Origin of the sequence: Clostridium sp. (assembly GCF_047777555.1) — a bacterium.
GTDB lineage: Bacteria > Bacillota > Clostridia > Clostridiales > Clostridiaceae > Clostridium_H.
In genome coordinates, this window is the sequence record NZ_JBKEEV010000001.1 from 288356 (window position 1) to 346026 (window position 57671).

Consider the following 57671-nt stretch of genomic DNA (forward strand, 5'->3'; position numbering starts at 1 on the left):
AAGTTAAGTAATGAAACTATTGAAAGGCTGAAAATAGAAAAAGCTGAAGATGTTTTAGTTATAAATACAGTTACATTAAGCTCTAAGCCTGAAAACATAACTATAAATCTACGCGCTCCAATCATTATAAATATAAAAGAAAAATTAGGGGAACAAATAATATTGAATAATGAGAAATACTTAATAAAACACCCATTATTCAAGGAGGAGCTCTAATGTTAGTTGTTAAAAGAAAAGAAGGAGAATCACTGCTTATAGGCGAGGATATAGAAATAAACATAGTCAGCATAGAAAATGGCTCTGTAAAAATAGGCATAAATGCACCTAAAAATGTAGCAATTTTAAGAAAAGAGCTATATAAAGAAATAGAAGAAGAGAATAAGAATGCAGTTAATATGGATACGTCTATGCTAAAATCACTAAAGAAAAGATAGGTTTCAGTGTACATTATGAAATTATAGGTTATTAAATTGTATTCTCAAAGGAGTGAGGGAAATGAGTGTTAATGTATTAAGTCAAGGAGGACAGATAAATACAAGCACAATATCCAGTAATGAAAATTTCATAAATAAGTCTGAAGTGATTAATCAACAAATAGATTTACCGATAACAGAAAACCAAAAATCCTCAAAGGATATGAATCATGGAAATGAAAAGAATATAAAAGAAGATCATATAAAAAGAGCTGTAGATAAATTAAATAAGTTTCTCCAAGGGGAAGAAACTCATATAGAATATGAAAGACATGATAAATTAAAGAATGAATTTATTATTAAAATAATAAACAATGACACTAAAGAAGTAATAAAAGAAATACCTCCGAAAAAGATTTTAGATATGGTAGCAGAAATGTACAAAATTGCTGGAATTATAGTGGATGAAAAAGCTTGATAAAAATAAGGTATTATGTTCTGTGGACTAGCTTTCTAGTATCTTAAAAAAGGTGGGGTGTTTCTATTGGAGTATAAATTAAACAAAATAGAACCTGAGACTTATAGGATAGTTAATGATGCTACAAGAGAGGGAAAGGTTCATGGAAGTAAAGACTCATCAAAGGTTAATAGGGACAAAAAAGAAAAACAGCAGCAAAACACCAAAAGTTTTAAAAAAGAATTAGCTAAGCAAACTAAAAAAAAGAAAATATCCGTAGATGCAGTTAAAATAAAAAAAATAGATATAGATGCATCAAAGGCAGAAACAAATTCAATTCAAGGAAGGTTTCTAGATACCAAACGATAACCGCATGCAGGTGAGTACTGCATGCTAAAGTTTTCCCAAAATATAACGATAAAAACTATGACTTAACAATATAACAACCTATGCAATGGGAGGTTTTTCAATGTACGCAAGTAATGCATATAATACGTATAAAAATAATAGTATAAACTATGCTTCAAAAGAGCAGCTATTATTAATGCTCGTAGATGGAGCTGTGAAGTTTGCTAAAATAGGTAGACAAGCAATAATTGATAAAGATATCCCTAAAGCACATGCAAACATAGTAAAGGCTCAAGATATATTTTATGAATTGATGGCAACCCTTGATGTTAAACAAGCTGGGAATTGGGGAAATCAGCTAATGAGCATATATGATTTTATAGTAAGAAGACTGACTGATGCTAATATAAAAAAGAGTGTTGAAATAATGAATGAAGTTATTCCTTTAATTGAGGACGTGAGGGATACTTGGAATGATGCGTATAAGGCTTCAAAAGGAATGAGATAAAAAGTAGTTAATAATGAAGAATAAGAACCATAAGTATAAGGTTTTCAATTCTCAATAAAAAAATATAAGTTTGGGGTGATTAAATGAGTAGTATAAGCAGTGTAAGTAGTACTAGCAGCAGTAATAGAATAACAGGTCTTGCTACTGGTATGGATACGGATTCTATGGTAAAGTCTATGCTATCTACTGAACAGTCAAAAATAGATAAGACATATAAAGAGAAGCAAAAATTAGAATGGCAGCAAGAAGCTTATGTAGATATAATAAAGGATTTAAAAGAGTTTCAAGACGACTACTTGAGTATATCTGCTTCTAATGATACTAATATGATGAAAAGTGCATCTTACTCTGGAACCAAAGCTACAAGTGGAGATGAGAATGTTCTTACAGCTACAACATATGCAGGAGCAATAACTGGAGTTTATAAAGTTAAAGTAGATCAAGTAGCAGAAGCTGCTAAAATGCAGAGTAATGCTTTTACCATAAAAGATCCAAATGGAAAAGATATTAATGCTACAACTGCTACAAAGCTTTCAGATTTAGGTATAGAAGCTTCAGAAATAACAATAGAAGTAAAAGGTAAAACTTTTAAAATTGATGTAAATAAAACTGAAGACGAAAATGGAGCTAAAACTGAAACATTAAGCGATTTAATAAATAATTTTAGGAATGCAAAAGCTGATGATAACAGTTCTGACGTATTAGGAAATTATATAACAGTAAATTATAGTGAACTTACAGGAAAGTTAACAATACAAACTCGTGATACGGGTGCAGATGCAAAATTAAGTATTACAGGTACAGCTGCTAACGAATTAGGTATTACAACAGGAGCAGTATATGGACAGAATGCTAAAGTTTATATAAAATCACCAGGAGAGAGTGACTTTACACTAGTAGAAAGGAGCTCTAATAGTTTTACAATTGACAATATTCAATATAATTTAATAGCCATATCAGAAGTCATCGACACTAACCCAATAAATCCTGAAGATGGATTAAAGGAAACTACTATAACAGTAAAAGCTGATGCTACTGAGACTGTGGAAAGATTTAAAAAGTTTGTTGAAAAGTATAATAAATTAGTAGATAAAATAAATGGAAAGTTGACAGAAAAGAAAAATTATAATTATGAACCTCTTACAAAAGCTCAGGAAGAAGAAATGGAAGATGATGATATAGAAAAGTGGAATGAAAAAGCTAAGCAAGGCATATTAAGAGGAGATTTGCAGTTAACAAGTATTTTGAATGGAATGAGAGAAATATTTTATTCCGCAGTAGAAGGAGCTGGAATTAGTATAACAGACATTGGTATATCAACATATCAAGCTACAGATGGAAAACTAAAGATAGATGAAGATAAATTAAAGACAGCTTTAGAAACAAGAGGAGACCAGGTACAAAAATTATTTACTCAAAGTTCTACTGATAAAAATAAAAAAGGAATACTTCAGAAGATAGATGATTTATTAGATACGTATGTAGGAAGTAGCGGTAGTTTAATCCAAAAGGCAGGTTATACAAATACTAGATGGGCAACAAGTAATACTTTATATAAAAATATACAAGCAAAGGAAGAAGCCATACAAGAGCTACAAAATAAGTATTATACAAAGCAGGAAAATTATTATAAAATGTTTGCTAGCCTAGAAACAGCTATGAATCAATTAAATTCTCAAGCAAATTGGCTATATAGCCAATTAGGAATGAGTTAAAATAATTGTAAATGAGTGGTAGTAATATGGAACTAAAGGATGGCTTAAAAGAGTATAAGAACATAACATTAGATATAATTAGCAGCGTAGAAAAAGAAAACTATGATGCATTAGAACAGTTAATGTCTAATAGGCAAAATATAATTAACACAATGGATAAACTAGACTATTCAAAAGAAGAGTTTATAGAAGTATGTAAAGAATTGGATATATTAATGATTGAGCAAAAATTACTAGAACTTATAAAAGAAAAAAGAGCTAGTTTGATAAATAATATGAATAAACTTGTTATTCGTAACAATGCCAATAAAAGCTATAATAAAATATATTCAATAGGTTCCGTTTTTTTTAATAAAAAAATTTAAAAATTTTAATAAAATATATAAAGTAATATAAAATTTAGACGATATAGTAAGTGTAAACAAAATAAAACGGGAAAGGATTCCCGTAAATAAAAATTCAAGGAGGAATTTTATTATGATTATCAACCACAATTTAAATGCTATGAATGCTCACAGAAACATGACATCAAACGTTAATTCAGCAGCAAAAGCAATGGAAAAATTAAGTTCAGGTTTAAGAATAAACAGAGCTGGAGATGACGCTGCAGGATTAGCTATTTCAGAAAAGATGAGAGGACAAATCAGAGGTCTTGACCAAGCTTCAAGAAACTCTCAAGATGGTATTTCCTTAATTCAAACAGCTGAAGGTGCTTTAAATGAAACTCACTCAATTCTTCAAAGAATGAGAGAGCTTGCAGTTCAAGGTGCAAATGACACAAATGTTGGAGAAGATAGAGATCAAATTGGTAAGGAAATTGCTCAGTTACAAGCTGAAATTGATAGAATAGCTGACCAAACTGAGTTCAACACTAAGAAATTATTAAACACTAATACTGAAGCTGCTACTATAGTATTCCAGGTTGGAGCTAATAAAGATCAAATTATACAACTAGATATTGGAAATATGACAGCAGCATCATTAGGTGTAGCAACAGGAAGTGTTATAATTGATAATACAACTAGTGCAACAGCTATATCAAAAGCAATAACTATTATTAATGCTGCAATTAATAAGGTATCTACAGAAAGAGCAAAATTAGGAGCATATCAAAACAGACTTGAACATACTATAAATAATTTAAATACATCATCAGAAAACCTACAAGCAGCAGAATCTAGAATAAGAGATGTTGATATGGCAAAAGAAATGATGAATTATTCTAAGAATAATATTCTTCAACAAGCTGCTCAAGCTATGCTTGCTCAAGCAAATCAACAACCACAAGGAGTTCTTCAGTTATTAAGATAATTAAAAAATTAAATTTTGTTAATAAAAATAGTCGGAGAAAATCTCTGACTATTTTTATTAGTTAAGTAAATAGATTAATAAAAAAGTATAAATGATAAGTATGTGTATAGTCATCTATTTAAGTTTCTATTAAAATTTACGATAATATAAATAATAATATAATTTTGTGAGGTATAGTTATGAAACTTAGTATATGTATGATGGTTAAGGATGAAGAAAAGAACATAAGAAGATGTCTTGAAAATTTAAAACCTATAATTAATACAGGATTAGCAGAACTCATTATAGTAGATACAGGATCACAAGACAATACAGTATTAATAGCTAAAGAGTATACGGATAAAGTTTATTTTCATAAGTGGAATAAAAATTTTTCAGAAATGAGAAATAAGTCAATTTCTTATGCTAAAGGGGAATGGATTTTTATTATAGATGCGGATGAAAGATTAGACGATATTGATAAAATGATAACTCTCCTAAATTCAAATGAGCTAAATAACTTTAATACAGTTTTAGTACAAGTAAAGAATTTATATGATTATAAAGATGAGGATAGATATAATTTAATACTTTCTCCAAGATTATTCAGAAATGACGGAGAATTTAGATATGAAGGAGCAGTTCATAATCAACCAATTTTTAAAGGCCCTAATTTGAGTGTGGATATTGCTTTGACGCATTTTGGATATATTAGTACTGATAAAGAATTGATGGAAAAAAAGTATAAAAGAACCGTTGAATTGCTTAAATATGAATTGAAAAAAGATCCAGAAAATCTATATTACTTATATCAATTGGGTGTAAGTTATGATATGCATGGAGACCATAATGAATCGTTAAAGGAATTTAGAAAAGCGTATAATATATTAAAAAATAAAAATTTAATTAAAGAAAATATATATACCTATATACTTGGCTCACATGCTAGAATAGCATATACAAATGGGGAGTTAAGTGAATCAATAAAAGTTGCTAAAGAAGTTATAAGTGTACAATCTGAATATGTAGATATGTATTATATTATTGCAGTATCAGAAAAGCAGTTAGGAAATAAAAAAGAATCCTTTAAATATTTTAATAAATATATTGATTTAGTTAAAAAATATGATAAGTTAGAAATAGCTAAAGATTTAACAATTATTATGTATCATATGGATAAAAATTCTATCTCAAATGGATATTTTGAAATATTTCAGCATTATCTAAATGAGGAAAAATATCTGGAGGCTTACAAAAATTATAAACATATTACACTTGTAAATCAAAAAATTTATTCAGGTATAAATATATTAATAAAGTTAAAGAAACATGATGAACTTTATGATTTATATATTTCTTTAACAAATAAAAAAGAAAAAGATACATTTTTAGTAACTTTAGAGAGCAAGTTAGATGAAGTAGAATATAATAATAGAGTTGAAATTTACAAACGGTTTAGTTCTGATACAGATATATATGGATTGTTAAATCAATTGAGATTAACCGATGATGTAAATATAAAATCAAACTTAATAAAATTAATATTGCAAAATTTAGACTTAGATAAAGAACCTCTGTTTTATGCAGAAGTACTTAATAATTTTAAAGAAGATATTCCATTTCTTATTAATATATTAACAAAAGTTGAAACATTAAATGTAAGAAAAATACTTCAATATTTAATTGAAAAAGATAAAAGATTTATAAATGCTTTTGAAGAATATGTTTCACAATTAGAGGAAGAAGTAGTATCAGCAGCAGATATAAATGTATTAAGAGTAAATATAGTATTAATGTCTGTTTTACTTTTAATAAATGCTAGAGATAATAGCACAATAAATGATAAATATAAAAATATTTTTGATAAATATATAAAATGTGGAATTAAGTTTATATCTGAACTATATAGAATAGAAAAAGCATCTTTAATTTATAAAAGCGTAAGCAATATGGAAGATAGATTCTTTTTGATTATGTATTTGGTTAATCAAGATTTATTAAATGATAATAAAAAAGCTATAGTAAATCACTTACTAGAAGCTTTAAATACTTATGAAGCAATGGCTAAATATATTGATATTTATAAAAATGATTTGTTATTTAGTGAAAAAGACATAATCGAAGAAAAACAAAAATCACAATTTGATGAATATAAAACTCAAGTTAAATCAAATATTAACACTTTAATAAGTAGTGGAAATTTAGAAGAAGCTAAAGAGTTAATTAAACAATACGAAGATATAGTTCATAATGATATAGAAATTTATTCAATAAAAGCTGTTATAGCTATTATGGAAGAAAAATATTCAGAAGCTGAAAATATATTAAAAAGTGGCTTAAAAAAAGAACCATTTAACCAAGACTTATTATACAACTTGAGTTATTTAATGGATATTACTAAAAAAAATAAAAAATCATTAGAGTGCTTTAGTACTGCAAAATTATTCAACCCAAATAGCAATGTAAAAGTTAATGATATTATATGCGATTTAAAGGCTATTGATAATAACAATTTAAAGGTTATTCATGGAACTATGGAGATCGCTAATCAGATGTGTACGCTAACATCAGGTTTAAAGAGAATAAGAATTGATGCTAAAACATTAAATTACTATCCTAATTATTTAGGATATAAATCTGATTATACTTTAGATATTAGTTCTTTTAATAATGTAAATGAAGCTAATATAGAGACTAAAAAATTAGCAGCTAAAGTAATTTCAGAAAATGATGTGTTTCATTTTCATTTTGGAACTAGCTTAACTTTAGATTATTCTGACTTATCTTTACTCAATGAGCTAGGTAAAAAAGTTTTAATGCATCATTGGGGATCGGATGTGAGAATGTATTCTAAAGCTATACAATTTAATCCATATGTAAAAGTTAAAAATATGGATGAAGATAGCATTAAAAGAAAATTAGAATTTATTTCAAAGCATATATCTCATTGCGTAGTAAGTGACTATGAGTTATACAATTATGTGAAAGATTTCTATTGTAATGTCCATTTGATAAGACAAGCCATAGACTTAGAAAAGTATAAAATTAAGAATTATAAAAATAACAAGTTATTTATTGTTCATGCTCCATCATCACCAGAAATTAAAGGAACAAAATATATTTTAAGTGCTATTGAAGAATTAAAACAAAAATATGATTTTGATTTCAAGCTTATTCAAGGTATGCCTCATGAAGAAGCAAAAAAGATTTATCAAAAAGCGGATATAATAATAGATCAAATATTATGTGGTTCACATGGTTTGTTTGCAATAGAATCCATGGCAATGGGAAAACCAGTAGTTTGTTTCATAAGTGATCATTTAAAGGACACATATCCTAAAGAATTACCAATAATATCAGCAAACCCAGATAACATTAAAGAAAAATTAGAATACGTTATTAATAATAGAGATATGTTAAGCGAAATTGGTAATAAAGGAAGAAAGTATGTAGAAAAATATCACGATATGAATGTAATATCTAAACAGCTGCTAGATTTATATAAATCTATTTAAGGCATAATTAAGGAGGAAAAAATGATTAAAAATAAAAAAGTACTTTTGACTGGTGGAGCAGGATTTATTGGTACAAGAATATGTAATTTATTGTATGAAAATAATGAAATTTTAATTTATGATAACTTAAACAGGAATTCTATTAAAAATACAAATTTATTAGACAAAACTAATGTTAAATTAGTTCAAGGTAATATATTAGATTTTAATTATCTGAAATCAGTCATAGATGGATTCAGGCCTAATATTGTAATTCACTTAGCGGCGGTAGCTGGAATAGATACAGTTATCAAAAATCCTGTGACTACCATGAAGGTGAACATGATTGGTACATACAATATATTAGAAGCGGTAAAGGATTTAAATTTAGATAGATTTATAGATTTTTCAACATCAGAAGTATTTGGATCTTATGCATATAAAGTAGATGAACAACACACTACAAATTTGGCTCCAGTAGGTGAAGCAAGATGGACTTATTCTGTAAGTAAATTAGCTGGAGAACATTTAACACATAGTTACCATAAAGAATATGGGATACCATCTGTTTCAATTAGACCTTTTAATATATATGGACCTGGTCAAGTAGGTGAGGGTGCTATACATCAATTTGTGCTTAGAGCTATAAAAAATGAACAAATGCAAGTACATGGAGATGGCGATCAAATACGTTCTTGGTGTTATATAGATGATTTTGTTGACGGAATAATGTTGTGTCTTACTAAAGAGGAAGCTATAGGAAATTCTTTTAATATAGGAAATCCAAGAGGCACTATTACTATTTCAATGCTTGCACATCTTATAAAAAGAATAGCAGACTCAAAGTCAGAAATTGTATATGTTCCTAAAAATTATATAGATGTAGAGCTTAGAATTCCAAGCATAGAAAAAGCTCAAAGATTGCTAGGTTATGAACCTAAATATGATTTAGCATTGGGATTAGAAAAAACTATTGAGTGGTACAGAAGAAAATCTTTTAATATATAACAAAATGTATATAGTGTTTATTGTGATGAACATAGAAAAAAGATATGAAGTATGGAAATTGGAATGAATGGAGAAAATTATTGAAAATCTTATTGCAAGTCAAGATTATGTACAGTGATGGAAGAAATTGAACCAATATAAATTAAATTTTACATACAGTTATATCAATTAAAAACATAAAATCATTTATTATGCATAATTTAGGAGAACCATTATTAGAATCAAGAATCTTATTCGAGATACAGAAAAAATGGTAATTTGGATAAAGTCATAGCTAATATTGTTAAAATAGCAACAGTAAAAATGTTTAATATTAAAAAACAAATGCTAAGGCAGTTTTATTTAAATATCTTGTACAAGAATTAAATTTAATTTGTAATATGTTAACACAATGTGGTGCCGATGAGTATATATTACAAACTGTAATATTTAGAGATGAAATAGATGAAGATCCACAAAATTGGATACCTGAACAACAAGAGTTAACAAGATATGATACTACAAAATTGCATAATGAGAATAAATTAATGTTTTATAAAGATAATGCTGAACAAGAAAAAATTTGTAGTGGCATATTGGGGAAACATTCCTTCAGTAATAGATTTTAAAGGTAATGTGTATACATGTTGTTATTGTTGTACTAATGAGGAATATACAATGGGAAATATTAATGATCAGTAGTCTTTTGAAGAAATATTGAGATCTAATAAGTATGTAGAGTTTAGAATGAAAGTACTAAAGGATAGATTTAAATATGAAATATGTAACAAGTGATATAGACCAAGTAACCAAATATAATTATGCTAATAAGTTTCTCTGTATTTTATAAAGTTAGATTAGATATGAAGGTTATAAAAAGATGTGCTATATTATAAATTGAAATATGATTTTATTAGAGAATTAGAAAAGCAATCAAATGGTAAAGGAAGGAAACTTTAAACATATGGAAAAAAGGCTTTTGATAACAGGAGGTACAGGCTTTATTGGAAGTAATCTAATTGAACTTTTGGGCAGTACCTATGAGTGCATTAATATAGGAAGAAACAAAAATGAAAAATGTGAAAATATAAAATGGAATTTAAAAGATCCGTTATATAATTTTAATATTCCACAAGTAGATGCAATAATTCATTGTGCATCTATAGTAGGAAATAAAAATATTCCAAAGTCTGAGTATATAGATGTTAACCTAAAATCTACACTGGAGCTTTTAGAGTTATCTGTTAAAAATAATATAAAAAGATTTATTTATATATCTAGTGGTGGAGTATATGGTTATAGTGAAAAAATATTAACTGAAGAAAATAACTGTTATCCTCAAGATATATATAGTATGAGCAAATATTTATCAGAAGAACTTTGTAGATTGTATGAAAACAAAATATCTATAGTAATATTAAGAATGTTTTTTCCATATGGCAATGGACAAAATGGAAGATTAATCAGCTCCTTGATAAATAATATTTTACAAGGTAATAAAATTATTCTAAATAAAAACGGCCTTCCTATAATTAATCCTATACACATAAATGATGTTGTAGAAATAATAAAAGGCATTATTGAGTCTAACTGTAGAGGGGTATTTAATGTATGCGGAAATGAATACTTTTCTGTAGAGGAACTTTGTAGAAAAATTGCTCTATCTATAGGTATAAATAATTTAAAATTAGTACATACAGAAAGCGAAGTAAAAAACCTTATGGGTAGCAATAAAAAAATCTGTGACCTGTTAAATTATAGCATGAAGATTAATATCGAAAAAGGTATTAAAATGTATTTAGATTCGATTTTAAATATGTTTTAAAGGAGTGCTTGAGGTGGGGTATAAGTTATGGAGAAGTGAAGGAAGTGGTATTCCTGATAAAAGTAAATTGAAGGCTTGTGGCGAGAATGTAGTCATTGAAGATGGAGTAAGAATATTTCATCCTGAAAATATAGAAATAGGGGATAATGTTTATATAGGACATGATACAATTTTGAAGGGATATTATAATTCAAAATTAACAATTGGTTCTAATACTTGGATAGGGCAACAATGTTTTATACATGGAGCAGGCGGAGTTACTATAGGTGAAAATGTTGGTATTGGTCCTTGTGTAAAAATACATGCATCAAGACACAAAGAGTTGGGAATAGATATGCCTATTTTATTTTCAGAATTAGAATTTTTACCGATAAAAATAGGTAATGATTGTAACATAGGAATAGGTGCAGTAATATTGCCTGGGGTATAAATTGGTAAAGGTTCTAAAATTGGAGCTAATGCAGTTGTTAATAGGAGTATTTCAGAATATTCAGTAGCAGTTGGCGTTCCTGCTAAAATAATTAAAAAAAGAAAATAAAGATTAAAAGATGTAAAAAGTTACAATAAGTCTTTTGTAAATTAATTTTTGTATGCAGTAAATAATCATAATGTAAAATATTTAAAATATTACTTGATAAGTTAAAGATTTAACACATCTATATTTATTAATTTAAGCTAGATAGAATGAATTAGGCAATATATAAAAGGTTGAATATCATATAAAAACTTATCTATATATATTATTGTTATGAGAATTATGCTGAAAAAGAACTACATGGTTAAAACATGTGGTTCTTTTTTATAAAATTTTCAAAAGAACAAAAGTTTTATTTCATGTAATATTAAAAATTTATCAATAAATTAATATAAAAACTCAATATTTTAATTGTATTTACAAAATCTGATAAAAATGAGAAAGAAAAATAATTACTAACCATAAATTATCTCCTATTAATTCGTATAATGGAAAAAATAATAACGTAAATACATAAAAATCTACGGAAAAGATTTTAACATGGCTATCTAAATATAAATGGAGATAATTCTGTAATGCTCATAATATCCGAAAAAACGAAGGCACAAATTAAAGGATTGCAGCAAGCTAAGATAAATGTTCAGGAGGGAGGTCCTTTTTAAAAACTGTATAAGGTGAATTAGGGAGATATAAAAACAAATTTACATGTAAATTTTAAAAAGTAAAGGAATTAAACTCTCAGTTGTAAGTGATATGTATGAAAAAAATACTCAGCTTAAAAGACCATCTAATATAATTGGTAGAAATTATTTGGATATAAACGGAGATTTTGGTACTCAATTAGATGCTTTTGCAGATAAGATAAATAGATGCTGGAGTGGAATATACTAACTGTTAATCTACAAGTTGGTACGAATTCTAAAGAAGTATTTAAAGTGAAGTTATATTTTTGGAGAAGAACTAAGTATAATTCTGATGTAAATGCATTAGAATGAGAAAGTTTCTGTTCAAAGATATAAATGATAATTTTGAAAACTTTTATCATTTGATCTTATTTGATAGCTCTACAATGGGTTTGGGATTAGATTCTAAGTTGAATTTAACTTCTTTTTTTTCTAAAATTGAATCGATATAAACATGGCAACGGCTGATATGACAGTCAGTTATGGATGGATATTGCATTAGTGAGACAGCAATCAATGTATGTTGGTATCAGCACGTCAAAATACTGATAATCTAAATATGATCTTTTATAGATCATAGCGTTACTATAGTTTGAATAATTGCATAATGATAAATCTGGTGCTAGAATTAGACAGGATTAAGTATAGGTAACAATTGTACGAATCAAAGGTTAAATATGCAGCAAGTATTGGCAGCTGATGAAACTTGCTATGAATAGATGAAGAGGCACTACTTATAAATGAAACGTTACAAATGTAGCTTTAGATTCAAATAGAGGACAACACCTAGATGTAAGACCATAAATAAAGTTTATAAGCAGAGCAAAAAATGTAGAACTTAGATTGTTCAAAAACCATATGTAAAATTTGCATGATGGTATTTATAGCCTAAATAATTTTATACAATATGACCATGGTACTATATTTTTCTTATTATTGATTGAAGTTGTAAGCATGCGCTTTTCGAAAACTTTTTTAATACTACGCATTCAGTAATATTAAGGTTTATTAGGTTCTTTTGGATTAGTAAAACTTCTCTCAATTTTTTCTTCTTTATTATGTGTTGTGGAAAAGTCTAGAAACTAGCCATAAATATGCTTACCTTAGTTTCTTTTATCAGCTTTTGATTTGATCTTATATCGAATAAGTAACCTAGTTGTGCAGAATTATTTTTTAAGTATAACAATAAAATTCACAGATAAAGTTCTTAATTATAGAGTTTTATTAAAGAAATAATTTAAAACTTTTTTGCCATTATATAATATTTGAATGCTTTGGTTTTAAAGAAGAAGCTTTAGACTACTATGAAATTATATCAGCAGTCGAAACTAGGATTGCTGAATTTTTTATAGCTTATTGGGGTTTAATTCTTTTCGCGAATTTACGATAAATATATGTAAAGAATATTTAATAGCCATATAAGATAAAGCCTATTATTGAAAACAAAGAGTAGCAAAATATAAGAATCGGAGGCAACAGTATGAAGAAAATAGTTTTAGCCGGTGGATGTTTTTGGGGGGTAGAAGCTTATTTTAATACAATAGAAGGAGTTGTGAACACTAAGGTTGGATATGCTAATGGAAATACTGAAAATCCTACCTATGAAGAGGTATGTAAAAACAAAACTGGCTTTGCAGAAGCGTGTTACATAGAATATGATGAGAATATAGTTACTTTAGAGAAAATACTTGATGCCTACTGGAAAGTAGTAGACCCAACAATAAAAGATAGACAAGGACATGATATTGGAACACAATACAGAACAGGAATATATTACTTAGATGAAGATGATCTGAAAATAATATTAAAATCAAAAGATATGGAACAAGAAAAGTATGATAGTCCTATTGTAACAGAAATAGAACATTTAAAAAACTTCTATGATGCTGAGGAATATCATCAAAAATATTTAGATAAAAATCCAAATGGTTATTGTCATATTCCAAGGGAATTGCTTAAAAGATAAATGAATTAAGTATTAAGCATAGGGGGAAGGTTCAGTGGCAGAAAAGAAAATTGAAGTATCTCTTAAAAACATGAACAACTTAATTAATGAATTAATTAAAATAAAGTTTTCTTGTTATGATGATAATATAAGAAGTAGTATTGAAAGCCTTATAGAGTTTATAAATGTAGATATTCTAAATAATAAGGATATAAAAGAAAGGCTATTGGATCAAATATATGATAAAATGGTTGAAATGAAAACAATAAACGAGGATTTAAATGCTAGCCTTTATATTTTATATCAAGAATTGAAAAATGATAGAATATCCATACAGGAAGCTGTAGACAGGTTTGAAGTAATCTTAAAAACTAATGAGTATATGTAAAGAAAAGCTAAAAACATTCGATAATAAACATTATATTATTATATTACGGAGTTGATAACATGAGATTAATGCATAATCTAAATTCTCTTAATATCTATAAGGAACAAATTAAAGTAATGTCGAGGCAAAGTGCAGCCTTAAGCAGAATATCCTCAGGTTATAAAATCAATAGTGCAAAGGAAAATCCTAATGCTATTGCAAGCAGCGAGAAAATGAGAATTCAAATAAGAGGGCTTCAAATGGCTCAAAGGAACGCTCAAGATGGAGTTAGTATGCTTCAGACTGCCGATGGAGCCTTAGATAATATTACTTCTATGCTCCAAAGAATAAGAGAGCTTACAGTTCAAGCAGGAAATGATTCAGCTACAATAGAAGATAAAAAAGTAATTCAAGAAGAAATAAATAATCTAAAACAAGGTATAGGGGATATTATAAAAAATACACAATTTAATGGTGTAGAACTTTTAAAAGGTAATAAAATACTAAAGATGCCAATAGGAGCAAATGTAGGTGAAAGTGTGGAAATTTCTATTTCTGATTTAAGTCCAGATAAGATTGGACTAGATATCATAGATGTAACTACAAATACTATTGATGACAATCTTGATAAAATAGATAAGATCCTGGATACAGTTATTTCTAAAAGAAGTAAATATGGTGCCCTATTAAATAGGTTTGAAAGTACATATGATAAAACAGGAGAAATTCATGATACCATAGTTGGAGCAGAAAGTCAGATAAGGGATGCTGATGTAGCAGAAGAAATTATGAACTTTTCAAGAGACAACATATTAATAGAAGCAGGAAATGCTATGATGGTTCAATCAAATAAGTTTCCACAAGAGATTTTAAGAATACTAGAAAATGTAAAAGCAAAGTAAAAATTCTTAAGCCTCACGTAGAGTATTTCTTTTACGTAAGGCTATTTTTGTTTTAAAACTTAAAATAGTATAAATGCAAAACTAAGAGTTAAAAGGGATACATACCTATAAAGTTTTTATCATGTAAAACGATAAAAATTTTATAGGTTAATTTTTTTATCTAATGATAAAAAATCTAAAGGAGGGATATTTAACAATTAAATTATAAGAAAGGTAGTGTGCAGAGATATTATGAAGAAACATAAGACTTTAGGATTTATAATTGCTCTACTGATGTGCTTCAACGTATTTACATTTATGAATGTAGAAGCGACAGAAGCGAATCATACCGTTGTAATGCTTAATTCTGTATATGAAGAGAGTAAGGGAAAATATGTTACTATTAACGTATATGTTAGTAACCCTTCTAATATGGCATCAGGAATTATGGAACTTGAATATGACCCTGCCTTTATCAAAGCAAAAGACGTGGGAAAAGGTGAATTATTAAGTTCTGCTAAACTCGTTGAAAATTTGAAAGATGCAAAAAACGGAAAGATAAAAATCGCTTGGGCAACTGAAGAAGGAATTTCAGAGAATGGTGTATTATTTACAATAAAATTTAGAACTCTTCAGGCTGTACAGGCAGCACCTATTAAAATTAGCTATCTAAGTATGTATGATGATAGTTATAATGAAATTTCTTCAAGAAAAGTTGACGGGAGAATTGGTGTATTTAAAGGAGGAACTAAAAATCCTGTAACTGTAAACAATGTTAAGAAAGATTTTAAAATTAATTTTAGTCTTCCTGTAGACAAAGATACTATAAACAATCAAAGTATTACAGTGATTGATAGTAAAGGTAAAGCTATTGCTGTAGACTTTTCTTTTGAAAATGGTAATAAGACTGTTGTGGTTTCACCTAAATTAGAATATATAAAAGGCAAATATACTCTGACTGTAACTGAGCAGATTTTATCACAAGGAGGAAAACAATTAAGGTTTCCTGCAAAGGTAGATTTTGAAATAAAATAGGATTATAAAAGGAAGGAGGTATTAAGAATAAATGAAATATAAAAAAATTATGACTTTTATGCTTTGTTCAGCTTTACTTTTCCTTGGAGGAAACAAGCTTGCTTATGCAGATGATACTGTTGAAAAGGATGAATTAGCTCCATTAAAAATAATGCGACATCTTAAAGGGGTAGATAAAATTACAAGATCTAGTGATATAGAAGATTTAGATATAGACCTAGATGGAGAACTTACAGACAATGATGTTGATTTATGGATGGAATATCTTACAGGAGCGAGAACAGATCTTTTAGCTATAGAAGATAAAGAACTGCCATCTGCAGCATTAAATTCACTTTATAGTGTTAAGCTAAAAGCAATAAGAGGAACAGAACCATATAAATGGACAAAAGTAAAAGGAAGTCTTCCTACTGGAATGAAATTAAACTCTAGTACAGGAGAAATTACTGGTACACCAACTAAAGAAGGTACTAGTACTTTTACAATAAAGGTTACAGATGGTGAGAAATATACCTATCAAAGAGAGTTTAAGATATCTGTAGTAGATACAGATATTAAGTCAGTAACAAAACCAAGTCCAGTTACTGTACAAAAAGGAAAAACTCCTGATTTACCATCTAAAGTTACAGTTATATATAAAGATAATTCAACTGGAAAAGAAAATGTAGATTGGGAAGATGTTGATACAAGTACATTAGGGAAAAAGGTTGTAAGTGGCAAAGTAGGAACTAGTGGTATATCAGTTACTATGGAAGTTATTGTTGTAGGACAGGGAACTAATGATGATAAACAAATTGATTCTATTGAAACTGTTAATCCAATAAAAGTGCTAATTAATGAAACACCAGAATTACCTTCTAGTATAGCGGTAACTTATAAAGATGGTTCTGTTAAAATGGAAGAAGTAATTTGGGATTCTGTAAATACAAAAACTTTAGGCACAAAGGATGTAAAAGGAACTTTAAAAAACCTTGACATATCTATAGAAACTCAAATTATTGTTGTGGAAGAATTGTCAGATACTGATGAGAATGTAGATCCAATACAGAAGATAGAGGTTAATTATGTAGGTATACTAGACTTACATTCCATTGTAGTTGAAGCTGATCCAGAAGTATATGCAGTTAATATAGAAGCTTCTGTTTATAATTCAAAAAACAAATTGGTAAAAACTACTATACCAATGCATTATGATCCACCTGTAAACTATGGAAGTGATGGGGAACCTACTTTCTCAACAGAAACTAGATTTACTTTAGCAACTCCAAGATTAATACCAGGCTCTGAGATTACTATTGTATCCTATGATAAATTTAATAATGAGATTGCAAGAAAAACTTACAAGCTAGATACTTCAAATGAATAAGGGAGGGACAAAGATTGAAAAATAAATATTCATTCATACCAAAAACTATTTTTTTCCTGGCATTTGCTTTGATTTTGTCAAGTACAGTTTTTATGAATAAAGCTTTTGCTGCAACAGACACTAGGGTTGATAAATTAAAGTATAAATTTACGAGTATAACATCTACATCATTTACTATGGATGTTACTGAAGATTCAGATACAGCTAATCAATTTAATGGAAATGTACATTATCTAGTATGGGATAATGGTAATGGGAAATATGGAACACTTGAAGATGTTGTTGCGAAGTTAGAAACGGATAGTAAAGATACTATAAAATATCCAGAATTGGCAGAATTAAATGGTAAATCACAAGATCAGTGTAGAAGAGGAAGTTATTTTAAATCCGCAAGAATATAACTGCTACTAAAAGTTATGTTTCTAAAGGTTCAAAAAAAATAACAGGAACTCTTGCTGCCAGTATATCAGCTTCAAATCTTAATATAAATCATCAATATTCAGTTTATATCGTATGGTGGAGATAGGTGGACAACTATTACGAGTTTGATAATTTAAATGGAATTAGGTTTAATACAGATCCATTTCCTAAAGTTACTGAATTCGAAATAGGAGATTCAGGAGAACATATAGATAAGAATGATCCTCTATCTGTTGTAAGAGGAGTTACATCAAATAGAGAAGGAGAGTTAAAATATTATGATTTTGATTCTGATGCAAAATTGGTTAATGAAGGGGAAGGCATACGTCTTTTAGAAATGTCAACAAGGGAAGATTTTATAGATGAATGCGAAATAGAAAATAAGACTTTAACCATTTATTATAGACCTTTAAGAGAAAATCAGCAGTATGTTCTTATAGTAGATGGAAATGAAATAATGAGAGATAATTCAGGTGTTCCAGGGATTTTTAATGTTACTTCGCAGCCAGGACTTTCTAGTGTAGCTTTTTATACTGAAAAAAGGCCTACAGTAGTAAATGCATTTTTTAATCCTGGTAATGATAATGTAAACTTTGAGAGCTCGCCTTTTTATATGGCAAACACAAATCCTATATATCAAATTCCGGATTTAATTGGAGTAAATAAAATCGGTGTTGGAGTAAACCAAGCTCTTGTACTATCTTTTGACGATAGGATAGAAGCGGCAGCTGACATATTAAGCAAAATAAGTATAGATAGAAGTCCATATCATTCAGATTTAAGATATAATGTTGAAGTAAGTGAAAATGGAATGGATTTACTAATTACTTTTGATACAGATCATCCTGATAGAATGTTAAACTTTAATACAAAATATACTGTAACTATAGGATCAGGAGCCATTAAGGATATATATGGAGGAGAACATTCTGAAAATGAAGAAATAAAAATAATATTTAAAACTGTAGATGGTTTTAACAATGCCTTTTTACAGTCTTCAGCTCAGGATTTAAACAACGGAATATTTAGGGACTACAGCACTCACAATATAGCAGTGAAGGTTCCTAAAGTTTATATAAAACAGCTTGAAACTATACATTATAGAAATGGTTTAGTACCAGACGAGCAGGTTGCTCCTAACTTAACAAATATAGATATTGAAGCTGATGAGGATGTATATTATATGAAGATTGTAACCAATAGAGGAATAAGGCCTAAGGTTTATAGAGGTGCTAATGATAAGTTCTCTGTGGCTTTTGCTGGATTAAATGCAGACATATCTACAATAGAGGTATATGCATATGATTCCTATGGTAAAATACTTGAAAGAAGATCTTTTAAGCTTCAAGGAGCACCTGGTGCTGAATTTAAGAGTGATTATGTTCCGGAAATATCACCTATATTTGGTACAACAATATCATTTTATGATTTGATGAAGGATCCTACTTCACTGCAGCAGATTATAGAACAAATACCATTAAGTGAGCTTGATAGAATAGGTGTATTTTACCCTTACTTCTCAACCATATAATCTTGTAAAATAACTAAAAGTAAAAGAAAGCTGGCTAGAAAATTCTCTAGCTAGTTTTCTTTTACTTTAAATTCTATCTTCATTCTTTGTTTTAAGAAAGTTTTATTCTTTTTAGATTGTAAATCATTATCTATATATAAATAGTAAGTTCTGCCTTTTACATATGTGCTCTTAGGAATTATTAGAACAGAGCTGGCAGTTATATCAGAATTTATACTAGAAATATTATTGGATTCATCTACAAAGTATAATTCTGTATCTATTTTGTTACCATATTCATCTTTAATATATATATTTTCTTTTGTTACAGTTTTATAATAAAGAGGAAGGCTGAAATTAATTTTCCAATTTTTATTTATATCCACTGGATATAACATTTTAATTGTTTTCCATTCTGACAGCCCCTCGTCTGTAACTGTTACATCTACTGTATCTTTATAATTACCATCTTTGGTTTTTGCAGTTATAACAGCTTTTCCAGGAGAAACAGCTCTTACTACTCCTTTTGAGTCCACACTAACTACATTAGGATTACTAGATGACCATATGATCTCCTTGTTATCTGCATTAGAAGGATATATGGTAGCATGTATAGTATCTGTATCAAAATTAGTTTTATTCAATATAAGAGTGATTGAACTTTTACTAAGACTAATGCCGCTAACAGGAACAGGAACAGTTACTTCACAGGAGCTTGTATATCCTCCGTCTAAAGTTTTAACTGTAATTGTTGCAGTTCCAGGAGAATGTGCAGTTACCTTTCCGGTATCATCCACGCTTGCTATATAACTCTTAGAAGAACTCCAAACTACATCCGTATTTGAAGCGTTGCGAGGAGTTATAGTGGCGAAGAGTCTATAAGAGGAACCTACGGATACAGTTATTTTCTTTTCATTTAGTGAAATACCTTTTACAGCAGTTAAGTCTAATAAAACTGGCGTTGTACGATTTTCCGTGGTTTCATCTCCAAGCTGGCCATATTTATTTAATCCCCAAGAAAAGAAATTTCCGTTTTTATCTAAGGCTAAATTAAATGAGTTTCCAGCACATATACTATCTATATTGTTAGATATGGCTACTAATTTAGGAGTGCTGCTGTCCTCTCTTAGTACCATTTCCAAGTTGTCCTGATCCATTTAATCCCCAAGCCCAAAGACTGCCATCTCTTTTTAGTGCTAAGTTATGATCATTTCCAGCAGATATTCTTATTACATTATCCAATCCTTCTACTTTTACCGGATTTGAAGTTGAGCTATCTAAATCATTAAAAGGATTAAATCCCCAGGTCCATACAGAACCATCAAACATTAGTGCTATGCAATGATATTTTCCTGCAGATATATAAGCTGGAACCAGATTATTTCCATCATTATCTTTTGGAAGGGTTAATGCCCTAGGTATCTTGATGCTGGAAAACAATTCACCAAGCTGGCCACCCCAATTTTCGCCCCAGAACCATATGGTACCATCTGAATCTAAGGCTAAATTATGCTTACTATTTGCAGAAATTGCTACAATATTTTTTAATCCATAAACTTGCACTGGAGAGTCGGAATTTTTAGTTGAATTGTTTCCAAGCTGTCCTGAATCGTTTTGTCCCCATGCCCAAACTGTACCATCATCTTTAAGTGCTATGGTGTGGGAATAACCGGCTGAAACAGCCTTTACTTTTGATATAGAATGAATTTTTCTAGGAGTATTTCTATTTTTTTGGCTTCCATCTCCCAGCTGACCATACATGTTCCAACCCCATGTCCACAGATTTCCATCGTCGCTTAAAGCTATACTATGGAAAGCACCAGCTGCAATTGAAATAATATCTTCATCTCCAAAGGTATCTTCAACAGTCATAGGTTTCAAACTATCTATTTCTGTAGAATTGCCAAGTTGACCAAAGTTGTTTGAACCCCAAGAGTAAATAGTACCGTTTGAATTTAAAATTAGAGAATGATTTTCTCCAGCAGCAAGCTTCACTTTTCTTTCAGTGACTCCATAAGCCTTGAGATCAAATAATAGAGTAAAGGCTGTAAGAAAAAGAAATGCAAAAGATATTTTTTTTAATTTTTGCAATTATATACCTCCTTATATATTTTTTATTTATTATATTTTTATCGTCTAAGTTTAAATGATATTTATAGTTGTGATTAAAAAAGAGAGTTTTAATTACAATTTAAATCTATATAAAAAAATAATTAAAAGTTCTTTAAAATAATAGAAAAATATTGTATAATAAATATTAATAAAGTATTAAATTTAATAATAAAGTATTAATTGGTAACATATATGGTAGTATATATAGAAAAAAGTTGTGGAAGATATGGCAAACTTATGATATAAATAACATATGAGGTAGTATTAAAAAGAATTTACATATATTATGTTGAATAATACGTAAATAGAAAAAAGGGAGATGGTGCAATGAAAATGGTGGGCTTATCAGAAAGTGAAAAGACTTACGACTTGATAAAAAAATCCCTTGATGCATCTGTTGCTAGGGGACAGGTAATAGCTAACAACATAGCAAATGTTAATACTAAAGGATATAAAAGGCATTACGTTACATTTGAAGAAACTCTTCAAGATGCTAAAAGTGATGTAGATCTTAAAACTACTGATAAAAGACATATAAGTTATGATGAAGAATACGGCGAAATTAGTGTTAAACGAGATGAATCAAATAGTATGAGAATGGATGGAAACAATGTAGATATAGATAATGAAATGACAAATTTAGCTGCTAATAATTTAAAGTATAATGCTTTAATTACAGAGCTAAATTCTAGATTGTCTCTTAAAAGATTTGTCATAAATGGAGGAAAGTAGTATGAGCGCTTTTAGTTCTATTAGAATAAGTTCTAGTGGTCTTTCGGCAGAAAGATTGAGAATGGACACTATAGCATCAAATATTGCCAATGTTTCTACTACAAGGGGAGAAAATGGACAACCTTATAGAAGAAAAGTTGCAGTTTTTGAGGAAAATTTGAAACAGGAATTAAATAAGAATACAAATACATATGAAAATAAGCTTAACGGAGTAAAAGCAGTAGGCATTATAGAAGATAATTCTGAGTTGAGAAGGGTGTATGATCCAACCCATCCTGATGCAGATGAAGAAGGCTATGTTTTAATGCCTAATGTAAATATTTTAAATGAAATGGCAGATATGATAGCGGCTACTCGTGCTTATGAAGCTAATGTAACTGCTATAAATTCAGAAAAAAGTATGTTTGTGAAAGCATTAGAAATAGGTAGATAGGGGAAATGTATATGAAAATCAATGATTTTATACCAAATACTAAAATTTATTCAAATCTTGGATTTCAAGAAGTTAATAATGGAAATACAGAAGATGCAGGAGAAACTGTTACTTCAAGCTTTGTAGAAACATTAAAGAATAAACTTGAAGAAGTAAATGAGAAACAGCTAGAAGCAGAGAAAACAACAGAAGAATTTATAAAAGGCGAAGATGTTGATGTACATGAAGTTATGATAAAGACGGAAGAAGCTAAACTTTCTCTTCAACTAGCAGTACAGGTAAGAAATAAATTGTTGGAGGCTTATCAGGAGATAAATAGAATGCAGGTGTAGTTAGGAGTGCTAGATAAATGAACAGAATAAAGGAAAGTTTTAATAAACTTGTTGGGAAGTTTAAAGAGCTGAGTAAAGGAAAGAAAATAGCCTTTGGTATCCTTTTTTTAGGTTTAATTTCAGCCCTTATATACATAATCATATATTTAAATACGACTAAATATGCGGTTTTATATAGTGATATAGATCCCAATGATGCACAAATTGTGCTTAGTAAACTAAATGAAAAGAAAATCGAATACGTAGTGGACAACAATACAATAAAGGTTCCAGAAGAAAATGTTTCTGAACTTAGACTTGAACTAGCACCTCAGCTTACAGATGGCAGTAAGGGATATGAACTTTTAGAAGATACTAGTGCTTTTGGTATGACCGATAAGGAGAGAAATTTAAAGTATAAGATGGCCCTTGAAGGTGAGCTTGCTAAAACTATTAAATCTTTTCCAGAAGTTAAACAAGCTACTGTATTTTTAGTTATGCAAGAAGACAGCAATTTTCTAAAGGAAGCAGAACCTGCTCAAGCGTCTGTAAGATTAGAAGTTGAACAAGGTAAAAATATAACGAAAGATCAGGTTCAAGCTATAGTTTCTCTCTTGACTGGAAGTGTGAAAAATTTAAAGAAGGAAAATGTAAAAGTTATTGGGGTAATTAACGGAAAAACTTCCGATCTTAGTGAAGAATTATTGGACGATGAAAATACTGATATTGAATCTGCAACAAGTAAACAGCAGCAATATGAAAAGAATCTAGAAAAAGAGTATGAAAAGAAGATACTTACGTTGTTATCACCTAAATATGGTAGTGGAGTTAAGGCAACTGTGGATGTAGATGCTGATTTTGATGCCTCTCAAAAGACTTCAACTGTATATGATCCTAATAATGTTGTTAGAAGTGAACAAACTGAAAAGAGCACAAATACTACAGCTGGTGGTAATACTAGTTCTGGTCCTGTAGATAACAATCTTTCTAATACATATACTGATGCTAATGGGAACACTGTAGAATCAAGTCAGGAAAAGCAGACTAAAAATTATGAAGTAGGTAAAATAGAGGAGAAAGTTGTAGCAGCTCCAGGAAAGGTAAAAAGGGTTTCAGCCTCTGTAACTGTTAATGACGAAAATCTAACCGATATGGAAAAGTCAAAAATAAATAGTTTAGTTTCTGCTGCTATATCTTATGATCAGAGTAGAGGAGATATTATAAGTATAGAAGGAATGAAATTTAATAATGATGCTGATGCTATGGCTCAGGAAGAAGCGGCAAGATTAGCTGCTGAAGAGAAAGCTAAGAAAAAGTCTCTTATGTATAAGTGTATTGGGGGAGGAGCTGCAGCAATAGTATTGCTTCTAATAATCCTAATATCTTTAAGAAAAGCTAGAAAGGCAAAGATGGAAGAAGAGACACAAGGAATAGATATGCTTATAGATGATAATATTACTCCAAAAGAACCACTTCCTCCAATGAACTTTGAAGAAGAGAATGAGAAAACACATATTGAAAAGGAGATTAAAAGATATGCAACTGAGAAGCCAGAGCAGGTTGCAGAAATTATTAAATCATGGATGACAGAGGATGAGAGGTGATGACAAGAATGGCAAAAGAAAACAAACTGACAGGAGTTCAAAAAGCAGCCATTCTATTTATAACCCTAGGTCCAGAAGTTGCTTCGGGTATTATTAAAAGAATGACGGATTCGGAAATACAAAAAATAACTTATGAAATAGCAAATATTACATCGGTAAAACAAGAACAAAGAGCTGAAATATTACGTGAATTTGTAGAAATGAATAAAGCAAAGGACTACATATTAGAAGGAGGTTTTGAATATGCCAAAACCCTCCTTGGAAAAGCTCTTGGAAGTCAAAGGGCAGAGGAAATTTTAGAAAAAGTAAGTGAAGCTACTCAGCAATATAGACCTTTTGCAATTGCAAGAAAAGCAGATGCTCATCAACTTTTAAATGTAATATCTAATGAACATCCTCAGACTATAGCGCTGATACTATGCTATCTTCAGCCAGATAAAGCTGGACAGATTATAGGAGAGTTACCAGAGGATATACAAACAGAAGTAGCTTTTAGGATAGCGTCTATGGATAATACGTCGCCTATGGTTATAAAGGAGATAGAAAAGGTACTAAACAGTAAGTTATCCTCTGTAGTAAGAACAGATATGACGACTATTGGCGGAGTAGACACTCTTGTTGATATATTAAATCAAGTTGATAGAACTACTGAAAAGAATATTACAGAGGGCTTAGAGAGAGAAGACCCAGATCTAGCAGAAAAAATCAAACAATCTATGTTTGTATTTGATGACATTATTACTTTAGACGATGTTTCAATACAGAGAGTATTAAGAGAAGTAGAATCAAAAGATCTTGCTCTTGCATTAAAAGGATGTTCGGAAGAAGTTGCTAATTGTATATTTAGAAATCAATCTAAGAGGGCTGCAGCTTCTTTGAAAGAAGATATAGAATTCTTGGGACCTGTAAGGCTTATGGATGTTGAAAAAGCTCAGCAGAAGATTGTTAGCATCATAAGAAGACTTGAAGATGCAGGTGAGATAATCCTATCGAGAGGTGGAGAAGATGCTATCATCCTATAAGGTTATAAAAAACCAGAGCATTATAGAAAAAGGAAAAAAAGAGATAAATACAGAATATGTAATTGAAAAAAATAAAGAATTAGGAGAAAAGAATGCTAAGGATTTTATAGAAAGCTATGAAGTTTTAGCAAGGACAATGCTAGAAAATGCAAGAAGGCAAAGTGATGAAATTTTAGCTTCTGCTTATAGTGATGCTCAGAGAATTGGACAAGAGGCTTATGAAAAAGGTTATAGTGAAGGAGAGATTTCTGGGCGTGAAGAGGGAATTGCAAAAGCAAACACTTATTACGAAGAAGTAAAAGATAGAACAGAGAAGGAATGTGAAGTCCTAAAAAAAAATGCTGATAAAATTTTATATTCCGCAAAGCAGGAATACATAAGATACATGAAGGAAAAGCAAGAAGAGATAAAAAGATTAATAATATCAATTACTGAAGGTATATTGAAAAGAGAGATTAAAGATAAAGATGGAATAACAAGTATGGTTTTAGATGCTGTGGAAGCAATTGTAAAATCTAAAACAATAATAGTAAGGTGTAACAGTATTTACATAGAAGATTTAAAAGAAAAATTAGAGGTATGGAAAAATCGAAGCGTATTTAGAGGAGAAGTCTTCGTAGTACCAGATGATAATTTAGAAGAAGGAAATGCAGAAATTCAAAGGGAAAATGGCAAAATTGTAGTAAGCGTAACAGAGGCAATTAAAAAGGTTAAGGAAATCATAGAAACAAGCTAGAAGAGAAAGAACCAAAAATAGCGATTGGGTATTGACGAAATATGGGGGAGAGACTGGTGGACATATCAATAGATTTTTCAGGCATACAAAAAAAAATCCAAGAGTGCGACTTTAAATACATAGAAGGTATAGTTAAACAGGTAATTGGACTTACCATAGAGGTTGAAGGTATAAAGGCATTTGTTGGAGAAGTTTGTAATGTATATAATGAAAAAAATAACCTTATACCTTGTGAAGTTGTTGGATTTAAAGAGGACAACGTTATTTTGATGCCTTTAGGAGAGTTAAATGGTATTGCACCAGGGTGTAAAGTTGTTCCATCAAGAAAGCCTTTAAGCGCGAAATGTTCTGAAGAATTATTTGGAAAGGTTCTTGATGGACTTGGAAGACCTCTTAATGGAGAAAAGCTAAAAACAGGTGAGGATTATCCCTTGGATACTGCTCCGCCAGATCCTCTTAAAAGAAGAAGAATAAAGGAAGCCATTGCAACAGGAGTAAGAGCTATAGATGGATTTTTAACCTGTGGAGAAGGACAAAGAATAGGTATATTTGCCGGCAGCGGAGTTGGCAAAAGTACAACCTTAGGAATGATAGCAAGGGAAGCTAAAGCAGATGTAAATGTAATATCTCTAATTGGAGAAAGAGGAAGAGAAGTTTTAGATTTTATAGAAAAAGATTTGGGTGAAGAAGGACTTAAAAAGTCTATTATAGTGTGTGCTACCTCTGATCAGCCTGCTTTAGTAAGGCTAAAAGGAGCTTTTACAGCTACAGCTATAGCTGAATATTTTAGAGACAAAGGAAAAAAGGTCATATTAATGATGGACTCTGTAACCAGATTTGCTATGGCTCAAAGAGAGGTAGGTCTTGCTATAGGAGAGCCTCCAGCAACAAAAGGTTATACTCCTTCAGTGTTTGCTATGCTTCCAAGGCTTATGGAGAGATCTGGAATGTCTGATAAAGGTTCTATAACAGCCTTTTATACGGTTTTGGTTGATGGAGATGACTTTAATGAACCCATTGCAGATGCGGTAAGAGGTATACTAGATGGACACATAGTTCTATCAAGAACCTTAGCAGCTAAAAATCACTATCCAGCTATAGATATCTTAAGCAGTGTAAGCAGACTTATGTCCGAAATAGCTGAAGAAGATCATAAAAATGCAGCATCTTTTGCAAGGGATCTTCTAGCTACATATAAGAACTCAGAAGACTTAATCAATATAGGAGCTTATGTTAAAGGAAGCAATAAAAAGGTAGACCTGTCAATACAGTATTATGATGAAATAACTAATTATTTAAGACAAGGTATAAATGAACATAGTGATTTTAATGAAAGTATAGATAGACTTAAAAACATGTTTAAATAGATTAAAACTTAGATAAGAATAGAGGAATTAGTATGTCTGGTTTCAAATTTAGGCTTCAAAAGATTCTTGATATTAGATATGCGAAAGAAGAAGAGAGCAAAAGAGAATTTAAGGCTGCTCAAGATGAAAAAAATTTAGTGGAAAAAAAATTAGAGACTTTGCAAGAAAGCTATGATAAATATTCTAAGTTTGATTTGAATTGCAGTGCCGTTGAGAGAAAGATAAGGCAAAGCTATTGCAATGTACTAGAATTCAATATAGTTGAAACTAGTGAGGAACTTGAAAAAAAAGTGGAAGTTTTAGAGACGAAAAGAGAATTGCTAAAAAGTAGGCAAATTGAAAGAAAAACTGTAGAAATTTTAAAAGATAAACAAAAACAAGCTTATATTAAAGAGCAAAATCTAATAGAACAGAATGCTAATGATGAATTTGCTCTTTATGGATATATAAGAAATTCAAAAGCTAAATAATAAGAAAGGGGGTGAAGTTATGAGCAATTCAGGTATGAATATAAGTGCTAATTTGCTGATTAATAATGCTGTTGCTAACATTACGAAAAAGAATGTCACAAATAGTAATAAAAATAAAACTGAATATACAGATTTTAAAAATATGCTGGATAAGCTGAATTTAAAGTCTAAGTTTAGCAGCTTGAAAAAAACTTCTACAGATAAAAATATAAAAGAGGATTTAGATGAAGGGCTAGATAAAGATTTAAATGAAGATATAGATAAATCATATGTATCTATAGATCAGATTTTTAATTTAAGTACTAATGAAATAGTGCAGATATTAAATAAAGTTTTTAGTGATGAAAAGATAAAGGAAATGCTTAGTGATGTTGGTATTAATATTGATACTGATACTAATATTGACACTAATATTAATGTTGGCATTAATACTGATACTAATATTGATGCTGAATCTTTATCTGATAATACTGACGAAGTATTTTTGAACAGTGAAAATACTGAAAATCTTTTAATGAATGCACTTCAAACACTGATGAGTAAATCTAAGGAGAGCATAAACGATTTAGATAATGATAAAGAAATTTTAAGTCCAGATAATAGTAAAGAAAGTTCAAGTCTAATAGATAAAATTTCAAGTGCTATAACTGCTAAATTTTTTGAAGGGCTTGTTGAAAAAAATATAAGTAAGGAACTAAATACTAAAGTCTTAACAAATAATTCTGAAAACTTATTTGATATTAACAGCAGCAATTTAACCGATGCTTATGCTGAGTTGGATTTTGTAAATGATGAATCAGCAATAGAAAAGCTTTCCCAAGATATAAAAAATTCTATTAAGAGTGCATTAAATAATGCTGTAGAGCAGAATATGCTCAATAAGGAAGAATTAAAAGTTGATGATGTAAAAATTGATATACAAGAGGCAATTGGAAAATCTTTAGAGAGTGTACAAAAAGAATTGATTAAAGAAAAGCCGTTATTAAATAGCGAAAATTCTTCAATTAGAACTTATGAAGAAGCCATGGGCAAGGTTAAGGGAAAGTTACTTGAAAAAACTGCATCATCCCTATCTAAATTTTCTCAAGATCAGAAAAATCTAAATCAAGATAATAACAAAGAAAACAGCCTATCTTCTTTAGAAAATAGAGAGGATAAACTATTAAAAAATTTAGCATCTGGGAATGAAAAAGACACAGATTATAAGTTTGATAAGGTAATGAATCTTATGAGTCATATTACAAAATCTGCTGATACTGTGTCCATAAACAGAGCAGAGAATATTGTAATTAATAGAGATACTTTAGTTAACGACATAATCAAGTCTGTAAAGTATATGGAACTAAATAATATAAAACAGATGACAGTAAAGATAATGCCAAAAGAACTTGGAGAAGTCACTATTAAGATTACTATGGAGAATGGGCTTATAAAAGCTAATATTACTGCTTCTAATAAGGATGCATACAACTTGCTAAGCTCAAATCTTCAAGATTTGAATGAAAAGTTAGAAAGTCAACAAATAAAAATACAAAACTTTACTGTTGATATTTATAATGGAGATACTACATTTTTTAGTAGAGAAAACAGCAGCGGAAGGGACAGACAGTTTAGCAGCAACAAAAATCCAGGAAGAGTTATAGCCGTAGATGACGACAGCACAATTGAAGATTCTTCATTATTAGATGAAGAAAATGGTGTAAATGTCTTTGTATAAGGGGGGGAAACTTATGATAGATTCAGTTTCATCATTACAAGGTGCAACAGAACGAGGTACTAGAATAGTAAAAAAAGGTCAAGAGATGGATAAGAATGCATTTTTGAAAATTTTAACTGCAGAATTAACTAACCAAGATCCTATGAATACAAAAGACTCCACAGCCTATGTGTCCCAGTTAGCTCAATTTTCAAGTCTTGAACAAATGGCAAACTTAAATAATACTATGAGTTTTAATTCTGTAAGCAATCTCGTAGGAAAGACTGTGGCTTTAAATGCCTATGATGAAAATGGAAGGCAATACGGTGGACCTATAGTTAATGTATCTAGAGATGGAGATGAAATTAATCTAACTGTACAAGTAGGAAAGTATGAAGGAGACAAATTAATAGGATATGAAGAAAAAGAGTTCTCTTTTAAAGATGTGTCTGAAGTTTTGGATGTTCCAGATGATAAGTCACAAATGCTTTCATATTTAATTGATAACATAGCATATGCAAGCAACAGCATGAATTTTATGCTAGCATCTAATTTAATCAATAAGCAGGTTGAGTTAAGTGTAAAATCAGGTGATACTACAGAAAATTATTCAGGAACTGTAATTGAAACTTTTAAAACATCAGATGGCATTAAATTAAAGGTTAGACTTGAAGACAGTGGGGAAGAAAAAGAATTTTATTATAATGATGTAGTAAAGGTAAAAGAATAGATGATTTTAGGTGATATCTATGGGTTATAGAGTAATAAATGGCAAGTTATATCCCGTTGGTAATTTTCCTCATAACACTAGAAGTGAACAAAGTTCAGAAGTACAAGCATATTCTAAGTACATTTGAAGAAATATCTAAATAGCCAAATAAATAAAAGTTCTAATTTTACAATATCAAATCATGCTGCAAAAAGGCTTGAAGACAGGAACATAAGGTTTACCGAAGAAGATATGAATAACATTAATATAGGAATTAACATGGCAAGTGAAAAAGGAGCAAAAGATTCTTTGATTTTTTATAAGAATGTGGCATTAGTCGCAAGTATAAAAAACAGAACTATAATAACAGCAGTTGATAAAGATGAATCAAAAGGAAATGTGTTTACAAATATAGATAGTGTAGTGTTGTTATAGAGGCTGGACCGAAAGGAAGCCAAACTCTGATGAATGATGGAATCAGAGTGAGCTCATTCGCAAGAAGTGATAAAAAATAATAAATTGACAATAGACAATGCTCAATTGGCAATTAAAGAGGTTGGAGGGAATTAAAATGTTAAGATCTATGTATGCAGGAATAAGTGGAATGAAAGTTAATCAAACAAAGCTTGACGTAACAGGTAATAATATTGCTAACGTAGGAACTACTGCTTTTAAAGGTTCTAGAGTAAGGTTTCAAGATATGCTAAGTCAAAGTGTTTCAGATGCTACAGCACCAGGAAGAAACCAAGGTGGTGTAAATCCAAAACAAGTAGGTATTGGAGTTCAAGTTGCAGGAATAGATACATTAGTAACTCAAGGTATGTTGCAGCCTACTAGTAGAAACTTAGATGTTGCAATAGATGGTGAAGGGTATCTTATAGTTGGTAAAGGAGCATTTCCAGAGGACAATGATACAGCGGTAACAATTGGAGGAGAAGAAGAAGGGGAAGAACATATAATTTCGGAAACCAATGGCATGGATATAAGCTATACAAGGGACGGAGCACTTGTTAGAGATACTAAGGGAAATTTATTAACATCAGATGGATACAGAGTATTAGGATATGCTGTTTCAAGTGGTGGTAGTGATCCTAGTATAGATTACAGTCTAATTGACGAAAAAGGACGACCTGCTGTAAATTTTGTTAATCCTAACGATGAAGGGTTTGTGGCTGGTGAATCACTTGTACCTCTTACGATACCAGATACTGTATATAATGCAGAGGACGATACTACTTTAAGAGTAACCAGTTTTTCAATTGAAAAAGATGGAATTATAAAAGCTGTGTTAGAGGATGGAAGCGTTACAGCTCTTGGACAAATTGCTATGGCGTCTTTCACTAATCCAGCTGGACTTGAAAAACTAGGTAATAATCTTTATAAAAATACAGCAAACTCAGGAGATGCAATAGTGAGAAGTGGAGTAGGTGCAGAAGAATTAGACAATAGTGATGCTTATGGAGATATTATTAGTGGGTGTCTTGAAATGTCAAATGTTGATCTTGCAGAACAATTCACAGACATGATAGTAACCACAAGAGCTTTCCAAGCAGCTGGAAAAACAATTAGTACAGGAGATGAAATTTTACAGGATATTATTAATCTTAAAAGATAATAATTAGAACAAATTGACAATGAATAATGGATAATTGACAATTGATATAGAAATTCTTGCGGAATTTCTTTAAATCATTGTCAATTTCCAATTGTCAATTTAAAAGTGGGGGGTTGTTATGATAAATGTAACAGGCTTAAATAATAAACAAATGTATTTAAATTCAGACCATATTGAAAAGATAGAACAGGTTCCAGAGACTATAATAACCCTTACTAATGGCAAAAAATACATTGTACTTGAGACACCACAAGAAATTATAAATAGAGTTATAGAATACAAGAGAAAGATTTTCACATTGGGTTTATAGGAGGCAATTTACGATGAAAAGACAAGATATGTTAACTCTTGTAGGACTACTAGCAGGTAGTGGACTTATGGTTTACGGTATGCTAAGCGGTGGAGGAACATTTAAAATGTTTTATGACTTACCATCAATAGCAATTACCGTAGGAGGATCTTTTAGCGCCTTACTAATCAATTATCCTTTAAATGAGTTTAAAAGAATGGTTAAAGTGCTAATACAATCCTTTAAAGATAGCAGTATGGATGCATTATCTATAATTAGTGAATTTGGAGAGCTGTCTAAAAAAGCTAGACGTGAGGGATTATTATCTCTTGAAGATGATATCGATAATATAGAAGATGAATTTTTAAAGAAAGGTCTTCAGATGGTAGTAGATGGAATTGAACCTGAAACCATAAGGGAAATTTTAGAACTAGAAATAAGCGAGATGGAAAAAAGACATAAGGACGGTTCAGATATGCTGAGATCCTGGGCTGCTTATGCGCCAGCCTTTGGTATGCTTGGTACTCTTATAGGATTAATTCAAATGCTTGCAAATCTTAATGATCCATCATCTCTTGGACCAGGTATGGGAAAAGCACTTATAACAACATATTATGGTTCTCTTATTGCCAATTTGGTAATGAATCCTATGGCATCAAATTTGAATTACAAGAGCGGTAGAGAGACTACTGCAAGAGAAATGATGTTAGAAGGCGTACTTGCAATACAGTCAGGAGTTAATCCAAGGATTGTAGAAGAAAAGCTAGTATCTTATTTAAATCCTTTGGATAAGAAAAAATATTATGAAGTGCAAGCAGCTAGTGAGGTGGGAGCAGATGTCTAAACGAAAAAAAAGAGAAGGCGACGAAATCAATACAGAGACATGGCTAGCTACTTATGCAGATACAATTACGTTGGTTTTAACTTTTTTCGTTTTATTATACTCTTACTCAAATATAGATGCTACAAAGTTTCAAAAGATGATTAATTCTATGCAATCTGTTTTTACTGGGGAATCTGGCGATAGCATTTTAGAACTTTATAATAATGGAGAAGCTCCTATTGTAGGGTATACCGAAGATTTAGCTCCTCAACAAGGAGGAGAAAGCAAAGGAATGTATGATAAGGTTAAAAGCTTTGTAAAATCAAATGGTCTTGAAGATGTAGCTGAAATAAAAAGAGATTCTAAGGGAATCATAATTGAATTGAAAGATAATGTATTGTTTGATACTGGAAAAGCAGATTTAAAAGAGCCTAGTAAAAAAGTTCTAGATAAAATTTCTAAACTTATAGCATCTATTCCAAATGAAATCATTGTAGAGGGACATACGGACAATGTACCTATTCACAATTATCAGTTTGAAAGCAATTGGGAATTATCTACTCAAAGAGCTGTTAATGTATTAAAGTATTTTGTTGAAAGCAAGGGAATGAATCCTAAAAGATTCCAAGCAGCAGGGTATGGGGAACATCAACCTATAGTTCCAAATACCACCTATGCGAATAAAGCAAAAAATAGAAGAGTTAATATATTAATTGTAGCAAACGAAAAGGAGAATAAGTAATATGGCAGATGAAGAAAAGAAAACAAGTTCAAAAAGAAAGGTTTTAAAGATAGTTATAATAGTGTTATTATCAGCAGTCCTCTTAGGCGGTGGAATTTTTGCAGGATATTATATATCTTCTAAAGATAAAACAAATACACAAGTTTATGTTAAGCCTGTTGGTACAGGTATAACTCAAAAGACATTTTCTTTAGATGAATTTCTAGTAAATCTAAAATCAGATGGGACTTCAAGATATCTAAAAACACAGATATATGTAGGATATGCTGATGTTAAAGAAAATAAGGAGTTACAAGCAGAGTTAGAAAATAATAAAGCTATTTTAAGAGATGCTGTTAATACTGTGTTAAGATCAAAAAAGCCAGAAGATTTCTCAGAGGCTGGAGTTGAAAAGATGAAAGAGGAAATTAAGAATAAGATTAATCCTCTTTTAACAAAAGGACAGATTTTGGATGTATATTTCTATGAAATAATTGTTCAATAGTAGGGATGTTTAATATGGAAACCAAAGAAACTATAATAATGTTCGTTAAGGTAATAGTATTTTTACCCTTCATAATATTTCTAATATATTTGTTCTTTAAATATGGAGGAGCTAAGCTTGAAGAAATGCAAAGTGGTAAACATATGAGAATATTGGATAGATTACCATTGACGAAGGATAACAGTCTCTTAGTTGTCAAAATAGGTGAAAGGGGCTATGTAATTTCCTCGGCTCAGGGAAGGGTCGAAATATTAATGGAACTTAGTGATTCAGAACTTAGCGAAATTGAAAAAGATAATAAAATTCAGCAATATGGTAACTTTAAAGAAGCAGTTTCTAAACTTATTGTAAAAAAGGAAGATAATAAATGAAAAAAAATAAAGTCGTATTAATGGGTTTAATTATATTTGTAATTATATTTTTAGCAGGAGTAAAGGCATATGCGGCTCCAGAAACATTATCAGTTCCTAAAATTGATATTTCGATAGATAATGCAAGCTCTCCAAAGGATTATGTAGATAATATAAAACTGCTTATGGTTCTTACTGTACTTTCAGTTTTACCTTCATTCTTAGTAATGATGACTAGTTTTACTAGAATAATTGTAGTTTTAGGATTTACAAGGAATGCTTTAGGAACTCAGCAATCTCCTCCAAATCAAGTATTAGTTGGACTTGCCCTTTTTCTAACGATATTTATAATGTATCCAACTTACAGTACTATTAATAGTGAGGCAGTCAAGCCATTTTTAGAAAATAAGATAAATCAGCAACAAGCCTTACAAAAGGCATCACAACCAATACGTAAATTTATGTTGAAGGAAACGAGGGAAAAGGATTTAGAACTATTTCTGGATATTTCTAAGACTGATAAATCTAAAATAACTAAAGACAATGCTCCACTTAAGGCAGTAATTCCTGCTTTTATAATAAGTGAACTCAAAACAGCGTTTACTATTGGATTTTTGATTTATATACCTTTTTTAATAATAGATATTGTTGTGGCAAGTATTTTGATGTCTATGGGAATGTTTATGCTGCCGCCAGTTATGATATCACTACCTTTTAAAATATTGTTGTTTGTAATGGTAGACGGATGGTATCTTCTAACCAAGTCGTTAGTTTTAGGATTTTCGTGAGGTGATATGAATGAGCGAAGATATGGTAATGGGTATATTAAAAGATGCAATTTCAACAGGAATTTTAGCAGCGGCACCTATTTTAATTGTATCCATAGTAATAGGACTTGTCATAAGTATATTTCAAGCAACTACTCAAATACAGGAGCAAACTTTGACTTTTGTTCCTAAACTTATTGGTGTAGCAATAGTAGGACTTATTACAGCTAAGTTTATAAATCAAACAATTGTAGGGTTTGCCGAGAGAATATTTGAGATTATAGCCAATTTGACTAATTAGGTGGGGGGAACTTTGATTAATCTAACCTTTTTTACAGCTTTTTTATTAATTTTCCTTAGAATGTCTTCATTTATGACAGTCGTTCCTGTATTTTTCCCTAAAGGAACACCTCAAATATTGAAGATTATGTTTAGTGGAATTATAGCTTTTATATTATTGCCGATAATTGATTATTCATACTTAAACAGTATAAATAGCAGTTTTCAATTAATAATATATTGCTTAAGTGAAATAAGCACAGGGCTTACCTTTGGATTTATTACAAGCTTATGCTTTTATTGCATAAGGATAGCAGGGTCCTTAATGGATATGCAAGTTGGATTTTCGATGATGTCTATGTTTGATCCAAGCTCTGAAGGCAATGTAACCTTGATAGAGAGAATTCTTTATTGGTTTAGTTTAATTGCTTTTCTAATAGTAGATGGACATCATATGCTTATTAAGGTATTAGTAGAGAGTCTTAAAATTATACCTCTAGGAAAATTTATTTTATCTCAAAAAAGCCCTATGTTTATTATAGAAGTTTTTATTAAATATTTTGAATTGGGTTTGAGAATAGCAATACCTATAGTATTGATTATTATATTAGCAGATTTAACTATGGGGCTTATGGCCAAGACTGTTCCACAGTTAAATATAATGATTTTAGGTCTTCCAGTAAAGATTTTGCTAGGTTTAACTGTTTTATGCTTATGTCTTCCAGTGTTTTATAATATGTTTATTAATGCTTTTGATGATATACCAAGTGCTATAAGGCAGCTTTATAAGTTAATACCTTTAGTTATAATCTTTGCATCAGATGATAAAACAGAAGAAGCTACCCCTCATAAAATGAGTGAAGCAAAGAAAAAAGGTCAAGTTCCAAGAAGTAAGGAGATTGGAACTGCTATTACCTTATTAACTTCGACTATTATTTTAACAACTTTAGGGGAGTATATTGTAAATTCTTTTAAAGAAGATATTATAGAATTTTTTACTGGATATTTAAATCTGGAGCTAAATGCAGATACCTTACAATCAATTATTTTTACTATTATGTTAAGATTTGCTTTGGTTTTTTTCCCTGTAGCATTACCTATTATGATTATGGGAATAGCAGCAAGTTTCCTTCAAACAGGATATATAAATACAACAGAACCATTGAAGCCTCAGTTTTCTAAGATAAATCCTATAAGTGGATTTAAAAAGATGTTTTCTATTAGAACTGTAATTGAGCTTATTAAAGACATTGCTGTAATTTTAATAGTAGGATTCGTAGGCTATGGATTTTTAAAAAGCAATTTTAGGAAGGTTTTAACTATGGGAAGTTTAAAATTCCCAATAATTATAACCACCTTTTTAAAGCTGGCTTCTAATGTGCTATTTAGAATAACTTTAGTTATGGCAGCTATAGCAATATTAGATTTTGTTTATCAAAAGTTTCAATTTAAAAGAGATATGAGAATGACAAAACAGGAAGTAAAAGAAGAATTTAAGCAGATGGAAGGAGATCCTCAGGTAAAAGGAAAGATAAAACAGAAGCAAAGAGAAATGGCTGCAAGAAGAATGATGCAAAATGTTCCAGATGCTTCTGTTGTAATTACAAACCCTACCCATATTGCAGTGGCTTTAAAGTATGAAGAAGGAAAGAGTAACGCACCTGTTCTTGTTGCAAAGGGAAGTGGGTATGTGGCAATAAAAATTAAGGAAATTGCAAAAGAAAGTGGTGTACCAATTATAGAGAATAAGCCTTTAGCAAGATTAATATTTAACGAAGTAGAATTAGAAAGGGAAATTCCTTCAGAAATGTATCAAGCTGTAGCTGAAATTTTAGCACTAGTATATAAACTGAGAAGAAGAAAATAGAGGGTGAATGTTTTGGAAAGTGGTAGAAAACTAAAACTCAATGCAAAAAATTATTTGGATATGGCAGTAGCCTTTGGGGTTATGGGAATAGTTATGATGATAATTATACCTATGCCAACTACGCTTTTAGATGTTTTTATAGCTTTTAATATAACTATTGCTACAATTACTTTGTTATTAACTATGTTTACAACAGAGGTACTGCAATTTTCAGTATTTCCAACTCTTCTTTTAATAACCACCTTGTTTAGATTAGGACTTAATATATCTTCTACAAGGCTTATATTAAAAGATGGATATGCAGGAAAAATAATTGAGACCTTTGGTAACTTTGTTACTGGAGATAATTATGTAGTTGGAATAATTATATTTTTAATTATAGTAGTTATTCAATTTGTTGTAATTACTAATGGTGCAGGCAGAGTATCTGAAGTATCTGCAAGATTTACATTGGACGCTATGCCTGGGAAGCAGATGAGTATAGATGCGGATTTAAATGCAGGACTTATATCAGAAGTTGAAGCAAGGCAGAGGCGTGAAAAGATTCAAGAAGAGGCAAATTTTTATGGAGCAATGGATGGTGCTTCAAAATTCGTAAAAGGAGATGCCATAGCAGGAATTATTATTACCATTATAAATATTGTTGCAGGAATTATAATTGGAGTTATTATGAAGGGAATGTCTGCTAGTGATGCTGCTACAACTTATATAAAACTTACTGTAGGTGATGGCCTTGTATCCCAGATACCTGCTCTTTTGATATCCACTGCTTCAGGTATATTGGTAACTCGTTCTTCTGCAAGCGAGAATTTTGGTAACTTATTGGTAAAACAGTTAACAGGCTTTCCTAAGGTGCTAGCTGTTGCTTCTGCAGTGCTTTTATTTTTAGGGTTTATACCTGGACTTCCTAAAATGGCTTTCTTTATATTGGCAGCTGCCACAGGATTAAGCGCCTACTTTTTATATAAGGATGAAAAGGAGCAAGTTATTCAACAAATTCAGACAGAAGAAGAAGAACTTATTGAAACAGAGAGAAGAGAACCTGAGAACGTAACAAGCCTAATTTCTGTTGAACCAATGGAAATAGAAATAGGGTATGGTTTAATTCCACTTGCAGACGAGGCCTCGGGAGGAGATCTTTTACAGAGAATTGCTTCCGTACGACGTCAATGTGCTATTGAAATGGGAATTATAGTTCAACCTATAAGAATAAGAGATAATTTGCAATTAAAGACCAATGAGTATGTAATAAAAATAAGAGGTACTGTTATAGTAAAAGGTGAACTTATGCCAAACATGCTTCTTTGCATGGATCCTACTGGAGAAAATATAGAGCTTCAGGGAATTAAGACCATTGAGCCAACTTTCAATTTACCTGCATTATGGATAAATAATGATCAAAGGGAAGAAGCAGAGATTAAGGGATTAACAGTAGTAGATCCTACAACTGTTATGGTTACTCACTTAACAGAGACTATAAAAGCTCATTCTTATGAATTGCTCGGAAGACAGGAAACAAAATTAATATTGGATACAGTAAAAGAAAAATACAATACTGTTGTGGAAGAGCTTATTCCAGACCTAATGACTATAGGAGAGGTGCAGAAGGTTCTTCAGAATCTTTTAAGAGAAAAAGTGCCAATAAAAGATATGGTAACAATATTGGAGTCTTTGGCTGATAATTCAAGAAATACAAAGGATATAGAAGTGCTTACGGAATATGTAAGGTTTGCACTTGCAAGAAATATTTGCAATCCTTTAGTTGACGAAAATGGAGCAATTACGGTAGCTGTACTTTCGCCAGAACTAGAAGAGCTAATAGGAAACAATATTCAAAAATCTATGCAGGGTTCATTTCCGGCAGTTGATCCAGAAACTACAGGGAAAATATTTGAATCTATAAAAAATGTTATGGATACTGTGCATTTTTATGAGAATCAACCTGTAATTTTAGTTTCACCTAAGATAAGACCAGCTTTTAGGAAACTTACTGAAATGGTATTTCCTAATTTAAGTATAATATCCTTAAATGAAATACCAAATGATGTAGAAATTAGAACTGAAGGAGTTGTGACTTGCTAATGATAGTTAAGAAGTATGTTGTTACCAGCATGAATGAAGCTATGAGTAGGATAAGGTATGAATTAGGTAAAGATGCAATAATAATAAGTCAAAGAAAGATAAGAAAGCCTGGATTAAGAGGTCTGTTCTCATCAAAGGTTTTAGAAGTTACAGCAGCTACTGATAGTAAAAAAAGCGACATAGATGAAGACATGAAAAATAGTATAGATGCCATAAAAAAGGCTATGGATAAAAAGAGTCCAACCCCTAAATATGAAGTTCATGATGAGAAGTGTTTTTCCAAGGATGAGATTTTAGCAGAAATGCAGCAGATGAAAGAGATGATAGCTAAGATAAGCGAAACTGCGGCTGCTGGGACATGTGTGAATAAAAGCAAACTATATGAGACTTTAGAAAAAAACGACTTAAATGAAAAGGTAATAAAAAAGATATTGGCAAAGGTTAAAGATATGGATGAAAGTATTGGGGAAGAGGAAAGAGTCAAAACTGCAATCCAAGATATGATAAATATATCTAATTCAAATATGGAGGGAACAGTAGTATTTGTTGGTCCTACGGGAGTTGGTAAAACTACTACTATAGCAAAGATTGCAGGAAGACTTGCTCTCATAGAAAAGAAAAAGGTTGGACTCATAACTGTGGATACATATAGGATTGGAGCAGTAGAACAGCTGAGTACTTATGCTGACATAATGCGTATACCTTTTGAAGCTGTATTTTCTGTAAAAGAAATGGAAAGTGCATTAGAAAGTATGAAAGACTGTGAAGTGATTTTGATAGACACTACAGGAAGAAGCAGCAAAAATGCTATGCAAATTGCAGAACTTAATTCTTTTGTTCAAAAGGCTAACTCTAAAAATATACATATGGTTATAAGCAGTACTACAAAAAATAAGGATATAGATGCTATTTTAGAAGGGTACAAGGTTCTTAATTTCAATAGCGTTATAATAACTAAACTGGATGAAACAACTACCTATGGCTCCATACTCAATATTTTAGATAGTGCAGAAAAACCTTTAAGCTTTGTGACTACTGGACAAAATGTTCCAGATGATTTTAAAAGATTAACTGTGGAGGAGATCAGTAAACTTATACTAGGAGAGGATCTTATATGTTAGACCAGGCTCAAAGACTTAGGCAATTGGTGAAAGAAAAAAGTATAGATATTGAAAGAACTGGAGATGAAGCAAAGATTATTACAGTGACTTCTGGAAAAGGGGGAGTAGGTAAGAGTAATTTTGTTGTGAATTTAGGCATTACCCTTCAAAAGATGGGAAAATCTGTTTTAATCTTTGATGCTGATGTGGGAATGGGTAATGATGATGTTCTAATGGGCTTTTTACCCAAGTATAATGTATATGATGTAATATTTAAAAATAAGAAAATAGAGGATGTTATAATAGAAGGACCTTTTGGAGTGAAGCTTCTACCAGGAGGTACAGGCATTAATAAAGTAGATGAGATAGATGAGAAAAGAAGAAGTGAGTTCCTTAACAAGTTAAGTGCTTTAAAAGGATTCGATTTTATATTAATGGATACAGGAGCTGGAATAAATAGAACTGTTCTTGGATTTATAAAATGTTGTGAAGAGCTTATTATAGTTACAACTCCAGAACCTACAGCTTTGACAGATGCCTATAGCCTTATTAAAGTTGTTAATCATTTTAACCTTAGGAATACAGCAAAGATCGTAGTGAATAGGGTAATAGATGCTAAGGAAGGCGAATTAATTTTTAATAGGTTTAGCAGTGTAGTAAATAAATTTTTGAGTATGAGAGTAGAGCATCTTGGCAGTATATCAGAAGATAGAAAACTTATACAGTCTGTAAGGAAGCAAAAACCTCTTGCAGTGAATTTCCCTGAATGTGATGCAGCTTTAGATATTAGAAATATAGCATTAAAGCTATGCGGAGAAAATATAGGGCAAAAGGGTGAGGGAATACAAGGATTGTTTAAAAAAATATTTGCTATCTTTTCATAAGGAGGGACATAAATGGTTGAACTAAAATTTAAAGTGAATAACAGAGTAGAAATAATATCTGAGGAAGGAGTATTTATCTGCGATATTCAAGATATTAAAGATGAATATATAGCTATAAGCATTCCAATAAAAGATTTTCAATACTTACCCTTAAGAAAAGATGAAAAAATTGAAGTTTTATATTATGACGATGGGAGTATATATAAGTTTTCCTCCATAGTTGTTAAAAGAGATAAATCTAATATACCATTGATTTGGATAAGTATGCCTAATAAGTTTGAAAAAATTCAAAGGAGAAAGTTTGTTCGTGTACCTTTGGTTTATGAAACAAAATGTGCTTTAGTAAATAGAAATTTGGAATTAAGTAAAAAAGAGCTGTGTAATGTAAGATTTCAAAAAGGAACTATATTAGATTTAAGTGGAGGAGGAGTTAGGCTTAAAACAGATATAGCAGCTCAAAAAGATGATGTATTAGCTTTAATTATACCTATAAGTAGGGGGCATATTATTGTAAAAGGAGAGGTGAAAAGGACCTCAACAGATGAATTAGGAGAGATGGTTTATGGCATAAATTTTATAGACTTGAAGACTATGGAGCAGGAAAAGATAATAAGGTTTGTATTTCAGGTTATGAGAGAACACATGAAAAAGGGGTTAAGGGAGGAGTAAATATGTCCATAGCTAGCAGTATAGATGTAAGAGAGCAAATAGTAAAAAGATATATTCCATTAGTAAAATATATTGCTTCTAGAGTAATTATAGGAAAGAGCAAGTACATAGAGTTTGAGGACTTGCTTAGTTATGGTATGGTAGGACTTATGGATGCTTTAAATAAGTTTGATGAGAGTAAGGGCATGAAGTTTTCAACTTATGCTTCAATACGAATAAGAGGCTCTATGATAGATGAGATTAGGAAAAATAGTCCTATTTCAAAAGGTGCTATGGATAAATTAAATAGATATAATGCTGCAATAGAGCTGCTTCAAAAGAAAAATTTAAAGGATCCAAGCAATATAGAGATAGCAGAAGAACTTGGTATAACCATAGGAGAAGTAGGGGAGATAGAGAATTTTATAAATTATATATCAGTTGTATCTCTTGAAGACTTAATTTTTTCGGAAGATGATGATATGTCTTTAATGGGAACCATTGAAGACGAAAAGAGTCCTAATCCTGAAAACGCTTTAGAGGAACAGGAAAAAATTGAATATTTAACAAAGGCTTTAGAGATGTTAAATGAAAAGGATAAGACTGTATTATCTTTGTATTATTATGAAGGAATGACATTAAAAGAGATTGGAAAAGTACTGGGAGTTTCAGAATCTAGGGTGTGCCAACTCCACAGCAGGGCTATAATTCATCTCAGAAAGATGATGAGTAAGCTTAAATACGAAGTTTAAGTAAGGGGTTGAGTGAGATATGGGGACAGCTGTAACTCTGATTATAATTGGACTAGCTTTGATAGTTTTAAATTTAAGAGCTATAAAGAAAGAAAAAAATTCTTTTCAAGGAATTCTTAATACAGCAGAAACAGATATGAAAGATATAGAAGTAGAAATAGGCAAGCTTCGCAAAGAGTTTGCAGAAACCTTGTTAGAAGTTCAAACTCAAGTAGTTAGCTTGGAAAAAAGTATAGAGAATAATAAAGGCATATACGATAATAAAAATATAGGCCATGATGAAAGCGACAAAAAAGTAGAATTAGATATTATACATAAAAAAAATTATAAAGATATAGTAGATTATAACGATAACATAGTTGATGTTGTTGATATTGATTTTAGTAAAATTAACAATATGAATAAAGAAATTAGTGATGACGAAGTTAGTGATGATAAAGAAGAAAAAAATAACAATGTAAAGATAAATGAAATTGAAAAACTTATAGATGAGGGATTTAGCACTGAGGAAATAGCAGATAAGCTAAAAATAGGTAAGGGGGAAATACTATTAATAAAAGAGCTATACTTAAAATAAAAAATATAATAGATTTTTTAAGTGATAGAAGAGTTCTTATAGGAATAGGTATAGGAATTATTATTTCAACTTTACTTATGATGAATGTGAAAATAAGAGCGAATTTATCCAAATATGAAATTGAAATGAAAGCAAGAGAATATGGAATGGAATATAAAAGTGAACATAAAGTTATAGAAGAAACATCTAGCTATAATTCAGAAAACAATGAGGTGAAAAAATGATTAGAGGAATATATACTGCGGTTTCAGGTCTTGTTACGCAGGAAGCAAAACAGGATGTTATAAGTAATAATCTAGCAAATGTAAATACTGTTGGATATAAAAAAGATAATTTAATAGCTAAAAAATTTGATGATGTATTAATGCAAAATTATGACAAGGTTGTAAATGGACAGAATGTTAGAAATGTTATAGGAAGTTTATCTATGGGGAGCAAAATAGATGAGACTTATATAAACTTTAATCAAGGTACAATTGAGGCTACTGATAAAACCACTGATTTTGCAATAGAAGGAAGAGGCTTTTTCACAGTAGCTAGAAATAATGGTATAGAAACTCAAAATTACTATACAAGAGATGGACATTTTCATATAAATAGTACCGGATACTTAGTAAATGACATGGGAGATATGGTATTAGGTAGAAATGTTAACTCGGGAGCATTAGAACCTATTAATGTTATAGTAAATGGTGATGCTAGCAAGCATTAAATGCAGTGAAAATGGTGATATAAGTCTAAATAATAATCCTGCTTATCAGTTAGAAGTAGTAGATTTTGAAGACTATACGGAACACTAAATAAGGTTGAAGACAATCTATATAGAGGAGAAAATCCTGTTCAACTTACAGATAAAAAGGTGGTTCAAGGATCTTTAGAAAAATCTAATGTAGATGTTATGAGTGAGATGGCAGATATGATGATGACTTTGAGAACATTTGAAAGCAATCAGAAGGTTGTTCAATCCTTAGATGAAACCTTGGGAAAAACTGTTAATGAGGTCGGAAAAGTTGGTTAAACTTCATATAGGAGGCACTAATTTATGATAAGAAGTATATGGAATTCCAGAAGCGGTATGTCAGCGCAAATGGAAAAGATGGATGTTATTTCAAACAATATAGCTAATATTAATACTGCAGGATATAAGAGGAAAGAGGTTAATTTTAGTAACTTAATGCAAGAAACATTGAAAAGAAGAGGATATCCAGTAGACGGAAATAAACAAGAAAATGCTGTTTTTACTGGAACTGGTGTTAGGGTTTCTGAGGTGCAAATGGATAATTCGCAGGGAAGTCTATTACAAACAGATAAGAATACAGACTTAGCAATAGATGGAGTTGGCATGTTTAAAGTAATTGATCCTAATGGAAATGAAGCTTATACAAGAGCAGGAACATTTAAGATTGATAAAAATGGCACCATTGTTGACAGTAATGGAAATAGACTTGTTATATTAAATCAAAATGGTATAAACGTGAATAACCAAAATGGAAATTTTGTGGAGAAGGACTTTATAGTAGATAATAAAGGAAATCTTATAAGTGACAGATATAATGGTCTTAGAATACCTATATATAAAACTATAGGAAGCAATTCTATGAAAAGCATAGGAAATAATTTGTATGTTCCTGAAGTAACAGTTGATGGAAATGGGATTAGAACAACAAGCTAGAGTTATAGAAAGTGAAGATGCAAATGTACTCCAAGGATTTGTTGAAAACTCAAATGTAGATTTAGGAAAAGAAATGGCTGATATGATTATAACTCAAAGAGCATTTCAATTAAATTCATCCGCTCTTAAGACAGCAGATGAAATGTGGCAAATGTCAAATAATTTAAGAAGTAGGTAAAAATTTAATCAATAAATTCATAAAAATAGAATTATTCATTCACCTTCCTACATATGATTATAGTGGACATATGTTTAGGAGGGATTTTTTTATTTAAAATTTAAAGGAGTGAGTAATTTGGGATAGGATATCTATTTGGATGTTTGCTAAGTATTTTATTATGGAGATTTAATAGACAAGCATTTTTTAGAAACATAGACTTAAAGTTAAGAGGCATTATAAAAAATACAAATCTTCTTCAGAGTTTGTACCTTATATTTGGAATATTCATATGCTTATCGATAGAAACAAATTTCAAAGGTCAAATATATAATGGTATAACTGCGTTTTTAGTATTAGATATAAGTAATTCTGAAAGAGAGAATTTATCTTTAAAGGAAAAAGCCGACTTTTATAACACTATATCAAAAATAACAAGAGCGATTGTTTGCGGATTTACTGCACCTTTATTCTATATAGTTCTATTAGGTAACTATGCTGCAATTTTATACATGATTATTTACAATTTAAGTTTTAATAAGGATAACAAAATACTTATAAGGATCTGGAAAGTACTTACTATAATTCCTTCTATGTTAATGCAGGGCTTTTTATATATTGTATATTTTATAAGACATAAAGATTTTAAAGTAGATTTTAAAGGAGATTACTTATCTAATATATTTAGTGAACCTCTTTTAAATGTTAATATTTTAGCCGCCTACATAGAATCTGTAAACTTTTACTATTATTTTGAAGGCAAGAATGAAAAAGATTATATTAAAAGCTATGGGAGATATAAAAAAAGTATAGAATATGTTGACATTAAAGATTATATAGGGGTTGCATATACAGTATGCATGATAAACTTTATAGGATTTTTCTATTTACTATTTTTAAACTCACACTAGATTTTAGATCATATACAATATTAAAGGGTTTATAAAACAAATTTTGTTTTATAAACCCTAATTTTTACTTGTCAGCTTCTATGGCTGCTGTAAGAGGTGGAATTACTTGTTTCTTTCTTGATAATAAATTTGGAACATAAACAGAATTATCCTTTAAAGTAACATTAAATGCTTTGGTTACATACTCAGTTTTATCTCCTACAGCTATTACCTCTGAACCATTTTGAATTATATCAGTTAAAAGTAACACAAGAAGATCAAATTTTTCAGTATCGCATTTTTGTTCCATGTAGGCTAACATTTCATCCTTTAGTGGATTAAAGCCTTCAAGATCCATAGTGCTTACTTGAGCCACTCCTATTTTATTATCTAGGAGAGTAAATGCTTTAAAGTCTGTATTGAAAATCTCATCCACACTTCTACCAGCAAAGGATGTTCCAGCTTTAAACATTTCTTTAGCATATTCTTCAACATCAATATCGGCTATTTTTGCAAGTCTATTCAGCATGATCTTGTCAAAGTTAGTAGCAGTTGGTGATTTAAATAAAAGGGTATCAGATATTATAGCGCTTGCTAGAAGACCAGCTGCTTGTTTTGAAGGTCTGATTCCATTTTCAAAGAATATAGAAGCTACTATAGAAGCTGTACATCCCACAGGTTCATTTCTAAAGTATATAGGATTGCCTGTTTGTAAATCAGCAATTCTATGATGATCTATAACCTCTATTATTTCAGCATCCTCAAGCCCTTCTACGGATTGAGATATTTCATTATGGTCTACTAAAATTACTTTCTTGTTAACTTGAGATATTAAATGATATCTTGAAATAGTACCAAGCACCTTATTATCATTATCAAGAACAGGATAATTTCTAAATCTAGTCTTAGCCATAACATTTTTTACGTCTTCAACATAGTCTGTATTTTTGAAATGAATAATTCCCTCTGTAGTCATAACGTATCTTACAGGGATACTTTGAATTATCATTCTAGCTGCTGTAAATGAATCATAAGGAGTAGTTATAATAGAACAGCCTTTATTCCTAGCTTTATCTATTACTTCAGGTCTTATATCATGATTACCTGTAACTATCATAAGAGAAGCTTTACCATCTATTATAGTTTCCTGGTTGTCTTCTCTATTTCCGCATATAATTATATCACCTGGCTCCATAATCTTTTTCAAGCTATTAGGTCCCATAGCGGCAACTAAAATCTTTCCTGCGTATTTTTCTAAATCCTTATGCTCATATATTGCTTTACCAGATAGAGTATCAACTATATTTTCAAAAGGGGTATTGCTCTTAGCCAAAATATAATTATCCCATATATCCATATAGGCTGTAGTCAAGTTTGAAAGACTGACAATTCCTATAAAGGTATCATCGTTATCTACTACGGGTAAAGTTTTTACATCGTTTTTTTTCATTAAAGTCCATGCAGTTTTTAAAGAAGTTTCTGGATATACAGGTGCGACTTTATCCATATTCAAATCTTTAACTTGAGCTTTTAAACTTTCAACAAAACGAGGTTTTTTTACTCCAAAGTAATCTAATACAAATTGAGTTTCTCTGCTCACATCACCTATCCTAATAGGTATTGCATTTAAACCAGCAGATTTATTCTTAAATTCCGCATAAGCAAGAGCAGAACATATTGAATCTGTATCTGGGTTTTTATGTCCTGTAATGTAAACTACATCTTTCATCTAATGTTCCTCCTACATAATAATAAAAAGTTACTTTACTATTTTACCATAAAACCAGTATATTTTATAATTTTTTAAAAAAATATATTTTTTTTCATAAGTTGCTAGGTAATATTCATATATTATTCTAGGGGTGCAAAGAATTGGATAATTAAATGGTGGCTTAAAATGATAGGGGGAAGAACATGGTTAGTGAAAAAAATATGATGAGAGGTCTTACAAATGAAGAAGCCGAAAAAAGATTAAAGGAATATGGACTAAATACACTAAAGAAAAAAAAGAAAATTTCACCTATAAAGATATTTTTAGAACAATTTAATGATTTCATAATTTGGGTATTACTAGTAGCTACTATATTATCAGCTCTTATAGGAGAGAAAGCAGATGCTATAACTATAATCATTATAGTTGTTATGAATGCTATTTTAGGTTTTATTCAGGAATTTAGAACTGAGAAATCCTTAGAAGCATTAAAAAGTCTTGCAGCGCCTACAGCAAAAATAATTAGAAATGGTGAAATAATAGTAATCAATGCAGAATTTTTGGTTCCGGGAGATTTAGTAATTCTAGAAAGTGGAGATAGAGTGCCAGCAGACTGCATACTTCTCGAGGGAAATAATATTCTTGCAGACGAGTCCTTGCTTACTGGAGAATCTGTAGGAGTAGAAAAGAGCTTAGATAATAAAAATAATAGTGTTTATATGGGTACTATAATACTTAGGGGAAAAGGGACAGCACGAGTACTTAAAACTGGAATGCAAACCGAAATGGGTAAGATAGCCAATATGCTGGACAGTATAGAAACTGAAAAGTCTCCTTTAAAGAAAAAATTAGCTTCCTTAGGTAAAGTAATGGTTGTAATATGTATAGCTATATGTGCTTTAGTGACTTTACTTGGGATTGCTAGAGGACAGGATAAGTATCAAATGTTTTTGCTCGGGGTAAGTTTGGCAGTTGCTGCGATCCCAGAGGGAATGGCTGCCATAGTTACAGTGGCTCTAGCTTTAGGGGTTTCTAGAATGCTAAAAAGAAATGCTCTTGTAAGAAAACTTCCTGCTGTAGAAACTTTAGGATGTACATCAATAATATGCAGCGATAAGACCGGAACTCTTACACAAAATAATATGACTGTAGAAAAAATATATTATAATAATAAGCTCTATGATGTTAAAGAAAAAAATGAGACAAACTTCGAAATTCTAAAAAAGGCTTTCGTATATTGTAATGACTGCGGGTACGATTTTAATCAAAAAGATTTTGAAAAATCACTATTTGGTGATCCAACAGAAACAGCATTAATAAAAGCTTTTTTTAATAGAAGTAGTGATATAAAAGAATTTTTAAGCAAGGGAAAGAGAATTTATGATATACCTTTTGACTCTAATAGAAAAATGATGTCTGTAATAATAGAAGAAGGAAGAAAAAAGAGATGTTATGTTAAAGGGGCTCCTGAGAGAGTAATAGAAAGATGTAGTTATATTTTAATAAATAATGAAGTAGTTCCTTTTAAAGGGGAGTATAAAGATAGAGTGATAAAGCAAGTTGAAGAAATGTCTTACAATGCTTTAAGATGTATAGCTGCTGCCTATAAGGATTCAGATATATCTAAAGGCAATAATTTAGAAAATAATTTAATATTTATAGGGGTAGCAGGCATGAAAGATCCTCCAAGGAGAGAGGCAAAGGATGCTGTATTAAAGTGTAAAATGGCTGGAATAAGACCGATTATGATTACAGGAGATCATAAGAATACTGCTTATGCTATTGCAAAGGAATTAGGCATATGTAGAAGAGAAGAAGAAGTAATTACAGGAGAAGAATTAGACAAATTATCTGAAAAAGAGCTATATGATAGAATAAATAGACTCTTTGTATTTGCAAGGGTCAGTCCTAAACATAAATTGAGAATTGTAAAGGCATTTAAAAATAAAAATAACATAGTAGCCATGACTGGTGATGGAGTAAATGATGCTCCAGCTGTAAAGGAAGCGGATATAGGTATATCTATGGGTATATCAGGAACGGATGTTACGAAAGAAGCTTCATCTATGATATTATTGGATGATAATTTTGCTACTATAGTTTCAGCGGTGGAAGAGGGACGAATTATATATGATAATATAAGAAAATTTATAAGATATTTGCTATCCTGCAATCTGGGAGAAGTTCTTACAATGTTTTTATCATCCTTATTCTATTTAGAAACACCTCTTCTTCCAATACAAATATTACTTGTAAATTTAGCTACTGATGGACTTCCAGCTATAGCTCTTGGAGTGGATCCCCCTGATAAGGATATAATGCTTCAAAGACCAAGAGAAAAAGATGAAAGTGTGTTTGCAAGGGGATTAAAAGAAAAAATTTTGATAAGAGGAAGTTTAATAGGAGTATGTACAGTATTAGCTTTTCTAACAGGAAAATACTATGGTATGAACTTAAATGCTTGTAGAACTTTAGCATTAGGAACATTAATAATGTCACAGCTAATTCATGTATTTGAATGCAGATCTGAAAAACACTCTATTTTTGAAATTAAGTTATTTACAAATATATACCTTGTAGGAGCTGTTTTAGTATCAGTTTGTATGCTTTTGGCTATAATATATGTGCCATTTTTGAGAAACATATTTCATACAGTGGCTTTAAATTTAGGACAATGGGCTATAATCTTATTTTACTCAGGAACTATTTCATTTATAAACAGTCTATATTTATTTATGAGAAAAAGATAAAAACGTTGACGAAAGCCAACGTTTTTATCTATATTTTATTTTTTGAGCTTGCTGGATTTTTTTAATAGCATCTCCTTCAACAGGAACTAATTGACCTTTAGTAGTCATATTCAATATATTGAGAATTTTAATGGTTTCTCTGTCGCTTTTACCTTTTTTACCTTTCAGTCCTTGAATTATTAAAGAATGACCTTGAGCTATTGTCATGAATTCTGGCTTTTTAAACCACCTATTTGTTTTATAATAACATTTGATTATATTTTTACTTCTATCAGGTTTAATTAATATAGATACAGCTAATTTATGGAAAATCCCTAGTATGGATTTTTCTTGTATTTTTATTGACATAACCTTACCTTGAGCTTGAGTGATTCTATCACCATATTTTCTTAAGTAATTTTTAGTGTAACTTTCAGTTAATTTTTCTTTAAAACTCATATAAATAACTCCTTTACAAATGATTTCTATGAATGAATTTAAATTAAACACCATTATAACTAGGTTTTATTATATCATAGTATTATTTTTTTTAAAACAATTAATTATAGCTTAACCAAATATGAGCAAATACATACAAAATTCTCTAAATATATAGGAATGTAATAATTCATAAATATTTATATTAATTTTGTTCCTAAATTGATGAATATAGAATATTAATATAATAAGTGTGATGAAAGGGAGGGATAGAATTATGGAGTTATCATCCCATGATGTTATATATAATTTTGATTTTAGAGATATTGATTTAAGAAAAGATAAACTTGATTTACCTGAATATAATTGGGAGGTTTATGAAAATATTAAGACAGCTCTAGAGATAGAAGATGAAGGATATAATGTTTATTTAATAGATGATTTTTCTAAAGTAAAATTAAAAAATCTTAAAGAATATATAGAAGAAATTTTTAAAAATAGAGATAAACCTAAAGATATATGCTATGTGATAAAAGAAGATGCAGAAAAACCTTATCCCTTATATATATCTGATGGGAAGGGATACTTATTTAAAAAGACTATGGAAGAAATTCAAAGTTTTTATTTTAAATCCATATATGAATTTTATAACGGTTCCACAAATAAAGACAAAGAAGAGATAATTGAAAATATACAAAAAAAGAGGAGTGAACTAATAACTGAACTTATGAATAATGCTCATAATCAAGGATTTGATTTAAGATCAACAAATAGAGGTTTTACATTTATTCCAATAAGTAATGGAGAGGTTATGACTGAAAAAGAATATGATGCTCTTGAACCAAAAAGTAAAGAAGAAATATTAAAGAAGGTTAATAATCTTAAAATAAAATCTACAGAAATATTAGATTCATTAAAAGATATAGAAATAGTAGAAGTAAAAAAGATAAAAAAAATAATGAATGATTTTTTAAAAGAACAATCTAATGAAACAAAAGAAAAGTACAGAAAAGAGTTTCATAAAGATGAAGAAGTAGTAAAATTCCTAGATGAAATGTGTGAAGAAATAGAAAATGATACATGTGATAATTATTCAATGATATATGAAGATGATGAAGATAAAATAAATGAGATAATTATGAGATACGATGTTAATATACTTGTTGATAACAGCAAGTATGATAAACCAAGAGTTATATTTGAAGAAGATCCTAATGTAATAAATTTGTTAGGAAGCATAGAATACAAAAATCAAAATGGAACTTATGTTACAGATTTATCTTTAATTAAAAGCGGAAGTATTCTTAAAGCTAATGAAGGATGCCTTATAATCAGAGCTAACAGTCTTTTATCTAATCCAACAGCCTATTATAATTTAAAAAAGACTATTATGAGTGGAAAGCTTAATTTTAATTACAATAGAGGATATGCAGAACTAATATCTTTAAGCAGTCTAGATCCAGAACCTATTAAATTAAAACAAAAGATAATTATAATTGGAGATTATGAAACCTATGATATTTTATTTACCTATGATGAAGATTTTAGAAAGATATTCAAAATTAAAGCTCAATATAATCCTATAGTTAATATTAATAATGATACAAAGTTTTCATTGATAAGCAATCTTAATAAGTTATGTGATGATGGAAAACTAAAGACACTAGATAAAGGGGCTATAAAGGAAATTGCTAAATATTTATCTCGAAAGGCTGAGAATAGAAATAAATTTTATATAGATAATGATGAAATAAAGAAAATTATTACCATATGTAGTAATAAAGTTGAAAGAGAAGGAAGAGAAATTATTACTAAAGATGATATAATTAAAATAATATATAAAGAAGATTTAATAGAAAAAGAAATAAGAGAGTACTATGAAGAAGAAAAAATACTTTTAAGTGTAAAAGATAAGCGAGTAGGACAGATAAATGGTCTCTCTGTAGTTAGCACAGGATATTTAAGCTTTGGAAAGCCTATAAGGATAACCTGCTCTTGTTATAGAGGAGAAGGAGAGATAATAGATGTACAGAAGCAAAGCGATTTAAGTGGAAGCATTCATAGTAAGGCGGTCAACATTTTAAAGGGATACATTAGTAATATATTTGGAAGATATGATAAGTTACCAGTTAATTTTCATTTAAGTTTTGAACAGATATATGGAAAAATAGAGGGGGACAGCGCTTCTGTAGCTGAACTAATCAGTATGATTTCAGCTTTGAGCAATATACCAATAAAACAGAACATTGCAGTTACGGGATCTATAAACCAATTTGGAGATGTTCAAGCAATAGGTGGAGTTAATGAAAAAATTGAAGGCTTTTTTAAAGTATGTAAGGTTATAGATTCAATTGAAGGCAAAGGAGCATTGATTCCACATTCTAACAAAATGGATTTGATTTTAAATGATGAAGTAGAGAAGGCTGTAAAGGATGGAAAGTTTCACATATATACCATGAATACAGTAAAAGATGCTATAAATATTTTAATGGGAGACTATGATGAAGTAATGGATAGTATAAAAAAGGAACTTAAGAAATACGTAAGAAAAGAAAGAAACAACCAATAGAGAAAGGCAAAATGCCGCAAGTTAAAAAATTAAATTTTTAGTTTAAAGTTTTAAGTGTAAAGTGTAAAGTACTAAAAGTACAGCATATATTTATGTAGTTTTTATTAAAAAATATTGCATACTTTTTACTTTACACTTTAAACTTTTTATACGTTGAACCTGAAGTTTACAATATCTCCGTCTTGCATAATATAGTCCTTACCTTCTAATCTGTAAAAACCTTTCTCTTTAGCAGCAGCTTCAGACCCACATTCTATAAGTTTATCATAGGATATAATTTCTGCTCGTATAAATCCTCTTTCAATATCTGTATGAATTTTACCAGCAGCCTTAGGAGCTTTGGTTCCTTTTTTTATAGTCCAAGCTCTAACTTCATCTTTACCAGCTGTTAAAAAGCTCATAAGACCTAAAAGAGAATAGCTTGAACGTATGAGTTTGTTAAGTCCTGGCTCTGTAAGACCATACTCAGATAGCAATTCATCCCTTTCATCATCTTCAAGAGATGACAATTCTTCTTCTATTTTTGCGCATATAGTTATTACCTCAGAATTTTCTTCTTTTGCATACTCTTTAACTGTTTTTACAAAGTCATTTTCAGAGTTTCCAGACACAAGATCATCTTCAGATATATTAGCAACATATAGTATAGGTTTTGAAGTAATTAAAAATAACCCCTTTACAATAGCATTTTCCTCATCAGTAAATTCCATTGTTCTAACTGGTTTATTAGATTCAAGATGAGCTTTAATTCTCTCCATTACTTCAAGTTCAAACTTTGCATCTTTAATTCCACCTCGAACAGCCTTAACTCCTTTTTCAATCCTTCTTTCAAGGACTTCAAGGTCTGCTAATATGAGCTCAAGATTTATTGTCTCTATGTCACGTATAGGATCAATGGAACCTTCAACATGGACTATGTTGTCATCTTGAAAACATCTTACAACATGTACTATAGCTTCTACTTCTCTAATATGGGATAAAAATTTATTTCCAAGTCCCTCACCCTTACTAGCACCTTTTACAAGTCCTGCAATATCATAAAACTCTATAGTAGCATATATTTTCTTTTTTGGATTATATATTTTTTCAAGCACGTCTAATCTTTTATCTGGAACAGTTACTACTCCCACATTAGGTTCGATAGTACAAAATGGATAGTTTGCAGATTCTGCTCCAGCTTTAGTTATGGCATTAAATAAAGTGCTTTTTCCAACATTAGGTAGACCAACAATTCCTAATTTCATCTATGTACATTCCTTTCTTATCATTTATTATAATATTCTAGTAAATTATACTCTAGATTGGATTTCATTGCAAGAAAGGCACTTTTATAATTAGTTTAATGGAATATTAAAATTGTATTAAAAAACTAATTTTAAAGAAGGAAATTTCTAATGCGTATAGAATAATAACACTTAGTGGTTAAAAGTGGAGCAAAGTGGAGAGAAAATGATTATTAGGGGTGGAAAATGTTCATAGGAGAATATACACATTCTTTAGATAGTAAAAATAGAATGATAATTCCTTCTAAGTTTAGAGAAGATTTAGGTGATAGATTTGTATTGACTAAAGGACTTGATGGATGTTTATATATCTATCCTATGGATGAGTGGAAGATACTAGAACAAAAACTGAAAAAACTCCCACTAACCAGTAAAGATGCTAGAGCATTTGTAAGGTTTTTCTTTTCTGGAGCTAATGAAGTGACTTTAGACAAGCAAGGAAGAGCATTAATACCTCAAAATCTTTTAGAATATGCTCAAATAAATAAGGAAATAGTAAGTATTGGGGTAATGACCAGAATTGAAATATGGGGAAAAGAAAAATGGGAAGAATATAATTCCTCAAATATTGACTTTAATGAAATAGCAGAAAAGATGAGCGAACTTGGAATATAGAAAAGGAGAATAATATGGAATTTAAGCATGTATCAGTATTATTAAACGAAGTTATAGAAGCTTTGAATATAAAAGAAAATGGAATATATGTAGATTGTACTCTAGGAGGAGCAGGACATTCAAGTGAAATACTTAAGAGGCTATCTCCAGAAGGAAGACTTATTGGAATAGATCAAGACACAAATGCTATAAAAGCTGCTAAAGAAAGATTAAAAGGATACAGCAACGTAACCTATGTACATGATAACTTTTACAATATAGACTGTATTTTAAAAGAACTTAATATAGATGGCGTAGATGGGGTTCTAATGGATTTAGGAGTTTCTTCTTATCAACTAGATACTGCTGAAAGAGGATTTAGCTATATGAAAGATGCTCCTCTTGATATGAGAATGAACACTGAGAAAAGTATTTCAGCTTATGAAATAGTAAACGAATATAGTGAAGAGGAGCTTTTTGGAATTATAAGGGACTATGGAGAAGAAAAATTCGCAAAAAAAATAGCTAGGAATATAGTCAGCTCAAGAAATATTAAACCTATTGAAACCACCTTAGAGCTGGTAGATGTTATAAAAAGATCTATACCAATTAAATTTCAGCAGGGAGGCCATCCAGCTAAAAAAACTTTTCAAGCTATAAGGATAGAAGTGAATAAAGAGCTTGAAATATTGAATAAAGCTGTGGAGGATAGTATAAAAAATCTAAACTCAGGCGGAAGAATTGCTATAATAACTTTTCATTCTTTAGAAGATAGAATAATAAAGACTAAATTTAAAGAACTTCAAAATCCATGCACTTGTCCAAAGGAATTTCCTGTATGTGTATGTGGTAAAAAGCCTGTTATAGATATAATTACTAAAAAACCAATTGAACCTTCAGAAGAAGAAAAAGATTCAAATCCAAGAAGTAGGAGTTCAAAACTGAGAGTGGCACAAAAAATATAGTTCTAAAACTAGGATGGAGGGAATAAATTGATAATAAATGATAGAAATAATATAAATGGTAACAATGCTTTAGCACCCCAAAAAATGCCTTCTAGACAAATTGACTATGATAAACAAAGAGACTTAGAAAAGCTAAAAAAGGAGCACATTAAAATTAATAAGCAAAAGTCAGTAAACAAGAAAGCAAAGATTTTAAGGAACATTATATTCTGTTTTATTATTGGCATTACTGTAATATACAGGTACTCTATAATATACAATATCGAAAAAGATATATTGGATGTAAAAAGTGAGATTTCTACAGTCAATTCAGAAAACGAAAACTTAAAAATTGGATTACTAAAGTATAGCAATATTAAAGAAATAGAAAATAATGCAGTGAAAAACTTGAATATGTTACCTAAGACTGAATCTAATATTGTATACATAAACTTGGAAAAAAATAACTTTAAAAATTTTTCAGAAGAAGAGGTTAAAGAAAATGAGGGGATAG

59 protein-coding genes and 3 pseudogenes (2 of these 62 running past the window's edge) are annotated in these 57671 nt (G+C 30.1%); 57 read left to right on the forward strand and 5 right to left on the reverse strand.

Translation table 11 applies throughout. From position 1 onward, the window contains the following. The 22 genes from fliW to ACFWTK_RS01475 form a co-directional block, all read left to right on the forward strand. On the forward strand, positions 1–216 hold the 3' end of the coding sequence (gene fliW, locus ACFWTK_RS01370; RefSeq protein ID WP_415874365.1) for a flagellar assembly protein FliW. 216 nt of this gene lie to the left of the window's left edge; 216 of the gene's 432 nt are visible here — the last part of the coding sequence; its start codon lies beyond the left edge, outside the window; it ends in the stop codon at positions 214–216. After that, complete coding sequence (csrA, locus tag ACFWTK_RS01375; RefSeq protein ID WP_106024058.1) at positions 216–434, forward strand: carbon storage regulator CsrA; 219 nt, start codon at positions 216–218, stop codon at positions 432–434. The genes fliW and csrA overlap by 1 nt, the downstream gene beginning before the upstream one ends. Before the next feature lie 61 nt (positions 435–495). After that, complete coding sequence (locus ACFWTK_RS01380; protein ID WP_061856973.1) at positions 496–891, forward strand: flagellar protein FlaG; 396 nt, start codon at positions 496–498, stop codon at positions 889–891. A 57-nt stretch (positions 892–948) separates the two neighbouring features. After that, positions 949–1239, forward strand: a complete 291-nt coding sequence (locus ACFWTK_RS01385; RefSeq protein ID WP_415874366.1) for a hypothetical protein — start codon at positions 949–951, stop codon at positions 1237–1239. A 100-nt stretch (positions 1240–1339) separates the two neighbouring features. After that, on the forward strand, positions 1340–1726 hold the full coding sequence (gene fliS, locus ACFWTK_RS01390) for a flagellar export chaperone FliS (protein ID WP_106024055.1): 387 nt from the start codon (positions 1340–1342) through the stop codon (positions 1724–1726). Between the two features lie 83 nt (positions 1727–1809). After that, entirely contained in the window at positions 1810–3441 is a 1632-nt protein-coding gene (fliD, locus tag ACFWTK_RS01395; protein WP_106024054.1) for a flagellar filament capping protein FliD, read from the forward strand. Between the two features lie 26 nt (positions 3442–3467). After that, complete coding sequence (locus ACFWTK_RS01400) at positions 3468–3806, forward strand: flagellar protein FliT (protein ID WP_106024053.1); 339 nt, start codon at positions 3468–3470, stop codon at positions 3804–3806. A gap of 112 nt (positions 3807–3918) precedes the next feature. Beyond that, positions 3919–4752 carry a flagellin Hag gene (hag, locus tag ACFWTK_RS01405; protein ID WP_415874367.1) on the forward strand — a complete coding sequence of 278 codons (834 nt, stop codon included), beginning with the start codon at positions 3919–3921 and terminating at the stop codon, positions 4750–4752. 179 nt (positions 4753–4931) lie between these two features. Next, positions 4932–8246 (forward strand): glycosyltransferase, encoded by a 3315-nt coding sequence (locus ACFWTK_RS01410; protein ID WP_415874368.1) that lies wholly within the window; start codon positions 4932–4934, stop codon positions 8244–8246. Between the two features lie 21 nt (positions 8247–8267). Continuing rightward, positions 8268–9233 carry an NAD-dependent epimerase/dehydratase family protein gene (locus ACFWTK_RS01415; RefSeq protein WP_415874369.1) on the forward strand — a complete coding sequence of 322 codons (966 nt, stop codon included), beginning with the start codon at positions 8268–8270 and terminating at the stop codon, positions 9231–9233. 380 nt (positions 9234–9613) lie between these two features. Further along, positions 9614–9841, forward strand: coding sequence for a hypothetical protein (locus ACFWTK_RS01420; protein ID WP_415874686.1), 228 nt, complete (start codon positions 9614–9616; stop codon positions 9839–9841). Continuing rightward, the gene (locus ACFWTK_RS01425; RefSeq protein WP_415874370.1) at positions 9777–9914 is read left to right on the forward strand and encodes an SPASM domain-containing protein; all 138 of its coding nucleotides are present in this window, start codon (positions 9777–9779) and stop codon (positions 9912–9914) included. Before ACFWTK_RS01420 ends, ACFWTK_RS01425 begins: the two co-directional genes overlap by 65 nt. A 262-nt stretch (positions 9915–10176) precedes the next feature. Next, complete coding sequence (locus ACFWTK_RS01430) at positions 10177–11037, forward strand: NAD-dependent epimerase/dehydratase family protein (protein WP_415874371.1); 861 nt, start codon at positions 10177–10179, stop codon at positions 11035–11037. A 13-nt stretch (positions 11038–11050) separates the two neighbouring features. After that, positions 11051–11467, forward strand: coding sequence for an acyltransferase (locus tag ACFWTK_RS01435; RefSeq protein ID WP_415874372.1), 417 nt, complete (start codon positions 11051–11053; stop codon positions 11465–11467). Positions 11468–12265: 798 nt separating this feature from the next. Then, positions 12266–12403, forward strand: coding sequence for a hypothetical protein (locus tag ACFWTK_RS01440; RefSeq protein ID WP_415874373.1), 138 nt, complete (start codon positions 12266–12268; stop codon positions 12401–12403). Between the two features lie 1272 nt (positions 12404–13675). After that, entirely contained in the window at positions 13676–14161 is a 486-nt protein-coding gene (gene msrA / locus ACFWTK_RS01445; RefSeq protein ID WP_415874374.1) for a peptide-methionine (S)-S-oxide reductase MsrA, read from the forward strand. Between the two features lie 34 nt (positions 14162–14195). After that, positions 14196–14528 carry a hypothetical protein gene (locus ACFWTK_RS01450; RefSeq protein WP_415874375.1) on the forward strand — a complete coding sequence of 111 codons (333 nt, stop codon included), beginning with the start codon at positions 14196–14198 and terminating at the stop codon, positions 14526–14528. A gap of 59 nt (positions 14529–14587) precedes the next feature. Next, the gene (locus ACFWTK_RS01455; protein ID WP_415874376.1) at positions 14588–15409 is read left to right on the forward strand and encodes a flagellin; all 822 of its coding nucleotides are present in this window, start codon (positions 14588–14590) and stop codon (positions 15407–15409) included. Between the two features lie 231 nt (positions 15410–15640). After that, on the forward strand, positions 15641–16423 hold the full coding sequence (locus ACFWTK_RS01460; protein WP_415874377.1) for a cohesin domain-containing protein: 783 nt from the start codon (positions 15641–15643) through the stop codon (positions 16421–16423). 31 nt (positions 16424–16454) lie between these two features. Continuing rightward, a complete protein-coding gene (locus ACFWTK_RS01465; protein WP_415874378.1) occupies positions 16455–17789 on the forward strand; it encodes an Ig-like domain-containing protein in 1335 nt (444 codons plus the stop codon). A gap of 92 nt (positions 17790–17881) precedes the next feature. Further along, positions 17882–18190, forward strand: coding sequence for a hypothetical protein (locus ACFWTK_RS01470; RefSeq protein ID WP_415874379.1), 309 nt, complete (start codon positions 17882–17884; stop codon positions 18188–18190). A 125-nt stretch (positions 18191–18315) separates the two neighbouring features. Further along, positions 18316–19740 carry an Ig-like domain-containing protein gene (locus ACFWTK_RS01475; RefSeq protein ID WP_415874380.1) on the forward strand — a complete coding sequence of 475 codons (1425 nt, stop codon included), beginning with the start codon at positions 18316–18318 and terminating at the stop codon, positions 19738–19740. Positions 19741–19790: 50 nt separating this feature from the next. Here the strand turns inward: ACFWTK_RS01475 and ACFWTK_RS01480 are convergent, their stop codons facing one another. Then, positions 19791–20876: an Ig-like domain-containing protein gene (locus ACFWTK_RS01480; RefSeq protein WP_415874381.1), complete on the reverse strand. Its 1086-nt coding sequence runs from the start codon at positions 20874–20876 to the stop codon at positions 19791–19793. After that, a complete protein-coding gene (locus tag ACFWTK_RS01485; RefSeq protein WP_415874382.1) occupies positions 20824–21810 on the reverse strand; it encodes an RCC1 domain-containing protein in 987 nt (328 codons plus the stop codon). Before ACFWTK_RS01485 ends, ACFWTK_RS01480 begins: the two co-directional genes overlap by 53 nt. Positions 21811–22158: 348 nt before the next feature. On the opposite strand from ACFWTK_RS01485, the gene flgB reads away from it, so the two are divergent. The 30 genes and pseudogenes from flgB to ACFWTK_RS01635 all read left to right on the forward strand — a co-directional run bounded on the left by flgB (position 22159) and on the right by ACFWTK_RS01635 (position 46910). Further along, positions 22159–22563 (forward strand): flagellar basal body rod protein FlgB, encoded by a 405-nt coding sequence (gene flgB, locus ACFWTK_RS01490; RefSeq protein WP_415874383.1) that lies wholly within the window; start codon positions 22159–22161, stop codon positions 22561–22563. 1 nt (position 22564) lies between these two features. Further along, a complete protein-coding gene (gene flgC, locus ACFWTK_RS01495; protein WP_415874384.1) occupies positions 22565–22996 on the forward strand; it encodes a flagellar basal body rod protein FlgC in 432 nt (143 codons plus the stop codon). An 11-nt stretch (positions 22997–23007) separates the two neighbouring features. Further along, positions 23008–23328 carry a flagellar hook-basal body complex protein FliE gene (fliE, locus tag ACFWTK_RS01500; RefSeq protein ID WP_415874385.1) on the forward strand — a complete coding sequence of 107 codons (321 nt, stop codon included), beginning with the start codon at positions 23008–23010 and terminating at the stop codon, positions 23326–23328. A gap of 17 nt (positions 23329–23345) precedes the next feature. Continuing rightward, complete coding sequence (gene fliF, locus ACFWTK_RS01505; RefSeq protein WP_415874386.1) at positions 23346–24911, forward strand: flagellar basal-body MS-ring/collar protein FliF; 1566 nt, start codon at positions 23346–23348, stop codon at positions 24909–24911. Between the two features lie 8 nt (positions 24912–24919). Beyond that, positions 24920–25933 carry a flagellar motor switch protein FliG gene (fliG, locus tag ACFWTK_RS01510; RefSeq protein ID WP_415874674.1) on the forward strand — a complete coding sequence of 338 codons (1014 nt, stop codon included), beginning with the start codon at positions 24920–24922 and terminating at the stop codon, positions 25931–25933. Then, entirely contained in the window at positions 25917–26669 is a 753-nt protein-coding gene (locus tag ACFWTK_RS01515) for a fliH protein (protein ID WP_415874387.1), read from the forward strand. The genes fliG and ACFWTK_RS01515 overlap by 17 nt, the downstream gene beginning before the upstream one ends. A 41-nt stretch (positions 26670–26710) precedes the next feature. Further along, on the forward strand, positions 26711–28036 hold the full coding sequence (fliI, locus tag ACFWTK_RS01520; protein WP_415874388.1) for a flagellar protein export ATPase FliI: 1326 nt from the start codon (positions 26711–26713) through the stop codon (positions 28034–28036). A 32-nt stretch (positions 28037–28068) separates the two neighbouring features. Then, a complete protein-coding gene (gene fliJ, locus ACFWTK_RS01525) occupies positions 28069–28506 on the forward strand; it encodes a flagellar export protein FliJ (protein WP_415874389.1) in 438 nt (145 codons plus the stop codon). Positions 28507–28525: 19 nt separating this feature from the next. Continuing rightward, positions 28526–30223, forward strand: a complete 1698-nt coding sequence (locus tag ACFWTK_RS01530) for a flagellar hook-length control protein FliK (protein ID WP_415874390.1) — start codon at positions 28526–28528, stop codon at positions 30221–30223. A gap of 13 nt (positions 30224–30236) precedes the next feature. Beyond that, entirely contained in the window at positions 30237–30932 is a 696-nt protein-coding gene (locus ACFWTK_RS01535; protein ID WP_415874391.1) for a flagellar hook assembly protein FlgD, read from the forward strand. Between the two features lie 19 nt (positions 30933–30951). After that, positions 30952–31346 (forward strand): annotated as a pseudogene (locus tag ACFWTK_RS01540) (TIGR02530 family flagellar biosynthesis protein). 136 nt (positions 31347–31482) lie between these two features. Then, positions 31483–32526, forward strand: coding sequence for a flagellar hook-basal body complex protein (locus tag ACFWTK_RS01545; RefSeq protein ID WP_415874392.1), 1044 nt, complete (start codon positions 31483–31485; stop codon positions 32524–32526). A gap of 118 nt (positions 32527–32644) precedes the next feature. Beyond that, positions 32645–32836, forward strand: a complete 192-nt coding sequence (locus tag ACFWTK_RS01550; protein ID WP_415874393.1) for a flagellar FlbD family protein — start codon at positions 32645–32647, stop codon at positions 32834–32836. Positions 32837–32849: 13 nt separating this feature from the next. After that, a complete protein-coding gene (locus ACFWTK_RS01555) occupies positions 32850–33659 on the forward strand; it encodes a motility protein A (protein ID WP_415874394.1) in 810 nt (269 codons plus the stop codon). Continuing rightward, positions 33652–34380 (forward strand): OmpA family protein, encoded by a 729-nt coding sequence (locus tag ACFWTK_RS01560; protein WP_415874395.1) that lies wholly within the window; start codon positions 33652–33654, stop codon positions 34378–34380. Before ACFWTK_RS01555 ends, ACFWTK_RS01560 begins: the two co-directional genes overlap by 8 nt. A gap of 1 nt (position 34381) precedes the next feature. Beyond that, positions 34382–34864 carry a flagellar basal body-associated FliL family protein gene (locus ACFWTK_RS01565; protein ID WP_415874396.1) on the forward strand — a complete coding sequence of 161 codons (483 nt, stop codon included), beginning with the start codon at positions 34382–34384 and terminating at the stop codon, positions 34862–34864. A gap of 14 nt (positions 34865–34878) precedes the next feature. Next, positions 34879–35235, forward strand: a complete 357-nt coding sequence (fliO, locus tag ACFWTK_RS01570; protein WP_415874397.1) for a flagellar biosynthetic protein FliO — start codon at positions 34879–34881, stop codon at positions 35233–35235. Beyond that, complete coding sequence (gene fliP / locus ACFWTK_RS01575; protein WP_415874398.1) at positions 35232–36002, forward strand: flagellar type III secretion system pore protein FliP; 771 nt, start codon at positions 35232–35234, stop codon at positions 36000–36002. Before fliO ends, fliP begins: the two co-directional genes overlap by 4 nt. A 10-nt stretch (positions 36003–36012) precedes the next feature. Next, positions 36013–36282: a flagellar biosynthesis protein FliQ gene (gene fliQ / locus ACFWTK_RS01580; RefSeq protein WP_415874399.1), complete on the forward strand. Its 270-nt coding sequence runs from the start codon at positions 36013–36015 to the stop codon at positions 36280–36282. Positions 36283–36294: 12 nt separating this feature from the next. Next, positions 36295–38127, forward strand: coding sequence for a fused FliR family export protein/FlhB family type III secretion system protein (locus tag ACFWTK_RS01585; protein ID WP_415874400.1), 1833 nt, complete (start codon positions 36295–36297; stop codon positions 38125–38127). A 60-nt stretch (positions 38128–38187) separates the two neighbouring features. Next, positions 38188–40209: a flagellar biosynthesis protein FlhA gene (gene flhA / locus ACFWTK_RS01590; RefSeq protein WP_415874675.1), complete on the forward strand. Its 2022-nt coding sequence runs from the start codon at positions 38188–38190 to the stop codon at positions 40207–40209. After that, entirely contained in the window at positions 40209–41330 is a 1122-nt protein-coding gene (gene flhF / locus ACFWTK_RS01595; RefSeq protein ID WP_415874401.1) for a flagellar biosynthesis protein FlhF, read from the forward strand. Before flhA ends, flhF begins: the two co-directional genes overlap by 1 nt. Further along, a complete protein-coding gene (locus tag ACFWTK_RS01600) occupies positions 41324–42193 on the forward strand; it encodes a MinD/ParA family protein (RefSeq protein ID WP_415874402.1) in 870 nt (289 codons plus the stop codon). Before flhF ends, ACFWTK_RS01600 begins: the two co-directional genes overlap by 7 nt. A 12-nt stretch (positions 42194–42205) precedes the next feature. Then, positions 42206–42862 (forward strand): flagellar brake protein, encoded by a 657-nt coding sequence (locus tag ACFWTK_RS01605; RefSeq protein WP_415874403.1) that lies wholly within the window; start codon positions 42206–42208, stop codon positions 42860–42862. A 2-nt stretch (positions 42863–42864) separates the two neighbouring features. Then, positions 42865–43593, forward strand: coding sequence for a FliA/WhiG family RNA polymerase sigma factor (locus ACFWTK_RS01610; protein WP_415874404.1), 729 nt, complete (start codon positions 42865–42867; stop codon positions 43591–43593). Positions 43594–43612: 19 nt separating this feature from the next. Then, complete coding sequence (locus ACFWTK_RS01615) at positions 43613–44170, forward strand: hypothetical protein (RefSeq protein ID WP_415874405.1); 558 nt, start codon at positions 43613–43615, stop codon at positions 44168–44170. Positions 44171–44247: 77 nt separating this feature from the next. Then, a complete protein-coding gene (locus ACFWTK_RS01620) occupies positions 44248–44394 on the forward strand; it encodes a hypothetical protein (RefSeq protein ID WP_415874406.1) in 147 nt (48 codons plus the stop codon). Next, positions 44391–45188, forward strand: a pseudogene (locus ACFWTK_RS01625) (flagellar hook-basal body complex protein). Before ACFWTK_RS01620 ends, ACFWTK_RS01625 begins: the two are co-directional and overlap by 4 nt. A 24-nt stretch (positions 45189–45212) precedes the next feature. Further along, positions 45213–46020: pseudogene (locus ACFWTK_RS01630) on the forward strand (flagellar hook-basal body complex protein). Between the two features lie 143 nt (positions 46021–46163). After that, positions 46164–46910 carry a hypothetical protein gene (locus tag ACFWTK_RS01635; protein WP_415874407.1) on the forward strand — a complete coding sequence of 249 codons (747 nt, stop codon included), beginning with the start codon at positions 46164–46166 and terminating at the stop codon, positions 46908–46910. Between the two features lie 64 nt (positions 46911–46974). Here the strand turns inward: ACFWTK_RS01635 and ACFWTK_RS01640 are convergent, their stop codons facing one another. Next, a complete protein-coding gene (locus ACFWTK_RS01640) occupies positions 46975–48618 on the reverse strand; it encodes a putative manganese-dependent inorganic diphosphatase (RefSeq protein WP_415874408.1) in 1644 nt (547 codons plus the stop codon). Positions 48619–48803: 185 nt separating this feature from the next. On the opposite strand from ACFWTK_RS01640, the gene ACFWTK_RS01645 reads away from it, so the two are divergent. Beyond that, on the forward strand, positions 48804–51350 hold the full coding sequence (locus ACFWTK_RS01645) for a calcium-translocating P-type ATPase, SERCA-type (protein ID WP_415874409.1): 2547 nt from the start codon (positions 48804–48806) through the stop codon (positions 51348–51350). A 24-nt stretch (positions 51351–51374) separates the two neighbouring features. Here ACFWTK_RS01645 and ACFWTK_RS01650 read toward each other — a convergent pair whose 3' ends face one another. Further along, positions 51375–51788 carry a hypothetical protein gene (locus ACFWTK_RS01650; RefSeq protein ID WP_415874410.1) on the reverse strand — a complete coding sequence of 138 codons (414 nt, stop codon included), beginning with the start codon at positions 51786–51788 and terminating at the stop codon, positions 51375–51377. Between the two features lie 256 nt (positions 51789–52044). Between ACFWTK_RS01650 and ACFWTK_RS01655 the strand changes: the two genes are divergently transcribed. Continuing rightward, the gene (locus ACFWTK_RS01655) at positions 52045–54336 is read left to right on the forward strand and encodes an AAA family ATPase (protein WP_415874411.1); all 2292 of its coding nucleotides are present in this window, start codon (positions 52045–52047) and stop codon (positions 54334–54336) included. A gap of 146 nt (positions 54337–54482) precedes the next feature. Here ACFWTK_RS01655 and ychF read toward each other — a convergent pair whose 3' ends face one another. Then, a complete protein-coding gene (gene ychF / locus ACFWTK_RS01660) occupies positions 54483–55580 on the reverse strand; it encodes a redox-regulated ATPase YchF (protein WP_415874412.1) in 1098 nt (365 codons plus the stop codon). A 225-nt stretch (positions 55581–55805) separates the two neighbouring features. Here ychF and mraZ point away from each other — a divergent pair, with 225 nt between their 5' ends. The 3 genes in view from mraZ to ACFWTK_RS01675 are tightly spaced (at most 27 nt apart) and all read left to right on the forward strand, a layout consistent with a single transcriptional unit that may run on beyond the window. Then, entirely contained in the window at positions 55806–56234 is a 429-nt protein-coding gene (gene mraZ / locus ACFWTK_RS01665) for a division/cell wall cluster transcriptional repressor MraZ (RefSeq protein WP_415874413.1), read from the forward strand. Between the two features lie 14 nt (positions 56235–56248). Beyond that, positions 56249–57178, forward strand: coding sequence for a 16S rRNA (cytosine(1402)-N(4))-methyltransferase RsmH (rsmH, locus tag ACFWTK_RS01670; protein ID WP_415874414.1), 930 nt, complete (start codon positions 56249–56251; stop codon positions 57176–57178). 27 nt (positions 57179–57205) lie between these two features. Further along, positions 57206–57671, forward strand: partial view of a hypothetical protein gene (locus ACFWTK_RS01675; RefSeq protein WP_415874415.1) — the 5' portion only. The gene runs 29 nt beyond the window's last position; the window shows 466 of its 495 coding nt (coding positions 1–466); it begins with the start codon at positions 57206–57208; the stop codon falls past the right edge of the window.

Excerpts from the sequence above, each read along its gene's own strand:
- csrA (WP_106024058.1), top strand. The coding sequence starts at position 216 with ATGTTAGTTGTTAAAAGAAAAGAAGGAGAATCACTGCTTATAGGCGAG.
- ACFWTK_RS01380 (WP_061856973.1), top strand. The coding sequence starts at position 496 with ATGAGTGTTAATGTATTAAGTCAAGGAGGACAGATAAATACAAGCACA.
- fliS (WP_106024055.1), top strand. The coding sequence starts at position 1,340 with ATGTACGCAAGTAATGCATATAATACGTATAAAAATAATAGTATAAAC.
- fliD (WP_106024054.1), top strand. The coding sequence starts at position 1,810 with ATGAGTAGTATAAGCAGTGTAAGTAGTACTAGCAGCAGTAATAGAATA.
- ACFWTK_RS01400 (WP_106024053.1), top strand. The coding sequence starts at position 3,468 with ATGGAACTAAAGGATGGCTTAAAAGAGTATAAGAACATAACATTAGAT.
- hag (WP_415874367.1), top strand. The coding sequence starts at position 3,919 with ATGATTATCAACCACAATTTAAATGCTATGAATGCTCACAGAAACATG.
- ACFWTK_RS01410 (WP_415874368.1), top strand. The coding sequence starts at position 4,932 with ATGAAACTTAGTATATGTATGATGGTTAAGGATGAAGAAAAGAACATA.
- ACFWTK_RS01415 (WP_415874369.1), top strand. The coding sequence starts at position 8,268 with ATGATTAAAAATAAAAAAGTACTTTTGACTGGTGGAGCAGGATTTATT.
- ACFWTK_RS01420 (WP_415874686.1), top strand. The coding sequence starts at position 9,614 with ATGTTAACACAATGTGGTGCCGATGAGTATATATTACAAACTGTAATA.
- ACFWTK_RS01425 (WP_415874370.1), top strand. The coding sequence starts at position 9,777 with ATGCTGAACAAGAAAAAATTTGTAGTGGCATATTGGGGAAACATTCCT.
- ACFWTK_RS01430 (WP_415874371.1), top strand. The coding sequence starts at position 10,177 with ATGGAAAAAAGGCTTTTGATAACAGGAGGTACAGGCTTTATTGGAAGT.
- ACFWTK_RS01440 (WP_415874373.1), top strand. The coding sequence starts at position 12,266 with ATGTATGAAAAAAATACTCAGCTTAAAAGACCATCTAATATAATTGGT.
- msrA (WP_415874374.1), top strand. The coding sequence starts at position 13,676 with ATGAAGAAAATAGTTTTAGCCGGTGGATGTTTTTGGGGGGTAGAAGCT.
- ACFWTK_RS01455 (WP_415874376.1), top strand. The coding sequence starts at position 14,588 with ATGAGATTAATGCATAATCTAAATTCTCTTAATATCTATAAGGAACAA.
- ACFWTK_RS01460 (WP_415874377.1), top strand. The coding sequence starts at position 15,641 with ATGAAGAAACATAAGACTTTAGGATTTATAATTGCTCTACTGATGTGC.
- ACFWTK_RS01465 (WP_415874378.1), top strand. The coding sequence starts at position 16,455 with ATGAAATATAAAAAAATTATGACTTTTATGCTTTGTTCAGCTTTACTT.
- ACFWTK_RS01470 (WP_415874379.1), top strand. The coding sequence starts at position 17,882 with ATGAATAAAGCTTTTGCTGCAACAGACACTAGGGTTGATAAATTAAAG.
- ACFWTK_RS01480 (WP_415874381.1), bottom strand. The coding sequence starts at position 20,876 with ATGGATCAGGACAACTTGGAAATGGTACTAAGAGAGGACAGCAGCACT.
- flgB (WP_415874383.1), top strand. The coding sequence starts at position 22,159 with ATGAAAATGGTGGGCTTATCAGAAAGTGAAAAGACTTACGACTTGATA.
- flgC (WP_415874384.1), top strand. The coding sequence starts at position 22,565 with ATGAGCGCTTTTAGTTCTATTAGAATAAGTTCTAGTGGTCTTTCGGCA.
- fliE (WP_415874385.1), top strand. The coding sequence starts at position 23,008 with ATGAAAATCAATGATTTTATACCAAATACTAAAATTTATTCAAATCTT.
- fliF (WP_415874386.1), top strand. The coding sequence starts at position 23,346 with ATGAACAGAATAAAGGAAAGTTTTAATAAACTTGTTGGGAAGTTTAAA.
- fliG (WP_415874674.1), top strand. The coding sequence starts at position 24,920 with ATGGCAAAAGAAAACAAACTGACAGGAGTTCAAAAAGCAGCCATTCTA.
- ACFWTK_RS01515 (WP_415874387.1), top strand. The coding sequence starts at position 25,917 with ATGCTATCATCCTATAAGGTTATAAAAAACCAGAGCATTATAGAAAAA.
- fliI (WP_415874388.1), top strand. The coding sequence starts at position 26,711 with ATGGGGGAGAGACTGGTGGACATATCAATAGATTTTTCAGGCATACAA.
- fliJ (WP_415874389.1), top strand. The coding sequence starts at position 28,069 with ATGTCTGGTTTCAAATTTAGGCTTCAAAAGATTCTTGATATTAGATAT.
- ACFWTK_RS01530 (WP_415874390.1), top strand. The coding sequence starts at position 28,526 with ATGAGCAATTCAGGTATGAATATAAGTGCTAATTTGCTGATTAATAAT.
- ACFWTK_RS01535 (WP_415874391.1), top strand. The coding sequence starts at position 30,237 with ATGATAGATTCAGTTTCATCATTACAAGGTGCAACAGAACGAGGTACT.
- ACFWTK_RS01545 (WP_415874392.1), top strand. The coding sequence starts at position 31,483 with ATGTTAAGATCTATGTATGCAGGAATAAGTGGAATGAAAGTTAATCAA.
- ACFWTK_RS01550 (WP_415874393.1), top strand. The coding sequence starts at position 32,645 with ATGATAAATGTAACAGGCTTAAATAATAAACAAATGTATTTAAATTCA.
- ACFWTK_RS01555 (WP_415874394.1), top strand. The coding sequence starts at position 32,850 with ATGAAAAGACAAGATATGTTAACTCTTGTAGGACTACTAGCAGGTAGT.
- ACFWTK_RS01560 (WP_415874395.1), top strand. The coding sequence starts at position 33,652 with ATGTCTAAACGAAAAAAAAGAGAAGGCGACGAAATCAATACAGAGACA.
- ACFWTK_RS01565 (WP_415874396.1), top strand. The coding sequence starts at position 34,382 with ATGGCAGATGAAGAAAAGAAAACAAGTTCAAAAAGAAAGGTTTTAAAG.
- fliO (WP_415874397.1), top strand. The coding sequence starts at position 34,879 with ATGGAAACCAAAGAAACTATAATAATGTTCGTTAAGGTAATAGTATTT.
- fliP (WP_415874398.1), top strand. The coding sequence starts at position 35,232 with ATGAAAAAAAATAAAGTCGTATTAATGGGTTTAATTATATTTGTAATT.
- fliQ (WP_415874399.1), top strand. The coding sequence starts at position 36,013 with ATGAGCGAAGATATGGTAATGGGTATATTAAAAGATGCAATTTCAACA.
- flhA (WP_415874675.1), top strand. The coding sequence starts at position 38,188 with ATGGCAGTAGCCTTTGGGGTTATGGGAATAGTTATGATGATAATTATA.
- flhF (WP_415874401.1), top strand. The coding sequence starts at position 40,209 with ATGATAGTTAAGAAGTATGTTGTTACCAGCATGAATGAAGCTATGAGT.
- ACFWTK_RS01600 (WP_415874402.1), top strand. The coding sequence starts at position 41,324 with ATGTTAGACCAGGCTCAAAGACTTAGGCAATTGGTGAAAGAAAAAAGT.
- ACFWTK_RS01605 (WP_415874403.1), top strand. The coding sequence starts at position 42,206 with ATGGTTGAACTAAAATTTAAAGTGAATAACAGAGTAGAAATAATATCT.
- ACFWTK_RS01610 (WP_415874404.1), top strand. The coding sequence starts at position 42,865 with ATGTCCATAGCTAGCAGTATAGATGTAAGAGAGCAAATAGTAAAAAGA.
- ACFWTK_RS01615 (WP_415874405.1), top strand. The coding sequence starts at position 43,613 with ATGGGGACAGCTGTAACTCTGATTATAATTGGACTAGCTTTGATAGTT.
- ACFWTK_RS01620 (WP_415874406.1), top strand. The coding sequence starts at position 44,248 with ATGATGAATGTGAAAATAAGAGCGAATTTATCCAAATATGAAATTGAA.
- ACFWTK_RS01640 (WP_415874408.1), bottom strand. The coding sequence starts at position 48,618 with ATGAAAGATGTAGTTTACATTACAGGACATAAAAACCCAGATACAGAT.
- ACFWTK_RS01645 (WP_415874409.1), top strand. The coding sequence starts at position 48,804 with ATGGTTAGTGAAAAAAATATGATGAGAGGTCTTACAAATGAAGAAGCC.
- ACFWTK_RS01650 (WP_415874410.1), bottom strand. The coding sequence starts at position 51,788 with ATGAGTTTTAAAGAAAAATTAACTGAAAGTTACACTAAAAATTACTTA.
- ACFWTK_RS01655 (WP_415874411.1), top strand. The coding sequence starts at position 52,045 with ATGGAGTTATCATCCCATGATGTTATATATAATTTTGATTTTAGAGAT.
- ychF (WP_415874412.1), bottom strand. The coding sequence starts at position 55,580 with ATGAAATTAGGAATTGTTGGTCTACCTAATGTTGGAAAAAGCACTTTA.
- mraZ (WP_415874413.1), top strand. The coding sequence starts at position 55,806 with ATGTTCATAGGAGAATATACACATTCTTTAGATAGTAAAAATAGAATG.
- rsmH (WP_415874414.1), top strand. The coding sequence starts at position 56,249 with ATGGAATTTAAGCATGTATCAGTATTATTAAACGAAGTTATAGAAGCT.